The sequence below is a fragment of the Bradyrhizobium sp. SZCCHNR1098 genome (assembly GCF_032489375.1).
Classification (GTDB): Bacteria; Pseudomonadota; Alphaproteobacteria; order Rhizobiales; family Xanthobacteraceae; genus Bradyrhizobium.
On record NZ_JAUEXY010000023.1, the window covers coordinates 1 to 48,684 of the forward strand.

At 66.7% G+C, this 48,684-nt stretch carries 45 protein-coding genes; 17 read left to right on the forward strand and 28 right to left on the reverse strand.

The features are described from left to right. Positions 1–382: 382 nt before the first annotated feature. From QX135_RS32070 to QX135_RS32095, 6 genes are all read right to left on the reverse strand, one after another. Complete coding sequence (locus QX135_RS32070; protein WP_316182623.1) at positions 383–634, reverse strand: DUF3551 domain-containing protein; 252 nt, start codon at positions 632–634, stop codon at positions 383–385. Positions 635–931: 297 nt separating this feature from the next. Continuing rightward, positions 932–1,627 (reverse strand): VIT1/CCC1 transporter family protein, encoded by a 696-nt coding sequence (locus QX135_RS32075; RefSeq protein ID WP_315782639.1) that lies wholly within the window; start codon positions 1,625–1,627, stop codon positions 932–934. 60 nt (positions 1,628–1,687) lie between these two features. Further along, positions 1,688–2,236 (reverse strand): cytochrome b, encoded by a 549-nt coding sequence (locus tag QX135_RS32080; protein WP_315782641.1) that lies wholly within the window; start codon positions 2,234–2,236, stop codon positions 1,688–1,690. Positions 2,237–2,343: 107 nt separating this feature from the next. Beyond that, on the reverse strand, positions 2,344–3,762 hold the full coding sequence (locus QX135_RS32085; RefSeq protein ID WP_316182625.1) for an ATP-binding protein: 1,419 nt from the start codon (positions 3,760–3,762) through the stop codon (positions 2,344–2,346). After that, positions 3,759–4,424, reverse strand: coding sequence for a response regulator transcription factor (locus QX135_RS32090; protein ID WP_315773329.1), 666 nt, complete (start codon positions 4,422–4,424; stop codon positions 3,759–3,761). Before QX135_RS32090 ends, QX135_RS32085 begins: the two co-directional genes overlap by 4 nt. Beyond that, positions 4,425–4,730 carry a PepSY domain-containing protein gene (locus QX135_RS32095; protein ID WP_315738841.1) on the reverse strand — a complete coding sequence of 102 codons (306 nt, stop codon included), beginning with the start codon at positions 4,728–4,730 and terminating at the stop codon, positions 4,425–4,427. 344 nt (positions 4,731–5,074) lie between these two features. Here QX135_RS32095 and QX135_RS32100 point away from each other — a divergent pair, with 344 nt between their 5' ends. Then, positions 5,075–5,344 (forward strand): hypothetical protein, encoded by a 270-nt coding sequence (locus QX135_RS32100; RefSeq protein WP_316182628.1) that lies wholly within the window; start codon positions 5,075–5,077, stop codon positions 5,342–5,344. 60 nt (positions 5,345–5,404) lie between these two features. On the opposite strand, the gene QX135_RS32105 is transcribed toward QX135_RS32100, so the two are convergent. The 4 genes from QX135_RS32105 to QX135_RS32120 all read right to left on the reverse strand — a co-directional run bounded on the left by QX135_RS32105 (position 5,405) and on the right by QX135_RS32120 (position 7,730). Then, entirely contained in the window at positions 5,405–6,109 is a 705-nt protein-coding gene (locus QX135_RS32105; protein ID WP_316182630.1) for an MIP/aquaporin family protein, read from the reverse strand. Beyond that, entirely contained in the window at positions 6,106–6,633 is a 528-nt protein-coding gene (locus tag QX135_RS32110) for an arsenate reductase ArsC (protein ID WP_316182632.1), read from the reverse strand. The genes QX135_RS32105 and QX135_RS32110 overlap by 4 nt, the downstream gene beginning before the upstream one ends. Next, a complete protein-coding gene (locus tag QX135_RS32115; protein ID WP_315738847.1) occupies positions 6,626–6,988 on the reverse strand; it encodes a metalloregulator ArsR/SmtB family transcription factor in 363 nt (120 codons plus the stop codon). Before QX135_RS32115 ends, QX135_RS32110 begins: the two co-directional genes overlap by 8 nt. 91 nt (positions 6,989–7,079) lie before the next feature. Then, positions 7,080–7,730, reverse strand: a complete 651-nt coding sequence (locus QX135_RS32120; RefSeq protein ID WP_316182635.1) for a Crp/Fnr family transcriptional regulator — start codon at positions 7,728–7,730, stop codon at positions 7,080–7,082. A gap of 76 nt (positions 7,731–7,806) precedes the next feature. Here QX135_RS32120 and QX135_RS32125 point away from each other — a divergent pair, with 76 nt between their 5' ends. From QX135_RS32125 to QX135_RS32145, 5 genes are all read left to right on the forward strand, one after another. Continuing rightward, positions 7,807–8,286 (forward strand): hypothetical protein, encoded by a 480-nt coding sequence (locus QX135_RS32125; RefSeq protein ID WP_316182637.1) that lies wholly within the window; start codon positions 7,807–7,809, stop codon positions 8,284–8,286. A 103-nt stretch (positions 8,287–8,389) separates the two neighbouring features. After that, positions 8,390–8,707, forward strand: a complete 318-nt coding sequence (locus QX135_RS32130) for a metalloregulator ArsR/SmtB family transcription factor (RefSeq protein ID WP_315712726.1) — start codon at positions 8,390–8,392, stop codon at positions 8,705–8,707. A 47-nt stretch (positions 8,708–8,754) separates the two neighbouring features. Further along, a complete protein-coding gene (locus QX135_RS32135) occupies positions 8,755–10,119 on the forward strand; it encodes an NAD(P)-binding domain-containing protein (protein ID WP_316182638.1) in 1,365 nt (454 codons plus the stop codon). 27 nt (positions 10,120–10,146) lie between these two features. After that, a complete protein-coding gene (locus QX135_RS32140) occupies positions 10,147–11,334 on the forward strand; it encodes an MFS transporter (protein WP_316234479.1) in 1,188 nt (395 codons plus the stop codon). 161 nt (positions 11,335–11,495) lie between these two features. Then, a complete protein-coding gene (locus QX135_RS32145) occupies positions 11,496–13,070 on the forward strand; it encodes an EAL domain-containing protein (RefSeq protein ID WP_316234480.1) in 1,575 nt (524 codons plus the stop codon). 30 nt (positions 13,071–13,100) lie between these two features. Here the strand turns inward: QX135_RS32145 and QX135_RS32150 are convergent, their stop codons facing one another. Then, on the reverse strand, positions 13,101–13,529 hold the full coding sequence (locus tag QX135_RS32150; protein ID WP_316234481.1) for a CHRD domain-containing protein: 429 nt from the start codon (positions 13,527–13,529) through the stop codon (positions 13,101–13,103). A gap of 189 nt (positions 13,530–13,718) precedes the next feature. Between QX135_RS32150 and QX135_RS32155 the strand changes: the two genes are divergently transcribed. Further along, the gene (locus tag QX135_RS32155) at positions 13,719–14,375 is read left to right on the forward strand and encodes a TetR/AcrR family transcriptional regulator (protein WP_316182644.1); all 657 of its coding nucleotides are present in this window, start codon (positions 13,719–13,721) and stop codon (positions 14,373–14,375) included. Positions 14,376–14,377: 2 nt separating this feature from the next. Here QX135_RS32155 and QX135_RS32160 read toward each other — a convergent pair whose 3' ends face one another. Next, positions 14,378–15,094 (reverse strand): GntR family transcriptional regulator, encoded by a 717-nt coding sequence (locus QX135_RS32160; protein ID WP_315813272.1) that lies wholly within the window; start codon positions 15,092–15,094, stop codon positions 14,378–14,380. Positions 15,095–15,268: 174 nt separating this feature from the next. Between QX135_RS32160 and QX135_RS32165 the strand changes: the two genes are divergently transcribed. The 4 genes from QX135_RS32165 to QX135_RS32180 are packed head-to-tail and all read left to right on the forward strand — an operon-like array spanning position 15,269 to position 19,954. Beyond that, positions 15,269–16,162 (forward strand): VOC family protein, encoded by an 894-nt coding sequence (locus QX135_RS32165; RefSeq protein ID WP_316234482.1) that lies wholly within the window; start codon positions 15,269–15,271, stop codon positions 16,160–16,162. Positions 16,163–16,186: 24 nt separating this feature from the next. Beyond that, positions 16,187–17,737 carry a bifunctional 3-(3-hydroxy-phenyl)propionate/3-hydroxycinnamic acid hydroxylase gene (locus QX135_RS32170; RefSeq protein ID WP_316230481.1) on the forward strand — a complete coding sequence of 517 codons (1,551 nt, stop codon included), beginning with the start codon at positions 16,187–16,189 and terminating at the stop codon, positions 17,735–17,737. A gap of 33 nt (positions 17,738–17,770) precedes the next feature. Next, positions 17,771–19,093, forward strand: coding sequence for an MFS transporter (locus QX135_RS32175; protein ID WP_316234483.1), 1,323 nt, complete (start codon positions 17,771–17,773; stop codon positions 19,091–19,093). Between the two features lie 9 nt (positions 19,094–19,102). Then, positions 19,103–19,954 carry a fumarylacetoacetate hydrolase family protein gene (locus QX135_RS32180; RefSeq protein WP_316234484.1) on the forward strand — a complete coding sequence of 284 codons (852 nt, stop codon included), beginning with the start codon at positions 19,103–19,105 and terminating at the stop codon, positions 19,952–19,954. 123 nt (positions 19,955–20,077) lie between these two features. On the opposite strand, the gene QX135_RS32185 is transcribed toward QX135_RS32180, so the two are convergent. Together QX135_RS32185 and QX135_RS32190 are read right to left on the reverse strand one after the other, a co-directional pair. Further along, a complete protein-coding gene (locus QX135_RS32185) occupies positions 20,078–21,658 on the reverse strand; it encodes a DHA2 family efflux MFS transporter permease subunit (RefSeq protein ID WP_316234485.1) in 1,581 nt (526 codons plus the stop codon). A gap of 13 nt (positions 21,659–21,671) precedes the next feature. Next, complete coding sequence (locus QX135_RS32190) at positions 21,672–22,937, reverse strand: HlyD family secretion protein (RefSeq protein ID WP_315782664.1); 1,266 nt, start codon at positions 22,935–22,937, stop codon at positions 21,672–21,674. A gap of 314 nt (positions 22,938–23,251) precedes the next feature. On the opposite strand from QX135_RS32190, the gene QX135_RS32195 reads away from it, so the two are divergent. Further along, positions 23,252–26,569 carry a CHAT domain-containing protein gene (locus QX135_RS32195; RefSeq protein WP_316234486.1) on the forward strand — a complete coding sequence of 1,106 codons (3,318 nt, stop codon included), beginning with the start codon at positions 23,252–23,254 and terminating at the stop codon, positions 26,567–26,569. 8 nt (positions 26,570–26,577) lie between these two features. Here the strand turns inward: QX135_RS32195 and QX135_RS32200 are convergent, their stop codons facing one another. The 8 genes from QX135_RS32200 to QX135_RS32235 are packed head-to-tail and all read right to left on the reverse strand — an operon-like array spanning position 26,578 to position 33,762. Further along, on the reverse strand, positions 26,578–27,270 hold the full coding sequence (locus QX135_RS32200) for a YoaK family protein (RefSeq protein WP_315738863.1): 693 nt from the start codon (positions 27,268–27,270) through the stop codon (positions 26,578–26,580). 21 nt (positions 27,271–27,291) lie between these two features. Continuing rightward, positions 27,292–28,695, reverse strand: a complete 1,404-nt coding sequence (locus tag QX135_RS32205) for an alginate export family protein (protein WP_315777148.1) — start codon at positions 28,693–28,695, stop codon at positions 27,292–27,294. A gap of 30 nt (positions 28,696–28,725) precedes the next feature. After that, positions 28,726–29,616: a glyoxalase gene (locus tag QX135_RS32210; protein WP_315738865.1), complete on the reverse strand. Its 891-nt coding sequence runs from the start codon at positions 29,614–29,616 to the stop codon at positions 28,726–28,728. A gap of 26 nt (positions 29,617–29,642) precedes the next feature. Further along, a complete protein-coding gene (locus QX135_RS32215) occupies positions 29,643–30,068 on the reverse strand; it encodes a DoxX family protein (RefSeq protein ID WP_315738866.1) in 426 nt (141 codons plus the stop codon). A gap of 1 nt (position 30,069) precedes the next feature. Further along, positions 30,070–31,947: an amidohydrolase gene (locus tag QX135_RS32220; protein WP_316182663.1), complete on the reverse strand. Its 1,878-nt coding sequence runs from the start codon at positions 31,945–31,947 to the stop codon at positions 30,070–30,072. After that, entirely contained in the window at positions 31,944–32,231 is a 288-nt protein-coding gene (locus QX135_RS32225) for a XapX domain-containing protein (RefSeq protein ID WP_315758377.1), read from the reverse strand. Before QX135_RS32225 ends, QX135_RS32220 begins: the two co-directional genes overlap by 4 nt. A gap of 14 nt (positions 32,232–32,245) precedes the next feature. Continuing rightward, a complete protein-coding gene (locus QX135_RS32230) occupies positions 32,246–32,890 on the reverse strand; it encodes a hydrolase (RefSeq protein ID WP_315712755.1) in 645 nt (214 codons plus the stop codon). Positions 32,891–32,937: 47 nt separating this feature from the next. Then, positions 32,938–33,762: an alpha/beta hydrolase gene (locus QX135_RS32235; RefSeq protein WP_315782674.1), complete on the reverse strand. Its 825-nt coding sequence runs from the start codon at positions 33,760–33,762 to the stop codon at positions 32,938–32,940. Between the two features lie 139 nt (positions 33,763–33,901). Here QX135_RS32235 and QX135_RS32240 point away from each other — a divergent pair, with 139 nt between their 5' ends. After that, positions 33,902–34,975, forward strand: a complete 1,074-nt coding sequence (locus QX135_RS32240; RefSeq protein WP_316182666.1) for an AraC family transcriptional regulator — start codon at positions 33,902–33,904, stop codon at positions 34,973–34,975. A 6-nt stretch (positions 34,976–34,981) separates the two neighbouring features. On the opposite strand, the gene thiD is transcribed toward QX135_RS32240, so the two are convergent. Continuing rightward, complete coding sequence (gene thiD, locus QX135_RS32245) at positions 34,982–35,782, reverse strand: bifunctional hydroxymethylpyrimidine kinase/phosphomethylpyrimidine kinase (RefSeq protein WP_316182670.1); 801 nt, start codon at positions 35,780–35,782, stop codon at positions 34,982–34,984. Positions 35,783–35,903: 121 nt separating this feature from the next. Here thiD and QX135_RS32250 point away from each other — a divergent pair, with 121 nt between their 5' ends. Next, complete coding sequence (locus tag QX135_RS32250) at positions 35,904–36,149, forward strand: Lrp/AsnC ligand binding domain-containing protein (protein ID WP_172112765.1); 246 nt, start codon at positions 35,904–35,906, stop codon at positions 36,147–36,149. A gap of 373 nt (positions 36,150–36,522) precedes the next feature. After that, entirely contained in the window at positions 36,523–37,587 is a 1,065-nt protein-coding gene (locus QX135_RS32255; RefSeq protein WP_316182683.1) for a helix-turn-helix domain-containing protein, read from the forward strand. On the opposite strand, the gene QX135_RS32260 is transcribed toward QX135_RS32255, so the two are convergent. Further along, entirely contained in the window at positions 37,541–40,063 is a 2,523-nt protein-coding gene (locus tag QX135_RS32260) for an EAL domain-containing protein (RefSeq protein WP_316182672.1), read from the reverse strand. The two genes, QX135_RS32255 and QX135_RS32260, sit on opposite strands and share 47 nt — an antisense overlap. 237 nt (positions 40,064–40,300) lie before the next feature. On the opposite strand from QX135_RS32260, the gene QX135_RS32265 reads away from it, so the two are divergent. After that, positions 40,301–41,461, forward strand: a complete 1,161-nt coding sequence (locus tag QX135_RS32265) for an ABC transporter substrate-binding protein (RefSeq protein ID WP_315738874.1) — start codon at positions 40,301–40,303, stop codon at positions 41,459–41,461. 26 nt (positions 41,462–41,487) lie between these two features. Here the strand turns inward: QX135_RS32265 and QX135_RS32270 are convergent, their stop codons facing one another. From QX135_RS32270 to murJ, 4 genes are all read right to left on the reverse strand, one after another. Continuing rightward, complete coding sequence (locus QX135_RS32270; RefSeq protein ID WP_316182675.1) at positions 41,488–42,408, reverse strand: cytochrome c; 921 nt, start codon at positions 42,406–42,408, stop codon at positions 41,488–41,490. Between the two features lie 150 nt (positions 42,409–42,558). Next, positions 42,559–43,008 carry a cytochrome c gene (locus QX135_RS32275; protein WP_315738876.1) on the reverse strand — a complete coding sequence of 150 codons (450 nt, stop codon included), beginning with the start codon at positions 43,006–43,008 and terminating at the stop codon, positions 42,559–42,561. A 130-nt stretch (positions 43,009–43,138) separates the two neighbouring features. Further along, positions 43,139–45,448, reverse strand: coding sequence for a xanthine dehydrogenase family protein molybdopterin-binding subunit (locus QX135_RS32280; RefSeq protein ID WP_316182677.1), 2,310 nt, complete (start codon positions 45,446–45,448; stop codon positions 43,139–43,141). A 150-nt stretch (positions 45,449–45,598) separates the two neighbouring features. Further along, positions 45,599–47,128: a murein biosynthesis integral membrane protein MurJ gene (murJ, locus tag QX135_RS32285; protein WP_316182679.1), complete on the reverse strand. Its 1,530-nt coding sequence runs from the start codon at positions 47,126–47,128 to the stop codon at positions 45,599–45,601. Positions 47,129–47,757: 629 nt separating this feature from the next. Between murJ and QX135_RS32290 the strand changes: the two genes are divergently transcribed. Continuing rightward, positions 47,758–48,165 carry a hypothetical protein gene (locus QX135_RS32290; protein ID WP_316182681.1) on the forward strand — a complete coding sequence of 136 codons (408 nt, stop codon included), beginning with the start codon at positions 47,758–47,760 and terminating at the stop codon, positions 48,163–48,165. The last annotated feature ends 519 nt before the right edge of the window (positions 48,166–48,684 follow it).

Consider the following 48,684-nt stretch of genomic DNA (forward strand, 5'->3'; position numbering starts at 1 on the left):
TTCACGCTTACTTCGCGATCTCCTCGGTGTACCGGCTTGTTAGTCACCGTCGCCCTCGGGATCATCGCCCGAAGACTTGGCGCCAGCATCGGGGCGCCAGGACCACGCGACTTCGCGTCCGCAAGCTGCCGTTCGTCCGCGCGAGTCGCCCCACGCTGCGGCATCCTACAGCCACCGCATCCCGCGCCCAACGTTCCGTGACGATCGCGAAGCGCCCCTCTTGAGGAGCACGGGATGGAGACAATCAAGCACGATTTCCGAAAAATGGCAACAGATTTATTTTTCTCAGAAATACAGACTGGTTCCGATCAGCCCGAGCAAGCATCGGCGGCGCGTGCCCGCTCCGTTGACGATTGGGGTCTTGTCAGTTCGCAATCGGCGCCTACCGGGGCGGCCGACGGCGGCTTGGCTCAGACGGGCGTTGTGCATAGGGGTTCGGCAAGCACATGGCCGACATGCCCGCAGCCCCCGCTCTACACGCCTCCCACGACCTGTACTGGCACGAGATTGTGCTGGAACCGCCCCACTCCCATGTCTGGAGGCACACCGGGTCAATGCCATCGAACCGTTGAGCTGCGGCCGGAGCGGTTGCAAGCACTGTGATCGAAGTCATGAGGAGAAGCGCGCGCATCATCACACATCATGGCACGAGGCTAATCAATCCGAAAGGGTCTGCCGGCGCGGCGATCTCGAACTCGGGCAAAGCCCTTTGCCGCAGACGACGCTGCCGTAGGCTGGGCAAAGCGACGCCAAAGGCGGCGCGTGCCCACCATCGGCGGCGCTGGGTGCGGGCGGTGGGCACGGCGCGCGCGAAAGCTCGCCCGACAAGGCCTCACCCCGGCGCGCCTTTGCCCACCCTACGGTCCCTCGTCAATCATGACCGGCCCGGTGACCTTCTTCCGAATGGCCTCGACCGCAATCCTGTCCCGCCCTACCCGAACAGATGCGCCAGCCAGAATGCCGCGCCGGCGGCGAGGCCGCCGACCAGCGCAGTCTGCAGCGCCGACTTGATCTTGTTGACGCCGGTGAAGTGGCCCTTGATGGCGCCGAAGATCAAGAGCGCGATGCCGGTTGCGACCACGGAGATCCGGAGTGCGGACGAGATGTCAGGCGCCAGCATGTAGGGGATCAGCGGGATCAGGCCGCCGATCACGTAGGAGCCGCCGATGGTCACGGCGCTGACCGGCGCGCGCTTCGGATCCGGGCGTTCGAGACCGAGCTCGAAGCGCATCATGAAGTCGACCCAGCGCTTGCGATCGGACGCGATGGCGTCGACCACGGTCGCCAAGGCCTGGCCTTCGAGACCATAGCCGCGGAAGATCGCCGCAACCTCCTCGACCTCGCGGCCGCGAAGGTGCTCGATCTCGTCGTGCTCCCGCTTCTCCTCGGCGGCATAATGCTCGGCGTCGGAGCGGGCGGCGAGATAACCGCCGAGCCCCATCGCGATCGCGCCGGCGACGACCTCGGCAAGGCCGGCGGTGACGATCACGTCGGTCTTGGCGACCGCAGCCGAGAGACCGGCGGCGAGCGCGAACGGCACGGTGAGCCCGTCGGCCATGCCGATCACGACGTCGCGGACGACTTCCGACGCGGTGAAGTGCTTTTCGATGTGCGGCGTTGCCGGCATGACGGCCTCCGATGGCGTGATCGACGGAGGCCTCTTAGCAGGCCCGGATGACAGGACCGATCACCGCAGTCCCGGCACCATCCGCCGCAGGGTGCGATCGTGCAGCCAGTAATGATGCAGCAGCGCCGCACCGGCGTGCAGGCCGATCAGGATCATCAGGCCATTGGCCAGCGCCTCGTGCATCTCCTTCATGTCGTGGGCGAAGCCGCGGTCGCCGACCCAGGGTGAGGCGATCTCGAACAGGCCGAACACCGGCAAGCCGTAGCCGCGGGCAAACTGGGTGACGATGCCGAGGACCGGAATGGCGAACATGATGCCGTAGATCAGCAGATGCGTGATCTCGCCGACGTGAACGGTCCACGCGCCGAATTTGGTCGCTTCAGGCGCCGGCGGCGGATCGGCCAGACGCCAGGCCAGGCGCGCGAGCGCAAAGCCCAGCATCGCCAGCCCGAGCGAGACGTGCATGAACAGGCCCGTGTCATGAGAGCCGCGTGGCAGGATGTCGCCGAGATGACCCGAGATCCAGGCCGCCGGCACCAGCACGGCGACGATCCAGTGCAGCCCAATCGCGACGGACCCATACGCCTTGGCGGAATTTCGAATACGCATGATCAGCTTCCTTCGACCATTGGGCCCCCCCGCGGTGGCAAGCCGCGTGGGGCGTCATGACCTGAGGCAATAGCTGACCGGGGGCGTCGCGCCGCTGACGCGGGATGTCAGCCTGCTGTCAGAATGGACGGCGCCGGGGTCGCCTGGGACATCGCGGGCTGCGGCCAGCGGAGCGCCGAGACGATGGCCGGCGCGATCGTGATCCTGGCGCCGCCCAGCTCGGAACGGCCGATCTGCAGCCGCCAGCCATAGGCTTCGAGCACGTCCTGCACGATCGCGAGCCCCAGCCCGCTGCCCGGCCCCTGCTCGTCGAGGCGGCCGCCGCGCTCGAGCACGCGGCCGATCTTCGCGTCCGGAATGCCCGGACCGTCATCCTCGACGATGACGATCAGAGGGGTCGCACTGGCGACGATGCGAACCGTGCTCGCCGCATGACGCGCGGCGTTCTCCAGCAGATTGCCGAGCACCTCGGCGAGATCCGTCCGATCCATGGCGACGCTCAGGCCCGGGGGCACCTCGCCATCGAAGCTGACATGGGCGGCCGCCGGCGTGCGGCCGAGCGTCCCGAGCAGCGCATTCACCAAAGGCGCGAGCTCGGTCGCGGCCTCCGGCCCGCCGCGGGCCTTACCGCGCAGCCGCGCCAGCGCCAGCTCGCGATCAACCTGCCGGCTCATCGCCTCGGCGACATCCTCGACGTTGCGCGCCAGCTCGAGCTGGCCGAGCTCCCTCAAGCGCGCGGCGTCGGCCGTGAGGGCGGCGAGCGGCGTCTTGAAGCCGTGAGCGAGATCGGCCGCACGGCTGCGCGAGCGCATGATCTCGCGCTGCTGCGCATCGAGCAACGCGTTGACCTCCTCGACCAGCGGCGCCACCTCGGTCGGCACGTCCACGGGGAGATGCTGGCGCCGACCGCTGCGGATCTCGGCGACGCCACGGCGCAGCACGCCGAGCGGACGCAGGCCGAGAGTGACCTGAACCGACGTGCCGACGGCGAGGATGACGGCCAGCACGGCGAGCGCGATCGACAGATCCTTGGCGAAGGTCAGCACCGCGCTGGTGGCACCGTCGAGGCCGTAGGCCACGGCCGCGCGCACGCGGATCTGGCTTTCCGGATTCATCAGGATGCCGCGCTCGGCCACCAGCACGTGTTCGCCATCCGGCCCGGCGAGCTCATGCTGATGCACGTCGCTCGGTCCAGGCTCGTCGATCGGCAGCGGCAGGATGGTGTCCCACAGCGAGCGCGAGCGCAGCAACTGGCCATGATCGTCCGAGATCTGCCAGTACAGCCCCGACAGCGGCACCACGAAGCGCGGATCGGCCGGCGGCCGCGCGACCACGATGCGCCCTTCCGCATCGACCTCGAGGCCGTTCAGCAATTGGCGCAGGTGAATGTCGAGATCGGAGGCGAGCGTCCGCGCGACGTGGCGCTTGAACAGCACGACCATGCCGAAGCCGGCGACGCCGAGCGCGACCAGCAGCGCGATGGTGCCCGCCGCCACCAGCCGCAGCCGCAGCGAGCCGAGCCTCATTCCGCCGTCTCCGGGATCATGTAGCCAAAGCCGCGGCGGGTCTCGATGATGTCGGCGCCGAGCTTCTTGCGGACGCGCCGGATCAGCACCTCGAGCGCGTTGGAGTCGTGCTCGTGGCCGAGGCCGTAGACGTTCTCCTCCAGCTCATGCTGCGGCACGACGCGGCCGCTCTGCCGCAGCAGATAGGCGATCAGCCGGTATTCGAGCTGCGACAGCGTCACCGGCACGCCGGACAGGCTGACCTTCATCTGGCGCTCGTCGAGCGTCAGGTCGCCGGACGAGAGCACCGGCGCCGCACGGCCGGCGGACCGCCGCACGATCGCGCGCAATCGCGCCAGCAGCTCCTCGTTGCGAAACGGCTTCGGCAGATAGTCGTCGGCGCCGGCATCGATGCCGTCGACCCGCTCCGCCCAGCTCGCGCGCGCCGTCAGGATCAGCACCGGCATGTGTCGCCCCGCGCCGCGCCAGCGCTTCAGCACCGACAGGCCGTCCATGCCGGGGAGGCCGAGATCGAGGATCACGGCGCCATAATCCTCAGTGTCGCCGAGAAACCAGGCCTGCTCGCCGTTGTCGGACGTTTCGACCAGATAGCCCGCCGCCTGCAGCGTCCGCACCAGGTCGGACGCCAGCCGCGGATCATCCTCGACCAGCAGCACACGCATCTACTTTTCCTCGATCCGTTCGATCTCCCCGCTGCGCGCATCGACATAGACCTCACGCACGCGGCCATCGCGGCCGATCACCCGAAACTCATAGCGCCAGCGACCACGCAGGCGCTCGACATCGATCCCCATCACGTCGCCGGCGACCCGGCCACGCAATCTCGGCAGGATCTGCGACAGCGGCAAGACGTCGCCCGCCTCCACGGCATGACGCATGGCATCACGGCGCTCACGATCATCCTCGCGCGCCACCGTCGCCGCGGACGCAGCCGTAGAGATCAGCATCGCAGATGCCGTAATGCGCATGAACCGTCCAATTTGAGGCAAATGCATGATCCTTCCGGGGCCTGACGCCGTCATCTTCAGAGATAGTCGTCATTCGTTGCGCTCTCGCCACTGGTTCGAATTGCGGGGCACGAATTGCGGAGCATTCGCAAATGCTAACGAGGTGGTGCGGATGATAGTTTGAACTTCCGATGTCGGAATTGCGCATCAGACAGATGCGGGGGTGGAAACTCGCACAGGATCGGCATCCTGCCCGAGGCAAGCTGACTCCCCGCTGACACGACCCGACAGGATGCCGTCAGTCTCGTTGCAGCATGATCGCGTCAGGACGGAGCGAGCCGGGGGCGGTGAGTTCGGAGACGAGCATGCGTAAGACGATGACATTGGCAGCCGTGCTGGCGGGGCTGGGCGGCATCTTGGCCATGTCACAAGCCAGCCGGAACGCGGCGCCCACGCTGGTGCCGGTGGCCCGTGCCGGTGACGGCGGTCTTGGAGCTGGTCTTGGGGCTGGTCTTGGGGCCTACCCGCATCTTGCGGCGCTGCATGCGCGGGCCGAAGGCCTGTCGCTGAGCTATGAGCCCGCCCGCAGGGAGCGCGAAGGCGACGACGACGATCAGGACGAGCCCCGGCGATGAGGCAAGCGATGTCCTGACGGCGCGCCCGGCCGGGGCGCCCGGCGCCGAACCCGCGGCGGTCTACGCTTGCAGCTCCGCAATGCCCGCGGTATCGCGCGTCCGCGACGGAGCGAACAGCCACATCAGGAGCAGCACGCCCGCGACCGCACCGCAAAGCTCGGCGAGAATGAACCCGGGCAGATCGAGCGGGCGAATGCCGGAGAACGTGTTCGTCAGCGAGCGCGCGATCGCGACCGCAGGATTGGCGAACGAGGTCGACGCCGTGAACCAGTAGGCCGCCGTGATGTAGAGGCCGACGAGCCAGGGCACGGCTGCACGCTGAAAGCGTAGACCGGCGATGATGACGACGATCAGCCCGAAGCTCGCTACCGCTTCCGCCAGCCATTGCGCGCCGCCTGTCCGCGCCTTGAGCGATGTCATCACGACGGGAAGCGCAAACATCAGATGCGCCGTCATCGTGCCGGCGATGCCGCCCACGATCTGGCTGCCGACATAGGGCGCAACCTCGCGCGCTGGCAGTTCGCGCCGTGCCGCGAAGACGAGCGTGACCGCCGGATTGAAATGCGCGCCCGAGATCGGACCGAGAATCGTGATCAGCACGACGAGGATCGCACCTGTCGGCAGCGTGTTGCACAGCAGCTGCAACGCCACGTCGGTCGTGAGGCGCTCCGCCATGATCCCGGAGCCGACCACCGTGGCCACCAGGATCGCGGTACCGAGCGCCTCGACGACGGCGCGGCGCGGCAGATCGAAGCTCTCCATCATCCGGCCCTCGGCGTCGGCTGCGCCGCGCCTTCGGAGCGGCCGATCTCGCGCAGCCGCGTGCCGAGCGACATCGAATCGATGCGACCGAGCGGCAGATTGATGAAGGCGTCGATCCTGTTCTTCAGATAGCGGAAGGCGGTCGTGAACGCCGCGAGCTTCTCCAGCTCCGTGCCTTCGGCCGCCGCCGGATCCTCGATGCCCCAATGCGCGGTCATCGGTTGCCCCGGCCAGATCGGACACGCCTCGCCGGCGGCGTTGTCGCAGACGGTGAAGACGAAATCCATCGCCGGCGCGCCGGCGACGGCGAACTCGCTCCAGCTCTTCGAGCGCAGATCGTCGGTCGGATAGTCCATGCGCACGAGCGTCTCGAGCGCCAACGGATGCACCGCGCCTTTCGGCGTGCTGCCGGCCGAGAAGGCGCGGAAGCGGCCGGCGCCGTCCTTGCGCAGAATCGACTCCGCCAGCACCGAGCGCGCCGAATTTCCGGTGCAGAGGAACAGCACATTGTAGACGCGGTCAGACACGATTCTTCTCCTTGCGCTTGGGCGGACAGCAGGGGGTGAGGCTTGCGACGACGGGCGCGCAGACCTCCGGTCGGCCGCCGCAACAGTCCTGCAGCAGAAACAGCGCGACCTTCTGAAATTGCGCGAGGTCGATGCGGTAGACGATCGATCGGCTGTGCCTGATCGAGCTGACGAGGCCGGCGCGCGCCAGCACGGACAGATGCGCCGACAGCGTGTTCTGCGGCACCTCCAGCAGACGCGCGAGCTCGCCGGCCGGCAGACCGTCGGGCTCGTGCTGCACCAGGGTGCGAAAGGCCTGCAGGCGCGTCGGCTGCGCCAGCGCCGCCAAGGCCAGAACGGCTTGCTCATTTTCCATATATCCAGAATTATCGATATATAGAGTCGGCGTCAAGGCCGACGAGCTCGAATGGTCGTTGCCGACGAACGGAGACGACGCGCCCGAAGGCTCATCGCAAGCGCAGACGGGTGCCGTCGACGATGAGCTCGCCATCCCGTTCCATGCGTGCCAGGGCACGATAGAGCGCCTCATGGGTGACGCCGAGCTCGGCGGCCCAGTCCTTCTTCGACCGGCCGAGCTCGACCTCGCCGCCCTCCCCTTCGGTCTCGATGAAATGCACGATCCGCTCGCGCGCCGTCTTCAGGCTGAGCCGCTCCGACTGCGCCCGGACCTTGCGCAACTCGCGGGCGAGATGATCGCACCATCGGTCCCCGATCTCGGGACGACGCAACGCTTCGGCGAAGGCCTTGCGGTCGATCGCGAGCAGCGCTGAATCCTGCGCCGCGACGGCGTCGCAATGATACGACGCCTGATCGAGGCTGGCCTCGGCGAGAAAGCCCCGCCGCGCACGCTGCAGGATGATGTCGTCGCCGGCGCGCGAGCGGCGCAGCAATCGCACCTCGCCGGTCAGCACGAAGAACATCGCCCGCGGCCGATCGCCCCGACAGAACACCGTGCCCTGGTGCGGCACCTGGATGTGCCGGGTCTGCAACCGCGCGGCCGCCGGCAGAGCGGCAAGCAATGGCGACAGCCGTGCAAGGGCGCGCCAGTCGAGCGGCGGGCGCGTACCCTCGGGCGGGAGATGGATGATCCTCGGCATATGATCAGGATCATATGTGCCGCCGGCTGCGCGGTCTAGGGAAGACGTCACCGCATTCGCTCAAATGGAGGTCCTCATGCGCCTGCGTCTTGCCGCCATTGTGCTGGCCTTCGTTGCGTCCGCCGGCATCGCCACGGCGCAGCACCACGGCCATCACGACCACGGCGGCCACGGGGCGCTTCCGCCAGACCCGCGCGAGCGGGTGGCGTTTCCGCCCGATCTCGCCGAGCACACCCTCGCCAACATGCGCGACCATTTGCTGGCGCTGCAGCAGGTCAACGACGCGCTGGCGGCGGGCGAGCCGGACAAGGCCGGCCAGATCGCTGAGCAACGCCTGGGGATGAGCTCGCTGCGGCTGCACGGCGCCGCTGAGGTCGCCGGGTTCATGCCGCAGGGCATGCAGGAGGCCGGCACCGCCATGCACAAAGCGGCGAGCCGGTTCGCCATCGAAGCGCAGAATGCGGGCGTAACCGGCGAGCTCAAGCCGGCGCTGAAGGCGCTCGGCGAGACGATGGCCGCCTGCGTCGGCTGCCATGCCGGCTACCGGCTGAGATAGCGCGCCGGACAACCGACCACGCACGGCGCGCGCTCATGGATATTTCCAATATTCTAGAAATATCGTTTGACTCCGGCGGGCCGCATGCCGCATCCTCCACATCATGAAGCTCGATGACGCCGCTGCCCGCCTGGAAGCCCTTGGCAACACCACGCGCCTGAAGATCTACCGCGCGCTGGTGCGCGCCGGGCATGCCGGGATGCCGGTCGGCCGGCTGCAGGAGCGGCTGAAGGTCCCGGCGTCCACGCTGTCGCACCACGTCAAGACGCTGGTCGCGGTCGGGCTGATCTCGCAGATGCGCGAGGGCACGACGCTGGTCTGCCATGCAGAATACGACGTGATGCGCTCCCTGCTCGGCTTTCTGGTTTCCGAATGCTGCGTCGAGGAGCGCGACTGCGGCACCGCGAGGCCGGCCGCTTGATGATCTCGCCTTTTAATTCGATACTTCTAGAAGAATAGGAGGAGTACATGACGGACGCCAAGAGGGTCGCGATCATCGGCGCCGGCCCGGTCGGGCTGGCGGCAGCGGCCCATGCGCTGGCGCGCGGCCTGAAGCCGGTCGTGCTGGAAGCAGGTCCGGAAGCCGCGCATGCGGTGCGGCAATGGCAGCACGTCCAGTTGTTCTCGCCGTGGAAGTACAACATCGATACAGCGGCGGCGCGGCTGCTCGCTGCGACGGGATGGAATTCGCCCGAGCCCGAGGTCTATCCCACCGGGCGCGAGTTGATCGAGACATATCTGGCACCGCTCGCGACACGCACGGAGCTGCGCGACGTCGTCAGGACCTCGCATCGCGTCACCGCGATCAGCCGAGCCGGCTTCGACAAGGCCAAGTCGAAGGGACGCGCCGATGCGCCGTTCGAGATCCACATCCACAACGGCAAGGGCGAGGCGGCGCTGCAGGCCGACGCCGTCATCGATGTCTCCGGTGCCTGGTTCTCGCCCAATCCTGCAGGCCACGGCGGGCTGCCCGCGCTCGGCGAGGCCGCGCATGCGGCGCGCATCGCCTATGCGATGCCGGACGTCCGAGGCGCGCAGCGCAGCCGCTATGCGGGCAAGGCGGTCGCGGTGCTCGGCGCCGGCCACTCGGCGATCGGCACCTTGATCGATCTGGCCGCGTTGGCCGAGGACGCGCCGGGCACGCAGGCGATCTGGCTGTTGCGCAGCGACGATCCGGCGAAGGCGTTCGGCGGCGGCAGCGCCGACGAGCTCGCCGCGCGCGGCGAGCTCGGCCTGGCCTTTGCCGCGCTGGTGCGTTCGGGCCGCATCCGGCTCGAGACCGGTTTCGGCGTCACGGGGATCACCGATGAGGACGGAAAGTTGCAGATCATCGCTGCCGGTGACCGCAGCGTCGGCGCGGACGAGCTGATCGTCGCCACCGGCTTCCGTCCCGATCTGTCGCTGCTGGCAGAGCTGCGCCTGCGGCTCGATCCGGCGATCGAAGCGCCGGAGGCGCTGGCGCCCCTGATCGATCCGAACGAACATTCCTGCGGCACGGTGCGGCCGCATGGCGCGCGCGAGCTGGCGCAGGCCGACGAGCCCGGACTCTACCTCGCCGGCATGAAGAGCTATGGCCGCGCGCCGAACTTCCTGATGATGACGGGCTACGAGCAGGTCCGCTCGATCACCGCTGATATCGCCGGCGACAAGGCCGCGGCGCATCGCGTCGAGCTGAAGCTGCCGGAGACCGGCGTCTGCACCCGCGGCGGACTGGAGAGCATTGCAGCCCTGCCCAGCTGCTGTGGCGGACCGGCGCCGTCCGGCGTAGACAGTTGCTGCGCCGATGATGCCAAGGCCAAGGAGGCTGGCCACAGCGGCTGCGGCTGTTCGTGACGTAGAGCCAAGCAGAGGTTTAACGGAATGCAGGCACGACGGCTGGGCGTGGTCATCGCTCTCGGCACCGCCCAGACGCTGGCCTGGGGATCGAGCTACTATCTTCCCGCCATCCTCGCCGACCCGATCGCCAGGGATCTCGGCCTGTCCAACAACTGGTTCTTCGGCGCGTTCTCGGCCTCGCTGATCATCTCCGGCCTGTTGGGTCCGCGCATCGGCCGCCAGATCGACCGCGTCGGCGGCCGTCAGGTGCTGTGCGCCTCCAACATCGTGCTGGCGATCGGGCTGGCGCTGCTCGGCCTGTCGCATTCGCTGTGGGTGATGGCGCTGGCGTGGCTGTGGCTCGGCGTCGGCATGGGGCTCGGCCTCTATGACGCCGCGTTCGGCGCACTCGGGCGCATCTATGGCAAGGATGCGCGCGGCGCGATCACCGGCATCACCCTGCTCGCGGGCTTTGCCTCGACCGTCGGCTGGCCGCTGAGCACATGGGGGCTCGCGACGATCGGCTGGCGCGAGACCTGTTTCGCCTGGGCGATCGCGCATCTCGTCATCGGCCTGCCGCTCAATTTGTCGCTGCCGCGGGCGACCGCGATGGCGCCCGGCGAGATGCCGACGGGCAAGCCCAACATCCCGCTCGACCGCCCGATGGTGCTGATCGCGTTCGCGATGGCGGCGGCCTGGACGGTGACCGCGGCGATGGCGGTGCATCTGCCGCGGCTGATGCAGGCGTTCGGCGCGACGCCGGCGCAGACGCTGTTCGCAGGCATGATGATCGGGCCGGCGCAGGTCGCCGCGCGGGTGTTCGAGGCCGGCTTCCTCAGCCGCTTCCATCCGCTCGCCTCGGCGCGGCTCGCCTGCATCACCCATCCGATCGCCGCCGTGACGATCGGTCTGTTCGGCGGCGGCGCCGCGGCGGCCTTCGCGCTGCTGCACGGCTCCGGCAACGGCATCCTGACAATCGCTCGCGGCACCCTGCCGCTCGCGATCTTCGGCCCCGTCAACTACGCCTACCGGCTCGGCCTGATCGGGGCGCCGTCACGGATCTGCCAGGCCTTCGCGCCGCTGCTGTTCGGCCTGCTGATCGACGGGCTCGGCCGCGGCGTGCTGATCGTGTCGGCGAGCCTCAGCCTGTCGGCGCTCGCCGCCTTGATGCTGCTCCCGGCCGGGCGCGCCGAGGCGGCGGTGCCGCGCAGCACGACCGACAAGGCGGCTTGAGCCGGTAGCACTTCCTTAACCAGCTTTCTGCGCCCACAGCCCAACCTGCCGCTGCGGACGGGCATCCTGGGGCGCATATACGGAAAGTTGAAGGTTGGATTGAAGGATACCCGTGGTCATACGGGGGTGTTCACCACACGATGGCATTGCAGCGCAAACACATGCTTCGTGTCGGAGCGGTGGCCGCCTGCGTCGGGATCTTCCTGGCCGGCGCCGATTTGGCCGTGACCGCGCTGATCGGCAACCAGACCGCGCGGCAGCTCAGCGAGCTCAGCAAGGTGGCGTTGCGCCGTTCCGAGGCCGCGATCGACTCGGCCGGATCGATCCTGAACCGCCTGATCGCGAAAGGACCGATGGATTGCAGCGCCGTCGCGCTACAGGCGCTGCGCCTTCACGTCTATCAAGGCACCATCATCAAGGACATCCGCACCGTCGATCGCGGCGGCGCGGTCGAGTGCGCGGCCTATTCCGAAACGCTCGAATTCGACAATGGCTGGGCGCGGCGCGACGAGATGTTCAAGTCCGCCGACGGCGAGCTGCGGCTGTTCCGCGTCGAGCAGTTCACCGGCGCCGCGTTCGGCGTGATGCGCGACATCGACGCGCAACGGTCGCTGGCGGCGATCCTGCGCATCGACGGCAACCTGCTGGACGTGATGCCGGTCGGCCTGCGCGCCGAGAGCAACGTCACCCTGACCCTGCCCGATGGCGAGCAGGTGGCCGGCTATCAACCCGAGACATTAGCCAAGACGCCGGCGCAGACCGTCGCCTTCACCACCGTGTCCGACCGCTATCCGCTGCAGGCCACGATCCATGTGCGACCGCAGAGCCTGAGCGCGCGCCGCGACCTCGCTTATCTCCTGACGATGCTCGCCGCCGGCACGCTGGGCGGCATGTTCGGCCTGCTGCTGGCGAGCTATCTCAGCCGGCCGGTGGACCCAGTCGCCGAGCTCGACCGCGCGCTCGCGGCCAACGAGTTCAAGCCCTATGTGCAGCCGACCTTCCGACTGAAAACCGGCGACATCGTCGGCTGCGAGATCCTGGCGCGCTGGGAGAAGCCGGACGGCCGGCTGATCCCGCCGATGAGCTTCATCCCGCTCGCCGAGAGCACCGGCCGCATCGAGAAGCTGACCTGGCAGCTTCTCAAGACCGCCTTGCGCGAGCTGCAGCCGGAGATGAAGCAGGACAAACTGTTCAAGCTGTCCGTCAACATCACCCCGCGCCATCTGCTCGGCGACCGCTTCATCGACGATCTGCGTAACACGGTCGCGTCGTCATCGGTCTCCCCCCGCCAGGTCGTGCTCGAGGTCACCGAGCGCGAGGAGCTCGCCGATCTCGCCAAGGCGACTGATGTCGTGAAGGAGCTCAGCGAGCTCGGCTTCCGCGTCGCACTCGACGACGTCGGCATCGGCCATAGTGGCCTGTCCTATATCCAGCGGCTGGGCGCGCGCATCCTGAAGATCGACAAGTTCTTCGTCGACGCGATCACCCGCGACCAGTCCGCCATCGTGGTGGTGCAGATGCTGGTGGCGCTGGCGCGCGAGCTCGACATGTCCGTGGTCGCCGAGGGCATCGAGCATCAGGAGCAGGTCGATGCGCTGATCGCCTGCGGCGTCGAGGAAGGCCAGGGCTATCTGGTCGCGCCGCCGCTTTCGCTCGGCCGCTTCAAGCAGTTCCTCGACGTGCGCCGGGCCTCGGCCGTTCCCGGCCAGGCCGGCGAGCCGGAACTGGCCGCGTGACGGCGAGCCCGCGCGCGTCGGGCACACGCCTCACTGCCTGGTCATCTGTCCGCGGATCTCGCCGCCCGGGTTCGCCTGGGTGTGGACGTTGGCGTACCATTTGCCGGCCAGCAGATCGGCCGCCTGCGCATCGGTGATCACGGCGGAGCCCGTGATCGGCGGCTCCGGGCTCTTGAACGGCAGCACGATGCCGGCGTTCTTGCCGGGCTCGCTGGGCCCGTGGAAATGCGCGCCGATCGGCGGGCCGCTGAGGCCAGAGAACGTGACCTTCCAGCTCAGCGTCTTGGTCGCGGTGTCGAAGCTTGCTTCGGCCACGCCCGACGCGGCGGACGCGTTCGGCGGCACCTCGTTGGCGGCCTTGAGTTCAGACTTCAGAACGACGGTTTCAGCATGAGCGAGTGGCGCGGCCGCGACGCAGGCGACGGCGAGCAACGCCAAATGAACGAATGTCCGTCCCATGGTTTTCCTCCTAAATCGTTTTGTGCAGTCTCGGTGTTCGAGACCCCACGGGCAAGCCGATATTCCGTGGAACGCGTTAACAGCCCAGGCATGGGCAGCGGCCCAGGCCGCGTTGATTGAACAATCCCGACCCCTGTGCCAAACAGGACGGGAACACAAAGGCCTCGAAAGAAAGCCATGGCGGATCGAATGGTTGCTTCCAGGACGGCGCGCGGCAAGGTGGGGCGGCCTCCGCTCGAACGTGCCGGCGAGGTCGAGGAGCGCATTCTCGACGCGGCAAAGACCGTGTTCCTCGCAAACGGCTTCGAAGGCGCGAGCGTCGACGAGATCGCGCAGACCGCGCGCGCCGGCAAGCCGACCATCTACGCGCGATTTCCCAGCAAGGCCGCGCTGTTCGCGGCCGTCATCGGCCGCCAGGCCGCGCGCAACACGCAGTATGAGAACCTGGCGCCGCAGGGCCGCACCTTCCGCGCCCGGCTGATCAGCCTCGGGCTCACCTTGATCGAGCGCGCCTTCGTCGAGGACACGATCGGCCTGATGCGCACTGCGATTGCGGAAAGTCCGCGCTTTCCCGAGCTGACGCTCGAGATCCAGGACACGGCGCGCAAGCGCGCCACCTGCAATGTGAGCCACGCGATCGGCGAGCTGGCGCGCGCCGAAGGTCTCGCCGGCAAGGGCGCCTTCTCGGCCGACCGCATCGAGGACAGCGCACGGATCTTCCTCGATCTCGTCGTGTTCGCCGTGCTGATCCGCAGTCTGCTCGGCGAGGACATGCGCGCCCTGAAGAAGGAAGCCCAGGCGCATGTCGAGAAGCGCGTCGACTTCTTCCTCGCCGCGACGACGTGATCCTAAATCTTTTTGTCCTTGCGCAGCTCCGGAAAGATCGTCTCGTCCTGCAGGATCACGTCCGCGGTGCGCTGATAGTGCGCCGTGAGCAGCGCAACCGCGCGTTCGGTGTCGGCGTCGAGCACGGCGTTCACGATGTCGGCGTGCTCGTCGCCGACGGGGCGTGACGGAAACGCCTTGCGGATCGACAGCCGGCGGTAGCGATAGAGCTGGTCGGCAAGCTGGCCGCAGAACGCGATCAGCGACTGCGAGCCGCAGTTCGAGATCAGGACCCGATGATAGATCCAGTGCAGCCTCTCCCACTCCGGATTGTCCTCGAACGTCGTCGCGCTGAGCGAGCGCGGCGCGCGGCTGAGCCGATGCTGCGCCAGCACCAGTTGCTCCTCCCAATCAGGCGTCGCCGCCGCCATCGACTCGCGCAGCGCCAGCGCCTCGACCCAGCAGCGCGTCTTGGTCAGCTCGGCGAGCTCGGCGCGGCTGATGTCTTTGACGTAGAAGCCGCGCTGCTCGCGCACCTCGACCAGTCCGTCGGCAGTCAGGCGGTTGAGCGCCTCGCGCAGCGGCGTCTGCCCGGTCTGATAGGTCTCGGTCAAAAACCGCATCTGCAGCTTGCGCGACGGCGCCAGCCGGCCGGACAGCAGGTCCTCGCGCAGCCGGTCATACACATGACTCGCCTGCGTCGACGGGCCCTGCCCCTCGGCCTCCAAAACCGCATCCACGTCCGGTCTCCTCTGAATCAGACGACATATATAGAGCCGGGCCACACAACATAAAATTTATAAATTCTTATTGATTTCGATTTTTTCTGTAATAAAAGGGACGAGCCGGTTTCGCCGGCCATGGACAGAAACGTCGCGCGTCCTCACCCGGGCATCGCGCAGGAGGACACGCTTATGACCCGGTTTCCGGTCGCGGCTCTGCGCAGCGTCGATCTGGGCACGCCCGATCTCGCGCGTTCGGAAGCGTTCTATCGGCAGACCTGGGGGCTGGAGCGCGTCGCAGAGGCCCACGGCGTCGCCTATCTCCGTGCGACCGGCAGCGACCATCACGTCGTGGCGCTGCACCGGAGCGAGCGCACCGAGCTGCAGGCGGTGACATTCCGCCTCGCCGATTCCAGTGAATTCGATGCCATCAGCCGCAACGCCATCCATGAAGGCGCGACGCTGATCGCAGCGCCGGCGCCCAACCCCGGCCCCGACGGCGGCGTGATCATGAGCCTGCGCGGCCCCGAAGGCGGCGTGCTGCGCTTCGTTCATGGCGACATCAGGCACGACGCCAAGCCGCCGCGGCCCGAGCTCCCGGAGCGGCTCGCCCACGTCAACCTCAACAGCACCGATGTCGATCGTTCGGCGGCATTCTACCAGAAGGCGCTCGGCTTCCGCCTGACCGACCGCTCCGCGGCGATGGCCTTCGTTCGCTGCAATTCGGACCACCATGCCGTCGTGATCGCTGCGGCGAAGGTCAACGGGCTCAACCACGTCGCCTTCCTGATGCCGACCTGGGAGGGCGTGATGCGTGGCGCGGGCCGCATGATCGATGCCGGTCATCCGATCGCCTGGGGTGTCGGACGCCACGGCCCCGGCGACAATGTCTTCGCCTACTTCATTGATCCCGTCGGCACGGTCATCGAATACACCGCCGAGGTGCTGCAGGTCGACGACGACTACGTCGTGCGCGGGCCGGAGCATTGGGTCTGGCCGCCCGGCCGCACCGATCAATGGGGCATCGCTCCGCCCAAGGCCGAGCACGTCAAGGCCGCGCAGCTCGCGGTCGGCTACGCCGCCTGACTCATTCTCCAACTCCGAGTTTCCATGTCCGCCACGTCAGATCACAAGCATTTCGAGGCCGTCATCATCGGCTTCGGTCCGACCGGCGCCATCGCCGCGAGCCTGCTCGGCACGCAGGGCATCAAAACGCTCGCGATCGACCGCGCTATCGACATCTACGACAAGCCGCGCGCGATCGCGCTCGATCACGAGATCATGCGGCTGTTCGACAATCTCGGCATCGCCGAACAAGTCAGCCGCTACGTCGCGCCGTTCCCCGCGTCCGAGCATTTCGGCGCGCAAGGGCAGTTGATCCGCCGCATCGACATGGTTGGCGAGCCCTATCCCCTCGGCTACACGCCGAGCATGGTGTTCACGCAGCCGCCGGTCGAACAGGTGATGCGCGATCGTGTTCACCGCTGTCCTTCCGTCACGGTCGAGCTTGGCACGACCTTCGTCGCAATCCGGCAGGATGCAACGGCGGCGACCATCACGCTGCAGCGGGCGGACGGCACGATGCGCGAGGTCACCGCGGACTATGTCATCGCCTGCGACGGTGCCTCGAGCACCGTGCGCCAGCAGCTCGGCATCAGCTTCGACGATCTCGACTTCGACGAGCCGTGGCTGGTGGTCGATCTTCTCGTGAATGACAGCGGCGTCAGCAAGCTCCCGGCCACCGCAGCCCAATTCTGCAATCCCGCGCGTCCGACCACCTACATCATCGGTCCCGGCGACCATCGTCGCTTCGAGATCATGCTGCGAGCGGGGGAAGACCGCCAGGCGATGGAGCAGCCGGAGCAGGTCTGGCAGCTGCTGTCCCCCTGGCTCTCTCCGGACGATGGCGAGCTGTGGCGCGCGGCGAGCTACCGCTTCCATGCGCTGGTCGCGCGCCGCTGGCGCCAGGGTCGTGTCCTGCTCGCCGGCGACGCCGCGCATCAGCAGCCGCCCTTCATCGGCCAGGGCATGTGCCAGGGCCTGCGCGATGCCGCCAATCTGTGCTGGAAGCTCGCGCGCGTGTTGCGCGGACAATCGACCGCGGCCCTGCTCGACAGCTACGAGATCGAGCGCAGCACGCATGTGCGCGAGCTGACCACGCGCATCAAGGCGATCGGCCGCGTCATCTGCGAGCAGGATCCGGAGGCCGCAGCGGCACGCGATGCGCGTATCCTTGCCGAAGGCGGCGGCGTGCCGCGCACCATCACCCGGCAGGAGATCGTGCCGCCGCTGACGCAGGGATTGCTCGCGACCAAGGCAAACGCGGCCAATGGCACGCTGTTTCCGCAGCCCTGGATCGTCGGTGATGGCGGGCGTGCCCTGCTCGATACCGTCGCCGGCACCGGATGGCGGCTCGTCCTCGACCGGCGGGGTGCGCTGAACTCGAGCTCGATCGACGCTGCCACCCGCGACGCCGGGATCAGTGTGATCGTCATCGGCGGTCACGGCTTGCACGAGGAGAGCGCCGTCGTCGCACGCTGGTTCGAACGCCACGGCTGCAGCGCCGCGCTGGTGCGACCCGACCATTATGTCTACGGCGTCGCGACGGACGCGCCGGAGCTCGCCGCGCTGCTGAGCGAGTTGAACGAACGACTGCACTAATCAAAACAAGAGACTATCAAACGGGGAAACGCCATGACGACATCATCCGACACCGCCAGACCCAGTGTGGGAGGACGCGCGATCGCCGTCCTCGTCATGCTGTTCCTGTTCCAGACGCTGAACTTCTTCGACAAGCTGGTGTTCGGCCTCTCGGCCGTGCCGATGATGAAGGAGCTGGGTCTGAGCCCGAAGGAGTTCGGCCTGATCGGCAGCAGCTTCTTCCTGCTGTTCTCGCTGTCGGGCATGGCGGTCGGCATGTTCGTCGTCGGCCGCTTCCCGGTGAAATGGCTGCTCCTGATCATGGCCGGCGTCTGGTCGGCGACGCAGATCCCGATCTTCTTCTCCGGCTCGATCGCCGTGCTGGTGATCTGCCGCATCATCCTCGGCGCCGGCGAAGGGCCGGGACTGCCGACCGCGCTGCACGCCTGCTACAACTGGTTTCCCACCGACCGGCGCAGCGTGCCGAGCGCCGTGGTGCTGCAGGGCATCAGCGTCGGTCTCTTGGCCGGCGGTCCGATCCTGACCTATGTCATCGTGAGCTATGGCTGGCGTACCGGCTTCCTGTTCTGCGGCCTGCTCGGGCTGGCCTGGATGCTCGGCTGGTTCTTGGTCGGCGGCGAAGGACCCTACTCCGCCCTTGCGCCGGAGGCTTCGGCGGCGAAGGACAAGGCGTTGCCGGCGCGCGTGCTGTGGGCCGATCCGACCGTGATCGGCGTCATCATCATGTCGACCGCGTCGTACTGGATCGTCGGCATGTCCGCGACCTGGCTGCCCCCTTTTCTGCAGCTCGGGCTCGGCTACAAGCAGGTCGATGTCGGCTGGATCATCTCAGGGATCTACCTGTTCCAGTCGCCGCTGCTGCTCGGCGGCTCCTGGCTGACGCAAGTTCTGCAGCGCAAGGGCTTCAGCCTGCGTGCCTGCCTCGGCCACGCCTCCGGTCTCGCGCTGCTCGCCGCCGGCTGCGCGCTGCTGTTGAGCATCGTCACGACGGGTCCGCTGCAGCTCGCCTGTATCGCGATCGCCTTCGCCGCACCGAGCCTCACCACGATCTTCGGCCCCGTCGCGCTTGGCGCCGTGGCACCGGCGATCCAGCGCGGCCGACTCATCGTCGTGATCTACTCCGGCAACGCGGCATCCGCACTGGTATCGAATGCGCTCACCGGCTGGATCGTCGGCGAGGCCGGAAACAACGCGCCGCTCGGTTACGCCCACGCCATGACATTCACCGCCGGCGTGCTGATCGTTGGCGCCATCTCGGCCTTCGCGCTGATCTTCCCGGAGCGCACCATCGCGCGCTTCGCGAAATCGGCGCAAGAACCGGCTTCTCCCTCCGCCGTAGCGGCGGTTTCGACCTGAGGACATCGGATGAGATTTGCAAGCTTCACCATCGACAATGCGTCAACCTGGGGACTGGTCGAGGGCACTGAGATCGCCGATCTCGGTGCTATCCTGCGCGACCGCTTCCCCGACCTGAAATCGGCGATCGCAGCGGACGCGCTGAAGGAGGCGGCCGCAGCGGCCTCGGGCGCGAGGCGGTATCCGCTCTCCGCCATCAGCTTCCTGCCGGTGATCCCGAACCCGGACAAGATCCTCTGCATCGGCCTGAACTACGAGACGCACCGCAAGGAGACCGGCCGCTCCGAGGTCGAGAACCCCACGGTGTTCGGCCGCTTCGCCAACAGCCAGACCGGGCATCTCACCGACATCATCCGCCCGCGCGTCTCGACCGATCTCGATTTCGAGGGCGAGCTCGCCATCGTCATCGGCAAGCCCGGCCGCTACATCCCGCGCAGCGAGGCTTGGCAGCACATCGCCGGCTATGCCTGCTACAATGAGGGCAGCGTCCGCGACTTCCAGCGCCACACCCACCAGTTCACGCCGGGAAAGAATTTTCCCGCGACCGGCGCGTTCGGCCCGTGGCTGGTCACATCCGACGAGATCGACGATCTCGGCCCGCTCAGGCTGCAGACCCGGCTCAACGGCGAGGTCGTTCAGGACGCCACGATCAGCCAGATGATCTTCGATATCCCGCGCCAGATCGAATACTGCTCGTCGTTCACCCGGCTCGAGCCCGGCGACGTCATCGCCACGGGCACCCCTGGCGGCGTCGGCTCCCGCCGCACGCCGCCATTGTGGATGAAGCCCGGCGACATCGTCGAGGTCGAAATCGACAAGATCGGACTGTTGCGGAACGGCATCGCCGACGAGGCGGTGTGAGCGCCCCTGATGTTCTTGACCGTCATTCCGGGGCAGCCCGCCAGGGCTGAACCCGGAATCTCGAGATTCCGGGTTCGATGCTTGCGCATCGCCCCGGAATGACAGCCGAACAACAGTGCCTACTCAATGCGCCATCGCCGGCCCGCCGCCGAGCTTGACCTTGCGGAGCGTCAGCGCCAGCGGAATCGCCGACAGCGAGATCAGCATCAGCGCCCAGTAGACGTCGACATAGGCGAGCAGCGACGACTGCATCTGCATGGTCTGACCGATCCATGCGAGCGCCTGCTGCTGAGCCTGCACGAGCGAGCTGCCGTGGGCGGTGAAGTAGTTGGTCATCTGGTGCAGCGTGTCCTGATAGGCCGGATTGGACGGAATCGCATTCTCGACCAGCCGGCTCTGGTGGAACTGCGCACGGTGCGCCAGGATGTTGGCCGCCAGCGACACGCCGATCGAGCCGCCCGTGTTGCGCGCGGCGTTGATCAGCGCCGAGGCCTGATCGGTCTTCTCAGGCGGGATGCCGTTGTAGGACGCGGTCGTGATCGACAGGAAGATCAGCGGCAGGCCAATTCCGATCAGCATGCGGGATTCGGCGAAGAACCAGAAATCCACATTGGCGTAGACCCGGGTGAGGTCGTACATCGCGAACGCCACGACGGCCGCGCCCGTCATGATCATGTATTTCGGCTGCACCTTGCCCGAGAGGCGTCCGACGACGAACATCATCGCCATCGTGACGAGGCCGCCCGGCGACAGCACGAGGCCGGCCCAGGTGGCGGTGTAGCCGAAATCCTGCTGCACCATCTGCGGCAGCATCTGCGTGGTGCCGAGCAGGATCGCGCCGGTCGCCAGCATCACCAGGAAGCTGGCGCCGAACTGGCGCGACGCCAGCATGCGGACGTCCACGGTCGGATTCTTCCGGTTCATCTCCCACGGGATCATGGCGATGAAGGCCGCGACGCAGACCGCGGCGGTGACCATGATGAAGCGCGAGTCGAACCAGTCGTCCTCCAGGCCGCGATCGAGCATCAGTTCGAGCGCGCCGAGGAAGGTCGCGACGAGAAGGAATCCGACGACATCGAAGCCGTGCGCCTGCTTGCGACGCTCCGCCGTGACTGAGGCCGGCTCCTTCAGGATCAGTCCGATCAGGATCATTGCCGCAACACCGACAGGGCCGTTGATCAGGAAGCACCAGTGCCACGACGCGTTGTCGGAGAGATAGCCGCCGAGCGTCGGGCCGACCACCGGCGCCACGACCACGGCGACGCCGAACAGCGCGAAGGCCTGGCCGCGCTTTTCCGGGGGAAAGGAGTCGGCCAGGATCGATTGCGCCACCGGCACCATGCCGCCGCCGCCGAGGCCCTGCATGATCCGGAACAGCAGCAGCACCTGCAGATTCCAGGCGAAGCCGCACAGCACCGAGCTCACGGTGAACAGGCCGAGGCAGAGCAGGAAGAAGGTCTTGCGGCCGAAACGCTTGGCGAGATAGCTCGACGCCGTCAGGATGATCGCGTTGGAGACGAGATAGGTCGTCACCACCCATGAGGATTCGTCCTGGCTGACGCCCATGCCGCCGGCGATATAGGGCAGCGCGACGTTGGCGATGGTGGTGTCGAGCACCTCCATGAAGGTCGCGAGCGCCACCAGCACCGCGATGATCCAGGGACTGCCGGCGCGCGGCGCGGAGAGAGCGGCGGCCTCGCTCATGGCATCAGCCTTCTCACAGCGCAGCCTTGAGCCGCTCATAGAGCGACGGCTTGGGATCGACGCGCACGGTCGGCACCACCGACATGCCCGGCCCGAGTGCGACGTCGGTCGGCGGATCGTCCATCTCGATCTTCACGGGCACACGCTGCACGATCTTGACATAGTTGCCGGTCGCATTCTGCGGCGGCAGCAACGAGAAGGCCGGGCCCGAGCCGGACTGCACGCTGGCGACATGGCCACGGATCTCCCGCTCGGGATAGGCATCGATTTCCAAAGTCACGGGCTCGCCGGGGCGCATCTGGTCGAGCTGGGTTTCCTTGAAATTGGCGCTGACCCAGACCTCATCGGGCACGAACATCGAAAGCGCCGTCCCTTGGGCCGCGAACTGACCATCGGCGGCGCTGAGATTGACGATGCGGCCGGACTGCGCCGCGGTCACGGTCGTGTACGACAGATTGAGCTGGGCCTGGTCGCGCTGGGCCTGCGCCTGAGCAAGATTGGCCTCGGCGCTCTCGCGCTGCGCCTTCAGCGACTCCAACTGGCGCTGCGCGACCGAGAGGTTGGCCTGCGCCGAGGTCAGCGCCGCCTTCTGCTGCTGGAGCTGCGATGTGTATTGCTGCTCGCTCTGCACCGTGCCGGAGCCGGTGCGGGCGAGGTCCTGATAGCGCTTGGCCTGCTGCTCGGCGAAGGTCAGCCCGGCCTGGGCCTGCTCGACCTGGGCCTGGCCCGCGGTGATCTGCGCCTGCTGCACCTCGATCTGCGCATCGATGTTGCGGATCGCCGCCTGCGCCGACTTCACCTGCGCATCGGCCTGCGCCAGCGCAGTCTTGTAGTCGCGATCGTCGATGCGCGCGATCACGTCGCCAGCCTTGACGTGCTGGTTGTCGGTGACCGGGACGGCGGTGATGTAGCCGGAGACCTTCGGCGCAATGGAGAACTGGCGGGCCGCGATGAAGGCGTCGTCGGTGGTCTCATAGTGACCGGCCGCATCGTAGTAGACGTAGCCGCCGGCGCCGACGGCGAGCAGCAGCACGAGACCCAGCGCTGCCCCAAGCGGATGCCGCCGGATCAGGCTCCTCCGGGACCCCTCCTGGCGCTGCCCGTGCTCCGTCGGCGACGGGCCGGGCTCCGCAGCCGGCGCCTTGGCCTCGATCTGCTCCGAAGTCTCGCCGGAGGCATCCCCGCGCCATTGCCGCACGGCACGATCGCGCGCCGAGACCGCCGGACCGTCGTTGGCCGCCGATGGGACCTCAGCCGATGACAGAGCTTGCTGTGTCATCACGTCTCCTTGAATAGAACGGAACCGTTTCGTTTCTAGAATTGGGGGTCATGCAGATGGGATGCAATGGCGGACCGCGATGCGGACAGCTAAACTTTTCGTCATTGGAGGCCGCCGGCGCGCGATCACCTGCGCCTTCACCGCGATCCGCCGTCAGCAGGATCAACTGCGTGACGCAGCCGGGGTTGCAGCCTCACGTCATCGCGTTGACTCGATCAACTCGGCTAAATACAACACACGCATAATAAGAAATTGTTAGGGCCGGCAACCAACCACCACGGCGGGTGCCGACATGGTCATATTGCGAGGCACGCATGCCCGTCCGTCAGGTACCAGGCTCAGACCTGCAATACGTGCTCATCGCCTTCGACGCGACGGGGCAGGAGCGGCGAGAGGCCGACGGTTCGCTCGCGAGCGAGATGGTGGTGAACCGCCTCCAGACGCTGGGCGGGGCGGTCACCGATATTCTTCTGCTGAGCCATGGCTGGATGGGCGACGTCCCTGCGGCGATCGAGCAGTATGATCGCTGGCTTGCCGCCATGGCGGCGCTCGAAGCGGATCGGCTCGCCGCCGCGCGGCAGCGTCCCGGCTTTGCCCCCGTCATCATCGGACTGCACTGGCCGAGCCTGCCGTTCGGAGACGAGACGCTGCCATCGGGCGGCGGCGGGTTGCTGTCCGCCGACACGTCGGCGGCATCGCTCGAGGCGGAGGTGGAACGCTATGCGGCCCGCATTGCCGACACCCCGGCGGCACGCGCCGACATCCGCTCGATCCTCGAGCAGGCGCGCATTGCGCCGGCGGCGGCCACGTTGCCGGACTCGATGCGCGATGCCTATCTCAGGCTGTTCGCCGCGGCCGGCCTTGCGATGGGCGATGCGAGCGGACGCCCCGGCGCCGAGCAGGACCGGTTCGATCCATCCGTGATCGTGAGCGAGGCGCGGAGCGCGCCGGCCGACGCAACCGCCGGGACGCTGGGCCTCGGCGATGATCTGCGCGACGCGCTGCTGGCGCCGCTCCGCATCCTGTCGTTCTGGAAGATGAAGGATCGCGCGCGCCAGTTCGGCGAGGCCGGCGCCCATGATGTCCTCGTCAGACTGCAGCAGGCGGCGCCCACGGCCCGGATTCACCTGATGGGCCACAGCTTCGGCTGCATCGTCGTGTCGGCAGCCGTCGCCGGCACGCCCGACGGCCGCGCGCTGCCGCGCCCGGTCGAGACGATGTTCCTGGTTCAAGGTGCGCTGTCGCTGTGGTGCTATGCCGAGAGCATTCCGCAGGCCGCGCCGACGCAGGGCTATTTCCGGCGCACACTGCTCAAGGGGCTCGTGCGCGGCGCCTTCGTGACCACCCGCTCGAGCTACGACCGGGCCAACGGATGGTTCTACCCGCTCGGAGCGCGGCTCAAGCAGCAATATCTGCTCGATACCGACTATCCGCTGTACGGCGCCATCGGCAGCTTCGGCGTCCGCGGCACCCAGCCCCTGGCGATCGTCGACATGCCGATCCAGGATGTCGGCTTCAGCTACAATTTCGGCAGCGGCCGGGTCTACAACATCGAGGCGAGCCGCATCATCAGGAACGGCGGCGGCGCGGCCGGCGCTCACAGCGACATCGCCCACCCCGAAGTGGCGCACGCTTTCTGGGCTGCGATCCTGGCTGCGCCGATGGCCGTGCGGCCGCAACCCGGCCCGGGCGGCGGGCTGCTCGGCAGCGACATCCGCCACTTCGATCAGCAGCTCTGGCGGCAGCGGACGTTCGAGCGGACTTCGGAGCATGTGCAGAAGCAGGATCAGCAGCAGATCGAGCCGGCCCAGCGGCAGCAACGCGAGCAGCAGCAGCGGGAGCAAGGTCAGCATCAGCAGCAGCAACGGCAGCAGGAAGACCAGCAGCAGCAGGTTCAGCTGCAATATCCGCAATGGGGGCCGGAGCCGCCGATCGCGCAGCCACCCCCGTTCGAGAACCGCAAAGCCTATCCGCCCGGCGAGCAGCGCTGGATCAACGCCGGCTTCGAGGATCTCGATGCGCCGTTGAAGCCGGGCCAGTGGTACACCTTCGCTTTCGACGTCGACATCCAGCAGAGCGGCGTCTCGTCGGTGCCGCTGGCCGACGAGCAACTGTTCCCGGAAGGGACGTCCGATGTCACCTTGACCATCCAGCTCGACAGCGACGATTTCGAGCTGTCGGACAAGAGCCGCCCGCTGCGGCTGCCGCGCACAGGCAAGTCGCGCAACAAGGCGCGGTTCGACCTGTCGCCGAAGAAATTCGGCCCGTCGGCGCTGCGGGCGACGGTCCACAAGGACGGCAATTTCGTCCAGCAGATGGACCTCGTCATCGATGTCGGCGCAGCGCCCTCGCCCCGCGTCGAGGGCGCGCATGGCCGGCCCTATTCCTCCGCCAGCGTACTCAATCCGCGCGACGTCGGCCTGTCGATCATGCCGATCGCGGGCGGTTACGACTGTCTCGTCTGGAAGCCCGTCACGGTGCGCGCCCGGCTGCCGTTGCTGCCGGACTACCTCGCCAAGTCGATCGAGATCGCGCGTCAGGAGCTCATGAAGGTCGTGACCTATCAGAACGCGGCCGGCACCTTCGTCTTCCAGAGCGGGATCGACATCGCCGATGCCGACCGCGACGCCGCGCTCAAGATCATGGCGCGCGCGGGAGCGGCGCTGTTCACGAAGCTGTTCTTCGGCCCCGCCGCCGCGCAGGATTCCAAGGACATCGGCGAATTCCTGCGCAAGCTGACGAGCGACCGCTCCAGGCGGCTGAAGCTGCAGATCGTGGCGGAGGCGACCACGGTGCCGTGGGGCCTGCTCTATGTCGGCGATGCCTCGGCCGGCGCCAAGCTCGACTGGGACAATTTCATCGGCATGCGCCACGTGATCGAGCAGATCCCGATGCAGAACACGCCGCGCGTCTCCGACTGCCTGATCCCCAGCGACAAGCCCGAACTCAGCATCAGCGTCAACGTCAACGACAACATCGACCGGCAGATGGGCGCCGACCTCGTCGCCCAGCAGCAGCGCTTCTGGGTCGCGGAGAAGGCGGCACGCCGCAACGTCCACGTGGTCTCGCGCACGACCAGCAAGGAGCTGGTCAAGGCGCTGGCCGACGAGACCACCAACGACCAGATCCTCTACCTCTATTGTCACGCCCGGGCGACCGGCCTCGACGATCCCGGCGGTCCCGACGGCTCCAGCCTGGTGCTGACCGATGCCGGCATCACGCTGGGCGAGCTCAGCTTGGACGCCCCGACCAGCAAGCTGCTTCCCGGCAATCCCCTCGTCTTCATCAACGCCTGCGAGTCGGCCGAATTGTCGCCGGCGTTCTACGACGGCTTCGTGCCGTATTTCATGGCCAAGGGCGCGCGCGGCGTGGTTGGGACGGAATGCAAGACGCCGGCGATCTTCGCCACGGCCTGGGCGAAGCGCTTCTTCGAGAGCTTTCTCGACGGCGTATCGCTGGGTGAGACGTTCCTCAGCCTGCGCCGGGAATTTCTCCGCGAGCACGGCAACCCGCTCGGACTGCTCTACGCGGTCCATTGCGACGGCGACACCCAGGTCGCGCCATCACTGCCGCGGTTGCCGCCAACGGCCCCCGCGCCGAACGTGCAGCCAGCGCTCGGCACCGGCACCTGACAGCGTCCTCAGCGCGCCGGCTCCGGCCCGGCGAGACGCACGACGAGAGCCAGCGCGGCAACGACCGGTGGCACGACGAAGCACCAGCTGCCCAGGCGCACGAACAGCAGCGCGGCGCCGCCGCAGCCGAGCGCAAAGGCGAGCACGTTGATGGCCATCTGCATGAGCCGCGCGGGCGGCGGCGCCTGGCCCTTGTCACCGACATAGATCCTGTCGGCGAGATCGATCATCACCTGCGTCGTGGTGCCGGTCATCAGGGTCGAGGGCGGCGCGGTCGGCAGATGGATCCGGTGCACGGCGTTCTGGATCGCCATCGCCGCGACCAGCACCATGCCGGTGATGATCGCCTCGCGGCTGTCGCCATCATGGAACGCGCCGAAATGCACCGCGAGCGCGGCGCCGAGGATCAGCAGCACGAGCTTGACCGCGATAAGGATCTCGAAGGCGCGCGCCCCCCGCCGCGACAGCAAGGTGCCGGTCAGGCGTGTCGCGATCACGACCACGCAGAACACCGGAAGCGCCAGCAGCTTGGCGACCGCGCCCGAGGTCCCGAGCGCCAGCGCCGCGCCGAGCGTCACGAAGTTGCCGGTGACGTGCGCCGTGAACAGGCCCTGCAGCGCCAGGAAGCCGGCCGTGTCGACATAGCCGGCATTGACGCTGAGCAGCAGCGGCACAACGTTGCGGGACACGAATTGCGACATGTGTGGTCCTACCTTCGTTGTTTAGAGCGCGTATTTCAGCTCGATGCCGATGTAATCGCTATCGTGGCCGCCGGCGCGGCGCAGCGCATCACCGATCTTGTAGTGCACGGCTTCCAGCGCGCCGGTGAGATTGGCGCTGAAGCGATAGTCGGCGCGCAGCTGCGCGTAGACGCCGGACCATGCGCTGCCCCGCCCGGCCGTGCCGACCACTGCGACATTGGGCTGGACGTAGATCGCGTCCGCCGTCGTCGCGCGCCATTGCAGGCCGATGGCCGCCATGAACGACAGATCGGTCGCGGGTTTCACCGTCAGCGACGGCTTGAGGTGGACCAGGTTGGTGTAGCCGGTGAAGCCCGCGAGCGTGAAGTAATAGCCGTTCGGGAACAGCGGATTGAAGGTCTCGATCCTGCTGTCGCCGGGATGGCGGTCGCCGGAGGCGCCGTCGAGCTGAAGGCCGATGCGCGGCTGCCAAGCCAAATCGGCGAAGGTGTAGCCGGCGCGCGCCCCGGCGCCCCAGGCGCGGATCTGCTTCGTCCCGACCGAGCCCGCCTGCCCCATCGCCTCGAGATCCCAGTCGAAGCCCGCCAGCTTGCCGGCGAAGCGGATGTCGAGCACGTGGCGCTGCTCGGCACCCGCTGCGTCGAGGAAGCGCGCATTGTCACGCTGATAGTAGGAATAATACGACGACAGCTCGTTGGTGCCGAGCACCTGGCGCTCGATTCGGAAGGTGTGGAACAGGAACGATCCGTTCGACGTATCGTCGAACGGGCGCACCAGATTGTATTGCACCGGCTGGCTGACGAACCCGATGAAGCGCCATGGGCCGCTTTCCCAGTCGGCCCACAGCGCGTCGAAGGACTGGCGCACGTTCGGCCCGTCGCGCGACGAGACGAAGCGCTGCAGGTCGAAGTCGAAATCCTGGCGCCCGACCCGGGCCTTGAAGGTGCCCTTCTCCGTCGCATTGACATAGGCGAGGAAGGCGAGCCGGAGGTCGAGCGGGTCCTGGTCGACGGACGTGATCTTGGCCTTGCCGAAGGCACGGTCGTCCTCCAGCTGGACGAACAGCTGCCAGTGCTCGTTGAGATGTGCGTCGGCATGGATCTGCAGCCGTTGCAGGACATGCTGATCGGGTTTCGTTCCACCGATGCCGAAGCTCGCGGCATCCAGGCTCTCGAACCGCTCGCGCAGGTTCATGCCGAACGAGACGTAGCTCTGCGGATGATCCTGCTGCAGCGGGATGTACTTGATCGGATCTGATGGCGCCGTGCGCAGCGCGGGATCGGCGAGCACCGACCAGTCCTCCTGCCAGCGGTTGGTACGGATCGCCGGACGTGAGGCGTTGTCCTCGGCGAGAGCTGACGTGGCCGCACATAGCGCGCCGAGCAGCGCGCTCGCGACCACCGTCTTTCTCAGGACCCGCGCCATCCGTCACCTCTCGGGAATCGCAGCAATACCCTACTTCGACGGCGCATGAATCTCCGCGACATAGCCGCCGGGAAACTGCACCACCGCCTGTTCGCGCTTATCCGAGGTGAAGGGTTCGACCAGCACGGTCGCGCCTGTTGCTTTCGCCTTGTCGAGGGTCGCCTTGAGATCGGCGACCTCGTAGCCGGTCATCTCGCGCCCGAACGGATATGGCAGATGGCCGTCGGTCACGAGCACGGTCATCCGCCCGAACACCGACTCGATGCGGAGGCGCCGATAGTGATCGTTGGGACGACCGATCTCGACCCCAGGCGCCTTGGGGTCCTCAGAGACGACCTTGCCCTTGGAGAAGCGCAGGAAGGCGCGCGTGAAGGCCTCGACGCGATCGGGCGAAACATAGACGCGGTTGTCGGGAACGGTCTGGAACGCCGCGTAGGACGGCTTCGTCGTGTGCCAATACAATTGCATGTTGACGCCGCCCGGCCACTGGATCACCGCATCACGGCCGATCGGATCGGGAAACGGCGCAACCACCACGTCGGCGCCGGCGGTCCTGGCCGCCTTGATCGCCGCGTCCAGATCGGTGACGAGATAACCGGTGCGCTCGGCGCCGAATGGGTACGGGATTGGTGTCTTGAAGCCGAACAGCGAGACGGTCCCGACCGGCGTCTGCAGCAGCTGCGAGGTCGTGCTGCTCGGAGCAGGCGTCACCGTCGCAACCACCTGCTTGGTGCTCAGGCCGCCGAAGGTGGCGAGGAAAGAGGTAGCGAACTTCTCGACGTCGTCGGGCGCGACGTAGACATGCGTGGTGTCGTATTGCGCGCCCACGCCGATCAGCGGCGCCGCGTCCTTGGCGAGAGCGGGCGCGGCGAGCAGCGTGGTGGCAATGACGGCACCGAGCAGATGACGGGAACGGACCATGACGACCTCGAATGAGCAGATGTGGATCAAGCGCGGCGCGCGCGCCAGGAGATGATCGAGACGAGCACGAGGCCGGCGATCAGGCCGAGATGCTCGAAGAAGGCGTTCAGCGCCATGAAGCGCTCATGGCCGGCCATGTGCCAGAAATCATTGGCGGTGAGCATCGCAACGAGCGTGAGCACACCGAGCGCGCCGGAGCCGAGCCAGACGAACCTGTTCGCGATGACGAGCACCGAGCCGATCAGCTCGACGGCGATCGCGGCCGACGCCCACAGCGCCGCCGGCTGCAGGCCGAAATGCGCCTGCTCAGCGATGGCGCTTGGGAAGTCCATGAACTTCTGGACGCCGCCGATCAGATAGGCTGAAACCAGCGCGACCCGCGCCGCGGGCCACAGCCAGCGCCAGTCGAGCACCGCGGCGATCGGCCGCGGCGTGTCGGACATCCCCGCCATCTCAGACCGCCCAGCAGGCGCAGCCGAGCGCGCCCCAGAAGCTCTTGAGATCGGAGACCGGCAGGCTGGAGGACCATGCCCGCGCGTGGTCGTGGCCATGCATGCCGCACGCGCTGGTGCAGCCGCACATCTGCATCGCCTGGGCGCGGACGGTGCCATCGTCGCCCTTTTCCAGCCAGGCGCCATAGCCGCCGAAGCGGCGCACCGGCGACCATTCGGGCATCGCCGGCGGCGGAGCGGCGTCATCCAGCGGCTTGAACGCGGCGGCTGCGTAGACGATGCGGCCACCGACCATGGTGAGGTCGCTGGTGATGTCGGCGATCTCGGCCTCCGCACAGGAGAAGAAGTCGCGATCCGGCACGATCAAATCGGCGAACTGCCCGACCGCAATGCGGCCCTTCCTGCCTTCTTCGTTGGAGAACCAGGTGACGTTCTCGGTCCACATCCGAAGCGCCGTCTCGCGATCGAGGCAGTTGCGCTGCGGATACAGTCGCAGGCCGCCGACGGTGCGGCCGGTCACCAGCCAGGACAGCGAGACCCACGGATTGTAGGAGGCGACGCGCGTCGCATCGGTGCCGGCGGAGACCTTGACGCCCTTGTCGAGCATCGTCTTCACCGGTGGCGTCGCCTCCGCCGCGCCAAAGCCGTAGCGCTCGACGAAATACTCGCCCTGATAGGCCATGCGGTGCTGCACGGCGATGCCACCGCCGAGCGCGGCGATACGGTCGATCGACTGGTCCGAGATGGTCTCGGCATGATCGAAGAACCAGTGCAGCCCGTCGAGCGGGATGTCCTGATTCACCTTCTCGAACACGTCGAGCGCGCGCGAGATGGTCTCGTCATAGGTCGCGTGCAGCCGCCATGGCCACTTGTTCTGGACCAGGATGCGCACGACCTCCTCGAGCTCGCCTTCCATCTCGGCCGGCATGTCCGGCCGCGGTACGCGAAAATCCTCGAAATCCGCGGCAGAGAACACCAGCATCTCGCCGGCGCCGTTGTGGCGGAAATAGTCGTTGCCCTGCTTGTAGGACGAGCTCTGCGTCCAACGCAGGAAGTCGTCCTTCTCGCCCTTCGGCTTCTGCGTGAACAGATTGTAGGCGAGCCGGATCGTGAGCTGGTCGTCATCGGCGAGCTTCTGGATCACGGCATAGTCGTCCGGATAGTTCTGGAAGCCGCCGCCGGCATCGATGGCGCCGGTGACGCCGAGCCGATTCAGCTCGCGCATGAAATGGCGCGTGGAGTTGAGCTGATAGTCGAACGGCAGCTTCGGGCCCTTTGCGAGCGTCGCATAGAGGATCGCGGCGTTCGGCTTCGCGAGCAGCAATCCGGTCGGCTTGCCCTGGGCATCGCGCGCGATCTCGCCGCCGGGCGGCTCTGGCGTGTCCTTGTCGTAGCCGACGGCGCGTAGCGCGGCGCCGTTGAGAATGGCGCGATCATACAGATGCAGCAGGAACACCGGCGTGTCCGGCGCGACCGCGTTGAGCTCATCGATGGTCGGCAGCCGCTTCTCGGCGAACTGGTGCTCGGTGAAGCCACCGACCACGCGCACCCATTGCGGCGGCGGCGTGATCGCGACCTGCGCCTTCAGCATCGCCATTGCGTTAGCGAGCGACCGCACGCCGTCCCAGCGCAGCTCCATGTTGAAGTTGAGACCGCCGCGGATGATGTGCAGGTGATTGTCGATCAGGCCCGGCAGCGCGCGCCGGCCCTTCAGGTCGATGATCTTCGTCGCCGGGCCAGCGAGCTTCATGACGTCCTGCTCACGGCCGACCGCGGTGAACACGCCGTCCTTGATCGCGACAGCACTCGCCTGCGGGTTGGAGCGATCCAGCGTCGTGAACAGGCCGCGATGCAGGATGAGGTCGGGATGATCGGTCATGAGGTCTTCTCGTCTCGCGCCGAAGCGATGGTTGTGTCTGCCCGGCCGTGATGGCCGGGCAGCATGCCGAAGATGTGCGTGGCGCAGGCCGCCTTCTGCCACGCGGCAGCAAGCGTGGTGCCGTTCAGGAGCTGCTTGCCCACGGGGATCACCTGCTCTCCGACGAGAATTCCGAGCAGGCCGACCAGCGCCACCAGCGGCGGCGCCGGCGAGCGGACCTGAAGCAGGCTGTAGATCACGCCGACCAACAGACCCGCCCCGAGCGAGAACAGATAGATCTTCATCGCTCGTCCCAGGGCTACTTTGCGCCGCCTTCCGAGGCGTGCTCGCCGAGCGCCCACTTCGAGAAGCGGATCTGGATGCCGTAGGGCGAATGCGCCTTGAGGATCTCCATCATGCCGTCATAGGTCTCGGCACGCGCCCAGTCCTGCTGCAGCTCGAAGGCGAACTGGCACGAGGTGATCGGCACCGCGCCGGCCTGCACCGCGCGATCCATCGCCCGGTTGTGCGCTTCGAGAGACAGGTCGCCGCAGGCATCGGCCGGGATGTAGATCTCATAGCCTTCGCGCAGCATGTCGAGCGTCGGGAACAGCACACAGGCCTCGGTCCAGAGTCCCGCGATGATGAACTTCTTGCGGCCGGTCGCGGCGACCTGCTTGCGGAAGCCGGCGTCGAGCCAGGAGTTCATCGCCGTGCGGTCGACGATGTCGTGCTCCGGAAACAGCTCGGTCACCTCCGGCATGAAGGGACCGGAGAACGAGTCCTTGGCGACCGTGGTGAGCACGGTCGGGATCTTGAACAGCTTGGCCGCCTTGGCGACGATCTGGATGTTGTTGAAGACGCCGAGGCGATCATGAGACTGCACGCCCTGATACATCGCGGGCTGATAGTCGATCAGCGCGACCGCGCAGTTCTGCGGGGTCAGCATTTCGAGCTTCGACATGAGAATCTCCGTGACAGATTTGTGATGCGGGAGGACGCGCGAGGGCGTCAGCCCTTGATGAAGGCCAAGAGGTCAGCGTTGATGGTCGCGGCCTCCGTGGTCGGCATGCCGTGCGGAAAGCCCTTGTAGGTCTTCAGAGTGCCGTTCTTCAGGAGCTTGGCCGACAGCGGCGCGGAATCCGCGTAAGGCACGATCTGGTCGTCCTCGCTGTGCATGACCAGCACGGGCAGCGTGATCTTCTTGAGATCCTCGGTGAAGTCGGTCTGCGAGAATGCGACGACGCCGTCGTAATGCGCCTTGGCGCTGCCCATCATGCCCTGGCGCCACCAGTTCTGGATCACGGCCTCGGACGGCTTGGCGCCGGGCTTGTTGTAGCCGTAGAACGGCCCAGCGGCGACGTCGCGATAGAACTCCGCGCGGCGCGTGGCGACCTGGGTCTGGAAGTCGTCGAACACGGACTTCGGCAGTCCGCCCGGATTGGCCGCGGTCCGGACCATCAGAGGCGGCACGGCGGCGATGATCGCCGCCTTGGCCGCGCGGCTTTCGCCATGACGCGCCAGATAATGCACGACCTCGCCACCACCGGTCGAATGGCCGACATGGATCGCGTTCTTCAGGTCGAGATGCGCCGTGAGCGCCGCGAGATCGTCGGCATAATGGTCCATGTCGTGGCCGTCAGCGACCTGGGCCGAGCGGCCATGGCCGCGGCGGTCATGGGCGACGACGCGAAAGCCGTGATTGAGGAAAAACAGCATCTGCGCATCCCAATCATCCGCTGACAGCGGCCAACCATGGCTGAACACGATCGGCTGGCCGGAGCCCCAATCCTTGTAGTAAATCTCTGTACCGTCATTGGTTTTCAGAACGGGCATGATTTTCTCCTGCGCGCCAGCCATGCGGTCGCACAACGAATTTCGTGTCGCGATCGCCAATGCCCGGTGCTATGCAATCTCATGTGCATCTGCACAATGACCCGAGGAGGCCAAAGCACTGGCTCCAGAAGGCCAAGGGATGGCTCAGCAGATTCGAACCACATCGTCGTCCTGGATGCGCGGCGTCGCGACGACACTGAACGAGCAAGGTCTGGATGCGGCCGCGCTGTTCGCCGAGGTCGGCCTGTCGATCGACGATCTCGACGATTGCGATCGCCGCTGGCCGACCGAGGCACTGAGCCGGTTGTGGGTGCTGGCGGCCGAGCGTTCGGGCAATCTGGACATCGGGCTGGCAAAGCTCGATGCGCCGCGACCTGACAATTATGGCGTCGCCGGCTACGCCATGATGTCGAGCCCCACGCTTCTCGCCGGGCTGACGCGACTGATCCGCTACATGTGCCTGGTGAGCGACGCGGTGACCATCACGCTCGAGCACGGCAATGGCGGCCGCTGGGTGCGGACCGACGTGTTCGGCGGTGAATGCCCGATTCCGCGGCAGCGCTATGACTACGGCGTCGTCAATCTGCTCAATCTATGCCGGTGGATGCTGGATCGTCGCTTGACGCCGCTCGCCACCCGCTTCTCGCACGCTGTGCCGCTGTCGATTGCGTGCTACAACAGGGCTTTCCAGTCCCCGCTCGAATTCGATGCGCCGTTCAACGGCTTTCTGGTGTCGGATCAGGATCTCGCCTGCAAGCTGACGACCTCGGCGCCCGAGCTTTCGGCAATCCACGATCGGATCGCCGACGAGGCGCTGGAGCGCCTGGTCAAGACCGACACCGCGCATCGCGCCCGCACCGCGATTGCCAAGCTGCTGCCCGACGGCAGCCCGTTGCGCTCGGCCATTGCCGCCGAGCTCGGCTTGAGCGATCGCACCTTCCAGCGCCGGCTCGCCGATGAAGGCCTCTCCTTCAGTGATCTCGTCGATGATGTCAGGCGCGAGCTCGCCCAGCGCCATCTCGCCGATTTCCGCATGACGCTCACCGACATCGGCTATCTGCTCGGCTATGCCGACCAGAGCACCTTCTTCCGCGCGTCCAATCGCTGGTTCGGCGAATCACCAGGCGAATATCGCGCCCGCGTGATGGGGGGACATCAGCAGGAGATCGCCGCCGCGCGGCTGATGCGCACGGCTCGAACCAGCATCGGATGATCTCAATCAGTAGAACCGGTACAGATGATGCACCGGGCCGTGGCCATGCCCGACGGTGAAGCGATCGGCCGCCGCGATGGCACCGGAGATGAAGGCCTTGGCATTGCGCACGGCCGTCTCGAGGCTCTCACCCTTCGCCAGCCCTGCGGCCACGGCCGACGACAGCGAACACCCCGTGCCGTGGGTGTTCTTCGTGTCGATGCGCGGCGACGCCAATGCGATGCAGCCATCCGCGGTGATCAGATAGTCGGTGCTGTCGGTGCCCTGCCCGTGGCCGCCCTTGATCAGCACCGCCGGACAGCCGAGCGCGAGCAGCCGGCGGCCTTGCGCCGCGATCGCTTCGTCCGAGGTCGCGACCGGCTCGTCCAGCAGCGCGGCCGCCTCGGGCAGGTTCGGCGTGATCAGCGACGCCCGCGGGATCAGCCCGCGGCGCAGCGCGTCGATCGCATCCTCCGGCAACAGCCGGGCGCCCGACGTCGCCACCATCACCGGATCGAGCACCACATGTGACGGCGTCCAGCGCGCAAGGCTTGCGGCAATGGCGTCGGCAATCGGCGCCTGCGCCACCATGCCGATCTTGACCGCGCCGACGGCGAGGTCGTCGAACACCGCATCGATCTGCGCGGTAACGAAATCGGGGGGCACCAGGTGCACCCCGGTCACGCCCTTGGTGTTCTGGGCGGTCAGCGCCGTCAGCACCGACGCGCCATAGACGCCGAGCGCCGCGAAGGTCTTGAGGTCGGCCTGGATACCGGCTCCCCCGGAGGAATCCGAACCGGCGATGGTGAGTGCGACGGGGGTGCTCATGCCCCTTCCTAGCGCGGGCCGGCCGCGCCCGGCAAGCAGGCCCGGCCACCGGAGAAAGCGTATCGACTTCGCCGGAAAACGCTATATTGAGGCGAAAGATGCCTTCCGGAGACAGCCCGCAATGGTTCCCTTCTTCGTCCAGATCAAGTGCAAGCTTGGCCAGTCCTACACGGTCGCCAATGCGCTGGCGGAAGCCGAGATCGCCTCCGAGATCTACTCGACGGCGGGAAATTATGACCTGCTGGTGAAGTTCTACGTCGACAATGCCACCGACATCGGCCACTTCGTGAACGAGAAGGTCCAGGTGCTGCCGGGCATTCAGGACACCCACACCATCATCACGTTCAAGGCCTTCGGCGCCACCTAGCGACGAGCTCGTCCAAGCCCGGGGACGGCCTGCCCGTCGGCCACCTGCCTCACGACAAAGGCGCCCGTCGTGACCGACGGGCGCCGAGGTCCTGAAAATGGGTCAAGCATGGTTTCGTCATGAAAGACGGTGGGCGGCCGGAGGGCCGTGTCCGCCAGTGCGTGTCAGCAGGCTGAAAAGCCGGACCTTTCGATCGCGAGGGGTCATGGGGGGACCGTCGAACGGCCCGGCTTTCCTTTCGGGCAACTTGGCGATAGGCGTCTATAACCGGTGCGCGGAGCATCGGGTCAAGGCGGGCGACCGATCCGATACGGTCGATCAAGAAGTTGAGACGAAAACTCAAGAATGACTGCGGCGCCGTGTGAAGAGTGAGATCAAAGCCGTTTCGTCCCTGCTGCCGAGCTATGGCTTTTCCGCCGAGCAGATGGACACAGAGACCAACATTGCCGCGTGGCGTGAGGCCACGTCGACGTTCTTCGAGGTCGACGAGCTCGCGGCCGGCGAGGCCGCTCCGTTCCGGGCGGACGTCCTGTCCTACGCGCTTGGCTCCGTCCTGCTCGGATCGGCCCGTGCGAGCGGCCAGCGGTTCCGGCGATCGGCCGAGACCGTTGCCCGCAGCGGCGTGGATCACATCATCCTGCAGCTCTACGTGAACGGCAGCTATGAGGGCGTCGCTGGCGCCTCGCCGATCCGGGTCGAGGCAGGCGACCTCTGCGTGCTCGATCTCGCCCAGACACTCGAAACGCGCGCGACCCCGTTCGAGAACGTCACGTTGGTGGTGCCGCGTCCGATGTTCGATGCGCGCCTGCTGCAGGTCGACGACCTGCACGGCCTGGTGCTGCCGCGCAGCGGCGCGCTGGCGCCGCTGTTGGCGCGGCATTTCGGCGCACTGCTCGACTATGCGCCGCGCATGAGTTTCGACGAGTGCCAGGCCGCGGTCGAGGGCACGATCGCACTGATCTCGGCGTGCCTGCGCGGCGAGCTCGAACGCCGCGATGCCGACCGCAGCGTGACCGCAGACGTGTCGCTGCTCCGCATCCGCAAATACATCGAATCGCAACTGTCGAGCCCAGAGCTCAGCGCAGACGCGGTGGCGCTGCATTTCGGTCTGTCGCGCGCTTCGCTCTACCGCCTGTTCTCGCCGATCGGCGGCATCGCCGACTACATCCGCCGCCGCCGACTGCACCGTGCGTTCTTCGATCTCGCGGGAACCGGATCGCGGGCGTTGCGCATCAGCGAGGTCGCGCGGCGCTGGCAGCTCGGGACCGATGCGCATTTCACGCGGCTGTTCAAGACCGCCTACGGCATCACGCCGAGCGCCGCGCGCGAGGCCGCCATGCTGGGCTCGCCACGCCTGTCGGTCGACGCGGACGCCGAAACCGCCTCGCCGCTCAGCCGTTGGATGCGAGGGATAGCAGCGCCCCGGACCGGGGAATGAGCGCGACGACGGCCGCCGAGTGCGGATCGTCGTCCTCGGTTGCGTCGCCCTCAGATGCGTCTTCGGCCGGCTGCGGCTCGTCGGCCTCGGACGCAGGGCGTGCGATCTCCAGATGCTGCTCGAGCTGCTCGACCGGCATCGGCCGGCCCAGCAGATAACCTTGCGCGAAGTTGACGCCGAGCGAGCGCAGTTGCACCAGCTGCTCTTCGGTCTCGACGCCTTCGGCGGTGATCTGGATGCCAAGCCCCCGCGCCAGCGTCACGACCGAGGAGATGACGGCGGCACTTTCGTTGCGCACGCTCAGATTGGCGACGAAGGACTTGTCGATCTTGATCTTGTTGAACGGGAACGCCGTCAGCGAGCGCAGCGACGAATAGCCGGTGCCGAAATCGTCGAGTGCCAGCGAGATGCCGAGGCCCTTCAGCCTGTCGATGAAGCTCTCGTTCTCGGCCGCGCGCTCCAGCAGCACCGACTCCGTGATCTCGATCTCGAGACGCTTCGGATCGAGGCCGGACCTCGCGAGCGCCGACTGGATGACGTCGAACAGTTCCGCCTGCTTGAACTGGACGGGCGACAGATTGACGGCGATCTTGACGTCGTCCGGCCATGCGGTGGCGTCGTCGCAGGCGCGCCCGATGATCCATTCGCCGAGCGGCACGATCAGGCCGGTCGACTCCGCAAGCGGGATGAACTTGTCCGGCGGCACCAGCCCCTTGACCGGATGACGCCAGCGCACCAGCGCCTCGACGCCGCGCCGCTCGCGCGTCTCGGCGTCGTAGAACGGCTGATAGTGCACCTCGAACTGGCACTGCGCGATGGCGTCGCGCAGATCGCCCTCGAGCGTGTTGCGCGCCTCGAGCTCGGCCGACATCGCATCGTCGTAGAGCGTGTAGCAGCTGCGGCCGGCGGATTTCGAGCGGTAGAGCGCGAGATCGGCCTTCTTGAGCAGGTGCTCCTGGTCGCGGCCGTGCTGGGGCGCGAGCGAGATGCCGATGCTGGTGCCGATCTCGACCCGTTGCCCGGCGAGCTGGAACGGCTCGGCGATCAGCTTGGTGATGCGCTGAGCAAGCTCGATCGCGGCGGCGCGCTGGTCGGCGGATCCGGCCTGGATCAGGGCGAACTCGTCGCCGCCGAGCCGGGCCAGCACGTCCTCGTCGCGCAGTTGCGATCTCAGCCGCTGCGCGACCTGCACCAGCAGCTCGTCGCCGGCGCCATGACCGAGTGAATCGTTGACGTTCTTGAAGCGGTCGAGGTCGAGCAGGAAAACGGTGAAGCGGCCGTTCTTCTCGTCGTTGATGCGCTCCATCTCCTCAAGGAAGAAGGCGCGGTTCGCGAGGCCCGTCAGCGCGTCGGTCTGCGCCAGCTCGAGCACGCGGCGATTGGCGAGCGCGAGCTGCAGGGCGTTGCGGCTCGACAGCGCGAGATACACGGCGAGGAAGATCGTCGTCGCCATGCCGGCCGCATACAGCGCCAGCGCGCGGTTGTGGCTCGCCATCAGGCTGCCGCCGGCGGGCGCCGCCTGGAACACCCAGTCGGCATCGCCGATGCGCAAGGTCGTCGACCAGATGCTGGGGTCCGCGGGCCAGCGCTGCGGGTCCACCCCGGAGGCGTTGATCACGCGTTCGGGCGGTAGAAGGTTGATCGCAAGCGCCGGACTGTTGGGATTGTTCGCGCGCACCGACTGCAGCAGCGTCGGCAGGTCGAACACGCCGATGATGAAGCCGCTGAGATTGCGCCGGCGGTCGGCGACCGTCGTGCGCGACGTTCCCTTGGCGTAGACGGGGATGCCGATCATGACGGCGTTGTTGCGCTCGTTCTGATTGATCAGGTTCTGACGCGTGCGCAACGCGCCGATGACGTCGTAGTCGCGCGACTGCTCCAGCACGGCGCGATGGTCGGGAATGCTCCAATAATCGAGGCCGTAGACCGGCGAGGTCTTCGCCTCGGTGGAGAAGTAGACCGGATAGTATTCGTCGCTCTCCGGCGCGACCGTGCCGTCGGGATACGACTTGATGCGAAAGGCGGGAACGCCATCGGTGATCGCCGCCGCCTCGTATTCGCCGCGCTCCTTGCGCTTGATCCGCGGCAGCCACGCCAGGCGGAGCATGCCGCGATGCGCCTCGAACAGGCGCGCGCTGAAGGTCTGGTACTCGCTGCGGGTGATGTCGTCGTTGGCGGATTCGAAGCGGGTGCGCAGCGCGGTCAGCCGGCTGACATATTCGTTGACGCCGTTCTGGACCAGGATCGCCTGGGCCTCGGCCACGCCTTCGAAATCGGTGCGCGCCAGCCGGTTTTCCCAGCGTCCCACGGCAACCGTCCCGACGACCGACAGCACGACGCCGACGCATGCCGCGATGATCGCAGGGCGATAAAGGCGGTATCGCGATAACGACGCGCGCAGCCTCTCCCGCCCGCTACCGCTGCGAGCATCATCCTTTTCCGGCAGCGTCGGTGCGCTGTACTCTTCAACCTGCAATATGGCCCCCGCCAAACGGCTGCCCCTCACCACGATGCGGCCGATGCTGGCCGCGGTAAGTTAAGGACGGTCAAAGATGATCCGTTGTGGAGTACCAGAAACCGGGGCTTGGTTAACGGCTGACTGTTGAGGGCCGCCCAAAACGCGATCAAGCGCGGGCCACGTCCTTAGCGAGGTCTTCATTCAACACGCCTAGACTGAGTTGTCATCCAGCGTACCCGTGCATCGAAGATCGCAATGAACTGGTTTTCAAGCCTTCGGATCTCCATCGTTCTCATCCTGATCGCCGGCGTGCTCCCGCCCGGGCCTGCGCGCGCCGACGAGCTCGGCGTCACCAACGACTCCATCATGTTCGGCCAGGTGGCGGCGCTGGAAGGCCCGTCGGCCGCGCTGGGCCAGGCGGCGCGCCAGGGACTGCTGGCGGCCTTCAACGAGCTCAACGCCAAGGGCGGCGTCTACGGACGCAGGCTCAAGCTGGCGAGCCGCAACGACGGCTACGATCCCGATCGTTCGGTGGTCGAGACCATCAAGCTGATCTACGAGGATAAGGTGTTCGCGCTGATCGGCGCCGTCGGCACGCCGACCGCGATGGCCACCGCTCCGATCGCGGCGTCGAACGACGTCCCCTTCATCGGGCCGATCTCGGGCGCCGAATTCCTGCGGGCGCCCGAATTCCAGAACATCGTGAACATCCGCGCGAGCTACGCGGCCGAGGCGGAAGCCTCGATCAAGTACCTCACCGAAGAGCTTCACCTGACCCGGATCGCGATCTTCTATCAGGATGACGCGTTCGGCCGCGACGTGCTGGCCGGCGTGAAGACACATCTCGATCGCCGCGGCCTCGAGCTCGCGGCCGAAGGCACGTTCGAGCGCAACACGCGCGCGGTCGGCGCGGCGCTCAAGGTCATCCGGCGCGCGGAGCCGGAAGCGGTGATCCTGGTCGGCACCTACGGCCCGTGCGCCGAGTTCATCAAGATGGCGCATCGCAGCGGCTTCAACCCGACCTTCACGGCGGTCTCCTTCGTCGGCGGCAACGCGCTCGCCAAGGAGCTCGGCCCGGAAGGCCGCGGCGTCATCGTCTCCGAGGTGGTGCCGTTTCCGTGGGACACCGACCTCCGCATCGTCGCCGACTATCAGGCCGCGATGAAGACGCTCGATCCGAGCCAGACGCCGGATTTCATCGGGCTCGAGGGCTACATCACCGGCCGCCTGGTGGCCCGCGCCCTGGCGATGACCGGGCCTAACCCGACCCGCGCCGAACTGCTGCGCATCATCAACGAGGTCGGCCAGTTCGACATCGGCGGCCTGGTGGTCAGCTTCGGCAACGCGCGCAAGGAGAATCCACCGCCGGTGTCGCTGACGGTGATCCAGAGCGACGGCAGCTTCAAGCCGATCTGATCCGCGTTGCGCGCCGGCCGAACTGATCAGCCCGCGGGCTTCTTCGGCTTCGGCGGGCCTTCGACCGGCGGCAGCGATTTCAGATAGACCGCCATCGCCTTGCGATCCTCGGGCGTGAGCTGCGAGGTGTTGCGGATCACCCGCGCCATCGAGCCGCCGGCGCTGTCGCCGTCGGGCAGTTGTCCGGTCTCGAGGAAATAGCTGATGTCGCTCTCGCTCCAGTCCGACAGGCCCTTCTGGGTGATGTTCGGCACGAAGCCCTGACCTTCCGGATCGGGCCCACCCGCCAGACGCTGCGCCGAGACGATGCCGCCGAGCGCATTGCGCGGACTGTGGCATTCGGCGCAATGGCCGAAGGTGTTGACCAGATAGGCGCCGCGATTCCACTCCGCCGGGCGCGAGGCGTTGGCGGCAAAGGGCTTGTCGTCGAAGAACAAGAGCTTCCAGACCCCGACGGTGCGGCGGATGTTGAACGGGAATGGCATGTCGTGCGCGCGCGAGGCCCCGGCGACCGGCGGCAGCGTCTTCATGTAGGCGAAGAGATCGCGGACGTCGTCGATCTTCGCGGCCGCGTAGGAGGCATAGGGAAACGCCGGGTAGTAGTGGCTGCCGCCCGGCGACACACCCCTCACCACCGCATTGACGAACTCGGCCTCGCTCCAGCGCCCAATGCCGTCGGTGGGATCGGGCGAGATGTTGGGCGCGTAGAACGTGCCGAACGGCGAGGTCAGCGGCAGCCCGCCGCCGAGCTTCAGTCGATCCGGCTGGTTCGGGACGGCATGGCATGACGCGCAGCCGCCAATGTTGAACATCTCCTGGCCATTGGCGAGATCAGGCGCCCGTGTCGCCGCCGCGAGCACCACGGTCGACGGGCTCGTCAGCCACCAGAATACCGCAAGGCCCGCGGCACCGAGCACACAGACAGCAAGCAGAAGGCGTCGCAACATGGTCGCTCCGTCACGGCGGGGAGGATGTCGTGGTTTTCGCCGCAAGCTCCAAGGCGTCGGCGGCGATCGATACGACAGGACGCTCGGGCGCACAAACAAACGGGGCGAACGCGCAGCACGCGTTCGCCCCTCGCATGAGATCACATCAGGTCAGCTGGCCTTGAGCCGGAAGGTCTCGTGGCAACCGCCGCACTCCTTGCCGATCGCCGGCGCGGTCGCCTTCAGGCTGTCGAGATCCTTGATCTTGGCCTTGGCCTCGGTGACCACCTTGGCGAAGCTGTCGATCTTGGTCTTGAAGCCGGCATGGTCTTCCCAGATCTTCGGCGACGGGCTGTAGTCGCCCTCGAACTTCGCGCCCTTGACGCTGGCGGGATACATCGTCGGCAGCTTCTTGGCCGTCTCGTCGAGCTGCGCCAGAGCGGCATTGACCGCGGCCTGGTCGTACGGCTTCTCGCCCTTCACCATGGCGATGAGAACACCGCCGAGGTTCTTGGCGTTGGCCTTCATCGTGTCCTGGCTATGCTTGACCAGATCCTGCTGTGCCATCACGGCGCCCGCCCCTAGCAGCAAAGCTGCGACAGCCACGACAGTCCGCTTCATCAATTCGCTCCTTTGTTGTCACAATCCCGTCCAGCCCACCTGAACGGGTCGCTCGGTTAGATCAACCCCTCAGCCCGCGGATTATTCCGGAATTGAGGCGGATATCGGAGAGGCTACGGAGGGAGAGTACTCAGAGACTATGACGGCGATGCTGCTCCCGGATCGCAATCCAGACGCGCTCCGGGGTCGCCGGCATGTCGATGTGATCGATCTTGTACTCGCGCCAGAGCGCTTCGACGATCGCATTGACCACAGCCGGGCAGGAGCCGATCGCGCCCGCCTCGCCCGCGCCCTTGACACCCATCGGATTGGTCTTGCAGGGCACGTTGTGGGTCTCGAAGGTAAAGGACGGCGCGTCGGCGGCGCGCGGCAGCGCGTAGTCCATGAAGCTGCCGGTGACGAGCTGAGCGTCGGAGTTGCTGTAGACCACCTGCTCCATCAGCGCCTGACCGATGCCCTGCACCGCACCGCCATGCACCTGGCCGGCCAGCAGCAGCGGATTCAGCGTCACGCCGAAATCGTCGACGATGACGTAGTTGACGATTTTGATGATCCCGGTCGCCGGATCGATCTCGACCTCGGCCACATGCGTGCCGTTCGGATAGGTGCCGTCGGCGCTGGCGAAGGTGGCACTGCCGTTCAGCTTGGCGGGATCTGTGCCCGGACGCTTGGCGAGATCGGCGAAGGAGATCGCACGGTCGGTGCCGGCGACGCGGATCACGCCGTCCGCGATCTCGAGATCGCCGAGGCCAGCCTCGAGCGCTTCGGCGGCGATCTGCTTGAGCTTGTCGCCGAGCTCATGGGTGGCGCGCTGCACGCTGACGCCGCCCGACGGGATCGAGGCCGAGCCGCCGGTGCCGAGGCCGGTCGCGATTTCGGCCGTGTCGCCCTGGTGGATGTGGACGCGCTCCGGCGGCAGGCCGAACTGCTCGGCGACGATCTGGGCATAGGCGGTCTGGTGGCCCTGCCCGCTCGACTGCGTGCCGATCAGGATGGTGACGTCACCATTGGGATCGAGCCGCACATTGGCGGTCTCCTCGCCCATGGTGCCGCAGACCTCGACATAGCTCGCGAGCCCGATGCCGCGGATCAGCCCGTGCTTCTTGGCGGCCTTGGCGCGCTTCGGAAACTCCTTCCACTGCGCGATCTCCATCGCGCGCTTGAGATGCGCGTTGAAGTCGCCGGAATCGTAGACCTTGCCGGTCGCGGTCTTGTAGGGCAGCGCGCGCGGCGGAATGAAGTTCTTGCGCCTGATCGCATCGACGCTCATGTCGAGCTTGCGTGCGCAGGCATCGACCAGACGCTCGATGACATAGGCCGCCTCGGGGCGGCCCGCGCCGCGATAGGCGTCGACCGGCACGGTATGGGTGAAGATCGTGCGCACCCGGCAGTGGAAGGCCTGGATGTCGTAGAGCCCCGGCAGCATGCCGGCGCCGCCATGCGGGATATAGGGCGCGAAGGTCGAGAGATAGGCGCCCATGTCGCCCATCAGGTCGACGTCCATCGCGAGGAACTTGCCGTCCTCGGCGAGCGCCATCTTCGCGGTGGTGACGTTGTCGCGGCCCTGCGCGTCGCCCATGAAATGCTCCGAGCGATCGGCGGCCCAGCGCACCGACTTGCGCAGCCGCTGCGCGGCGACCGCGAGCAGCGCATATTCCCGGTAGGGAAACAGCTTGGTGCCGAAGCCGCCGCCGACATCGGGGCAGATCACCCGCATCTTCTCGGTCGGGATCTTCAGGACGTTCTGGCACAGAATGTCGCGCAGGCGGTGGCTGCCCTGGCTGCCCGCCGTCAGCGTCAGATGGTCGCGCTTGGTGTCGTATTCGCAGACCGCGGCGCGCGTCTCCATGAAGCTCGCCACCACGCGCGGATTGACGATGCGGATCTCGGCAACCGCATGAGCCTTGGCGAACGCCGCCTCGGTCGCGGCCTTGTCGCCGATCGCAACGTCGAACAGAACGTTGCCCTTGTGCTCGGCCCACACCTGCGGCGCGTCCGGCTTGATCGCGTTCACGACGCCGGTCACGGCCGGCAGCGTCGTCCACTCGACCTTGATCGCCTCCAGCGCGTCGCGCGCGTGATCGAGCGTATCGGCGACGACGAAGGCGATGGCGTCGCCGACGTGGCGCACCTCGTCCTTGGCGAGGATCGGATAAGGCGGCGCGGTGAACGGATCGGTCTCGAGATTGAACAGGCAGGGCAGCCCACCGAGCTCCGCGGTGTCGGCGGCGGTCAGAATCAGCGCCACGCCCGGCAAGAGCCGCGCCTGGGTGACGTCGATGGTGAACTTGGCATGGGCCTGCGGCGAGCGCAGCACCAGGGCATGCAGGGCGGACGATGGCGCGAGATCGTCGGTGTAGCGGCCCTTGCCGCGAATCAGCGCGTCATCCTCTTTGCGGAGAACGCCTTGTCCGACACCGAACTTGATTGGAGCTGCCATCTGGTTTCACTTCCCGCTTGCATTGTCGCAACTATTGGACGGCATATTGCAGCGGAACGAGGACTCGCGCAAACGCCATATGGCCGGCGCCGCAACACGCGCGGTCAACTCTCGGCAGGCATGCCAGCAAGCGATGCTGCAGCGCAAACCTCAGCGCCGCACCAGCGCCTTGAGCCAGCGCGGGCCGAACAGAACGAGAATGGCGCCCGCATAAATGACGGCGCCGACGATGATCAGCAGACCGAGAACGGCTTCATCCTGCATGCGGCCGAGCGATGCGAGATGGGTCGATGCCACGAAGGCCGTCGCCCACAACGTTGCCGCGAGCACCACGCCAGTTCCAGCAAATTTCATCAGCGACATGGTGAGCCGCCGATCGAAACGCAGATAACCCTTGTGCACGGCGAAGCCGAGCACCAGCAGCAGGTTGATCCACGCGCCGACAGCCGTCGCCAGCGCAAGACCGACCTGCGCGAGCGAGCCCATCAGCAGCACCTTGAGCACGACGTTGGCGGTCAGCCCCGTGAGCGAAGCCTTCACCGGTGTGGCGGTGTCCTTGCGCGCGTAGAAGGTCGAGACCGCGCTGCGAATCATCACGAACGGAATGAGGCCGACGGCATAGGCGGCGAGCGTCGCCCCCGCCGCCGCCGCATCGCCCTTGGTGAAGGCGCCGCGCGCGAACATCGCGCGCGTGATGACGTCGGGCACGGCGAGGAACGCGGCGACGAACGGCACCGAGAACAGCAATGTGAACTCGAAGGCGCGGCGCTGCTGCTCCATGGCGCCCTCTTGGTCATTCGCCGTCAGCCGCCGCGACATTTCCGGCAGCAGCACGGTGCCGATGGCGATGCCGATCACGCCGATCGGCAGTTGGTTGAGGCGATCGGCGTAATACAGCGCCGAGATCGCGCCTGCGGGGAGGAACGTCGCGATGATGGTGTCGGCGAACATCGCGACCTGCGTGCCCATCGAGCCGAGCGTGGCGGGCCCCAGCGCCTTGAAGAAGGCGCGGATGTCGTCGTCGAGCTTGAGCGGCGCAAAGCGCGGCAGCCCGCCATGGCGGGCGAGATCGCCGGCGAGCAGGAAATATTGCAGGAAGCCGGAGATCAGCACGCCCCACGCCGCGGCATGGCCGGCGGTCGGGAAGAACACCACGAGCGCGAGCGTCGCCATCATCGCGATGTTGAGGAAGATCGAGGCAGCCGCAGCGCTGGCAAAGCGCTGCATCACGTTGAGCATGCCGCCATACAGCGTCACCAGCGTGATGAGCAGCAGATAGGGAAAGGTGATCCGCGTGAGCGTGATCGCCAGGTCCCGCTGCACCGGATCGTCGGTGAAGCCGGGCGCCAGGATCGTCATCGCCTGCGGCATGAACACCCAGGCCAGGATCAAGAGCACGATCTGCGAGGCCAGCAGCAGCGTGAAGATGCGGTCGGCAAACAGGCTCGCCGAGGTCGGCCCCTTCTCGCCATGGACATGCGCATAGGCCGGCACAAAGGCGGCGTTGAACGCGCCCTCGGCGAAGATCGCCCGGAAATGATTCGGCAGCCGAAACGCAATGAAAAACGCATCCGCCACGGGACCCGCGCCAAGGATCGCCGCCAGCATGATGTCGCGGGCAAAGCCGGTGAGGCGCGACAGCAGCGTATAGCCGCCGACCGTGAAAATGCGTCCGAGCATGGGGGGCTTCTAGAGCATTGGGCGGGGAGTTTGAAGCGGAACGTCCGTTCTTGCCGCGTGCGGCCAAAATGCGGCGCCCTGTCGCGGCCCGTTCCCGCTTGGAGCAATGGCTGCCAGGATTTCAGCGGGCGCCGGTGGAAACCTCCCCGCTCGCAGCAGGCTTTCGCATATGCCGCTCTTACATTTCGCGCCCGTCTGCTTCCACGTCGTCATGGCCGGGCTTGTCCCGGCCATCCACGTCGTGCAGCGTCCCCGGAACGACGTGGGCGCTTGCCGGGATTGCGGGAAAAGGTCGGATAGACGTGGCCCCCGATCAGTTGTGGCTGACAATGTCAAAGGTTGCATGATAGCGGATTTAGCCGCGCCAATCCGCCCTGCGCGCTGTGCGTTCCGACACTTGCACTTCATGCCAACGTCAGCCCGTAGGGCGGATTAGCGGAGCGCAATCCGCCGCGCCTAGTGCGGACAATCGATGATGGTGAGAGTCCATCCCGATCGAGTGTGTGGACGTGGCCACCCGACCAGTTCTGGCACGCAATATCAAATGTGGCGTGACGGCGGATTACGCTCCGCTAATCCGCCCTACGGGCTGGCTGGAATGCTCTCGACAATCCAAGTACGTTCGCTAAATGAAGACTCATCTCGAATTTGTCTCGACAGCCTTTCCGCCGGAGCCCGGCGAAGATGAACTGGTCAATCCGGGGCTGTATGGGAAGCGACTGGCGGAATTCTTGTCCGAGGAGTTGCCGCGTCACAGCTTCACGGTTTCGCGTATGACCCCAGAGGATTGGGGGTGGCGAATCGATCTCGAAAATTCGGAATTTCCAATGTGGCTCGGATGCGGCCACTACCAGGAGCATGAGAACGGGTTTCTGTGTTTCATTGAGCCTTCGCGTCCCTTCGTTCGACGACTGCTGAAAACGATTCCGACAACCGACACGGTCGACCGTCTGGCTGGAGCCCTGCAGATGATACTGGAGAGGAGCGGCAAGGTGCAGCAGATGCGTTGGTGGACTGAAGATGAGGCGCCTCGCTGACCGCACAACCTAAGACGGACCCGTCGTACCCGAGACTCCTGGCCAGCACGAAACACGAGAAGCCCGATATCAGCGGACTGACTCGTCGGGCAACTCGCTGAATGGCGCGATGGCGTCTATCTACCCACTTACTGATCTCCCGACCGCTTTATGGCGTCCGAACAGCCCGCCTCAAGACTCATTTCGCTAGCCGCTTGAAGCGCCTCCCTCCATCCAGTCCATTTCGGAAAAATAATTCTCTTTCTTTTTCTCCGAAATCATGATTGTATGCCTCCCGTCCCGTCTCGATCAGAGGGGCGCTTCGCGGTCGTCACGGACGTTGAGGCGGGATGCGGTGGGCGTGACGATGTTGCAGCATGGTTCTCCATGCCGACGAACGACATCGATGCGCACGGTCAAGTCGCGTGGTCCTGGCATCCCGATGCTGATGCCAAGTCGGTGCTGATGCGCAAAGGCGCAGTGCCGATGACGGTGGCCAAAAAGCCCGGAGCACCGGGGAGAACGCGAAGCAGCCGTTCC

Excerpts from the sequence above, each read along its gene's own strand:
- QX135_RS32215 (WP_315738866.1), bottom strand. The coding sequence starts at position 30,068 with ATGGCGGGGATGTCCGACACGCCGCGGCCGATCGCCGCGGTGCTCGAC.
- QX135_RS32115 (WP_315738847.1), bottom strand. The coding sequence starts at position 6,988 with ATGGAAAATGAGCAAGCCGTTCTGGCCTTGGCGGCGCTGGCGCAGCCG.
- QX135_RS32095 (WP_315738841.1), bottom strand. The coding sequence starts at position 4,730 with ATGCGCATTACGGCATCTGCGATGCTGATCTCTACGGCTGCGTCCGCG.
- QX135_RS32210 (WP_315738865.1), bottom strand. The coding sequence starts at position 29,616 with ATGGTCCGTTCCCGTCATCTGCTCGGTGCCGTCATTGCCACCACGCTG.
- QX135_RS32140 (WP_316234479.1), top strand. The coding sequence starts at position 10,147 with ATGCAGGCACGACGGCTGGGCGTGGTCATCGCTCTCGGCACCGCCCAG.
- QX135_RS32190 (WP_315782664.1), bottom strand. The coding sequence starts at position 22,937 with ATGACACAGCAAGCTCTGTCATCGGCTGAGGTCCCATCGGCGGCCAAC.
- QX135_RS32205 (WP_315777148.1), bottom strand. The coding sequence starts at position 28,695 with ATGGCGCGGGTCCTGAGAAAGACGGTGGTCGCGAGCGCGCTGCTCGGC.
- QX135_RS32265 (WP_315738874.1), top strand. The coding sequence starts at position 40,301 with ATGAACTGGTTTTCAAGCCTTCGGATCTCCATCGTTCTCATCCTGATC.
- QX135_RS32250 (WP_172112765.1), top strand. The coding sequence starts at position 35,904 with ATGGTTCCCTTCTTCGTCCAGATCAAGTGCAAGCTTGGCCAGTCCTAC.
- QX135_RS32280 (WP_316182677.1), bottom strand. The coding sequence starts at position 45,448 with ATGGCAGCTCCAATCAAGTTCGGTGTCGGACAAGGCGTTCTCCGCAAA.
- QX135_RS32145 (WP_316234480.1), top strand. The coding sequence starts at position 11,496 with ATGCTTCGTGTCGGAGCGGTGGCCGCCTGCGTCGGGATCTTCCTGGCC.
- QX135_RS32275 (WP_315738876.1), bottom strand. The coding sequence starts at position 43,008 with ATGAAGCGGACTGTCGTGGCTGTCGCAGCTTTGCTGCTAGGGGCGGGC.
- QX135_RS32225 (WP_315758377.1), bottom strand. The coding sequence starts at position 32,231 with ATGAAGATCTATCTGTTCTCGCTCGGGGCGGGTCTGTTGGTCGGCGTG.
- QX135_RS32230 (WP_315712755.1), bottom strand. The coding sequence starts at position 32,890 with ATGTCGAAGCTCGAAATGCTGACCCCGCAGAACTGCGCGGTCGCGCTG.
- QX135_RS32155 (WP_316182644.1), top strand. The coding sequence starts at position 13,719 with ATGGTTGCTTCCAGGACGGCGCGCGGCAAGGTGGGGCGGCCTCCGCTC.
- QX135_RS32270 (WP_316182675.1), bottom strand. The coding sequence starts at position 42,408 with ATGTTGCGACGCCTTCTGCTTGCTGTCTGTGTGCTCGGTGCCGCGGGC.
- QX135_RS32070 (WP_316182623.1), bottom strand. The coding sequence starts at position 634 with ATGATGCGCGCGCTTCTCCTCATGACTTCGATCACAGTGCTTGCAACC.
- murJ (WP_316182679.1), bottom strand. The coding sequence starts at position 47,128 with ATGCTCGGACGCATTTTCACGGTCGGCGGCTATACGCTGCTGTCGCGC.
- QX135_RS32170 (WP_316230481.1), top strand. The coding sequence starts at position 16,187 with ATGTCCGCCACGTCAGATCACAAGCATTTCGAGGCCGTCATCATCGGC.
- thiD (WP_316182670.1), bottom strand. The coding sequence starts at position 35,782 with ATGAGCACCCCCGTCGCACTCACCATCGCCGGTTCGGATTCCTCCGGG.
- QX135_RS32125 (WP_316182637.1), top strand. The coding sequence starts at position 7,807 with ATGCGCCTGCGTCTTGCCGCCATTGTGCTGGCCTTCGTTGCGTCCGCC.
- QX135_RS32100 (WP_316182628.1), top strand. The coding sequence starts at position 5,075 with ATGCGTAAGACGATGACATTGGCAGCCGTGCTGGCGGGGCTGGGCGGC.
- QX135_RS32090 (WP_315773329.1), bottom strand. The coding sequence starts at position 4,424 with ATGCGTGTGCTGCTGGTCGAGGATGATCCGCGGCTGGCGTCCGACCTG.
- QX135_RS32235 (WP_315782674.1), bottom strand. The coding sequence starts at position 33,762 with ATGCCCGTTCTGAAAACCAATGACGGTACAGAGATTTACTACAAGGAT.
- QX135_RS32075 (WP_315782639.1), bottom strand. The coding sequence starts at position 1,627 with ATGCCGGCAACGCCGCACATCGAAAAGCACTTCACCGCGTCGGAAGTC.
- QX135_RS32200 (WP_315738863.1), bottom strand. The coding sequence starts at position 27,270 with ATGTCGCAATTCGTGTCCCGCAACGTTGTGCCGCTGCTGCTCAGCGTC.
- QX135_RS32185 (WP_316234485.1), bottom strand. The coding sequence starts at position 21,658 with ATGAGCGAGGCCGCCGCTCTCTCCGCGCCGCGCGCCGGCAGTCCCTGG.
- QX135_RS32195 (WP_316234486.1), top strand. The coding sequence starts at position 23,252 with ATGCCCGTCCGTCAGGTACCAGGCTCAGACCTGCAATACGTGCTCATC.
- QX135_RS32080 (WP_315782641.1), bottom strand. The coding sequence starts at position 2,236 with ATGCGTATTCGAAATTCCGCCAAGGCGTATGGGTCCGTCGCGATTGGG.
- QX135_RS32180 (WP_316234484.1), top strand. The coding sequence starts at position 19,103 with ATGAGATTTGCAAGCTTCACCATCGACAATGCGTCAACCTGGGGACTG.
- QX135_RS32130 (WP_315712726.1), top strand. The coding sequence starts at position 8,390 with ATGAAGCTCGATGACGCCGCTGCCCGCCTGGAAGCCCTTGGCAACACC.
- QX135_RS32290 (WP_316182681.1), top strand. The coding sequence starts at position 47,758 with ATGAAGACTCATCTCGAATTTGTCTCGACAGCCTTTCCGCCGGAGCCC.
- QX135_RS32085 (WP_316182625.1), bottom strand. The coding sequence starts at position 3,762 with ATGAGGCTCGGCTCGCTGCGGCTGCGGCTGGTGGCGGCGGGCACCATC.
- QX135_RS32175 (WP_316234483.1), top strand. The coding sequence starts at position 17,771 with ATGACGACATCATCCGACACCGCCAGACCCAGTGTGGGAGGACGCGCG.
- QX135_RS32135 (WP_316182638.1), top strand. The coding sequence starts at position 8,755 with ATGACGGACGCCAAGAGGGTCGCGATCATCGGCGCCGGCCCGGTCGGG.
- QX135_RS32105 (WP_316182630.1), bottom strand. The coding sequence starts at position 6,109 with ATGATGGAGAGCTTCGATCTGCCGCGCCGCGCCGTCGTCGAGGCGCTC.
- QX135_RS32120 (WP_316182635.1), bottom strand. The coding sequence starts at position 7,730 with ATGCCGAGGATCATCCATCTCCCGCCCGAGGGTACGCGCCCGCCGCTC.
- QX135_RS32150 (WP_316234481.1), bottom strand. The coding sequence starts at position 13,529 with ATGGGACGGACATTCGTTCATTTGGCGTTGCTCGCCGTCGCCTGCGTC.
- QX135_RS32220 (WP_316182663.1), bottom strand. The coding sequence starts at position 31,947 with ATGACCGATCATCCCGACCTCATCCTGCATCGCGGCCTGTTCACGACG.
- QX135_RS32165 (WP_316234482.1), top strand. The coding sequence starts at position 15,269 with ATGACCCGGTTTCCGGTCGCGGCTCTGCGCAGCGTCGATCTGGGCACG.
- QX135_RS32240 (WP_316182666.1), top strand. The coding sequence starts at position 33,902 with ATGGCTCAGCAGATTCGAACCACATCGTCGTCCTGGATGCGCGGCGTC.